At 60.2% G+C, this 55585-nt stretch carries 57 protein-coding genes; 34 read left to right on the forward strand and 23 right to left on the reverse strand.

From position 1 onward, the window contains the following. Nucleotides 1–202: hypothetical protein (locus PL597_RS10055; protein ID WP_271365070.1), on the forward strand; the 202-nt coding region annotated here is incomplete at its 5' end. A 32-nt stretch (nucleotides 203–234) separates the two neighbouring features. On the opposite strand, the gene cysN is transcribed toward PL597_RS10055, so the two are convergent. Genes cysN through PL597_RS10070 form a run of 3 tightly spaced genes read right to left on the reverse strand, consistent with a single transcriptional unit; the run spans nucleotide 235 to nucleotide 3482 of the window. Then, the gene (gene cysN, locus PL597_RS10060; protein WP_271365071.1) at nucleotides 235–1719 is read right to left on the reverse strand and encodes a sulfate adenylyltransferase subunit CysN; all 1485 of its coding nucleotides are present in this window, start codon (nucleotides 1717–1719) and stop codon (nucleotides 235–237) included. Beyond that, nucleotides 1719–2672 (reverse strand): sulfate adenylyltransferase subunit CysD, encoded by a 954-nt coding sequence (gene cysD / locus PL597_RS10065; RefSeq protein ID WP_271365073.1) that lies wholly within the window; start codon nucleotides 2670–2672, stop codon nucleotides 1719–1721. Before cysD ends, cysN begins: the two co-directional genes overlap by 1 nt. Before the next feature lie 27 nt (nucleotides 2673–2699). Continuing rightward, entirely contained in the window at nucleotides 2700–3482 is a 783-nt protein-coding gene (locus PL597_RS10070; RefSeq protein WP_269824455.1) for a phosphoadenylyl-sulfate reductase, read from the reverse strand. Between the two features lie 204 nt (nucleotides 3483–3686). On the opposite strand from PL597_RS10070, the gene PL597_RS10075 reads away from it, so the two are divergent. The 5 genes from PL597_RS10075 (at nucleotide 3687) to PL597_RS10095 (ending at nucleotide 8366) form a co-directional block, all read left to right on the forward strand. Next, entirely contained in the window at nucleotides 3687–4127 is a 441-nt protein-coding gene (locus tag PL597_RS10075) for an RrF2 family transcriptional regulator (protein ID WP_046798546.1), read from the forward strand. A 245-nt stretch (nucleotides 4128–4372) separates the two neighbouring features. Next, on the forward strand, nucleotides 4373–5398 hold the full coding sequence (locus PL597_RS10080; RefSeq protein ID WP_142912377.1) for a sulfate ABC transporter substrate-binding protein: 1026 nt from the start codon (nucleotides 4373–4375) through the stop codon (nucleotides 5396–5398). Between the two features lie 193 nt (nucleotides 5399–5591). After that, nucleotides 5592–6449 carry a sulfate ABC transporter permease subunit CysT gene (cysT, locus tag PL597_RS10085; protein ID WP_142912378.1) on the forward strand — a complete coding sequence of 286 codons (858 nt, stop codon included), beginning with the start codon at nucleotides 5592–5594 and terminating at the stop codon, nucleotides 6447–6449. Continuing rightward, nucleotides 6442–7314, forward strand: coding sequence for a sulfate ABC transporter permease subunit CysW (gene cysW / locus PL597_RS10090; protein WP_137409912.1), 873 nt, complete (start codon nucleotides 6442–6444; stop codon nucleotides 7312–7314). The genes cysT and cysW overlap by 8 nt, the downstream gene beginning before the upstream one ends. A gap of 11 nt (nucleotides 7315–7325) precedes the next feature. Next, on the forward strand, nucleotides 7326–8366 hold the full coding sequence (locus PL597_RS10095; RefSeq protein WP_269825885.1) for a sulfate/molybdate ABC transporter ATP-binding protein: 1041 nt from the start codon (nucleotides 7326–7328) through the stop codon (nucleotides 8364–8366). A gap of 645 nt (nucleotides 8367–9011) precedes the next feature. Here PL597_RS10095 and PL597_RS10100 read toward each other — a convergent pair. The 3 genes from PL597_RS10100 to PL597_RS10110 form a co-directional block, all read right to left on the reverse strand. Next, entirely contained in the window at nucleotides 9012–10025 is a 1014-nt protein-coding gene (locus PL597_RS10100; protein WP_271365074.1) for an NAD(P)H-quinone oxidoreductase, read from the reverse strand. Nucleotides 10026–10113: 88 nt separating this feature from the next. Continuing rightward, nucleotides 10114–11916, reverse strand: coding sequence for a GGDEF domain-containing protein (locus PL597_RS10105; protein WP_271365075.1), 1803 nt, complete (start codon nucleotides 11914–11916; stop codon nucleotides 10114–10116). 183 nt (nucleotides 11917–12099) lie between these two features. Further along, nucleotides 12100–12336, reverse strand: a complete 237-nt coding sequence (locus PL597_RS10110) for a ribbon-helix-helix domain-containing protein (protein WP_077982768.1) — start codon at nucleotides 12334–12336, stop codon at nucleotides 12100–12102. 363 nt (nucleotides 12337–12699) lie between these two features. On the opposite strand from PL597_RS10110, the gene betI reads away from it, so the two are divergent. The 3 genes from betI (at nucleotide 12700) to betA (ending at nucleotide 16681) form a co-directional block, all read left to right on the forward strand. Beyond that, nucleotides 12700–13320, forward strand: coding sequence for a transcriptional regulator BetI (gene betI, locus PL597_RS10115; RefSeq protein WP_271365076.1), 621 nt, complete (start codon nucleotides 12700–12702; stop codon nucleotides 13318–13320). A gap of 11 nt (nucleotides 13321–13331) precedes the next feature. Continuing rightward, a complete protein-coding gene (betB, locus tag PL597_RS10120; protein WP_271365077.1) occupies nucleotides 13332–14813 on the forward strand; it encodes a betaine-aldehyde dehydrogenase in 1482 nt (493 codons plus the stop codon). A 218-nt stretch (nucleotides 14814–15031) separates the two neighbouring features. Beyond that, nucleotides 15032–16681 (forward strand): choline dehydrogenase, encoded by a 1650-nt coding sequence (gene betA, locus PL597_RS10125; RefSeq protein ID WP_271365079.1) that lies wholly within the window; start codon nucleotides 15032–15034, stop codon nucleotides 16679–16681. A gap of 3 nt (nucleotides 16682–16684) precedes the next feature. Here the strand turns inward: betA and PL597_RS10130 are convergent, their stop codons facing one another. Both PL597_RS10130 and PL597_RS10135 read right to left on the reverse strand, forming a co-directional pair. Next, on the reverse strand, nucleotides 16685–16984 hold the full coding sequence (locus PL597_RS10130; protein WP_142912383.1) for a type II toxin-antitoxin system RelE/ParE family toxin: 300 nt from the start codon (nucleotides 16982–16984) through the stop codon (nucleotides 16685–16687). Further along, on the reverse strand, nucleotides 16981–17253 hold the full coding sequence (locus PL597_RS10135) for a YlcI/YnfO family protein (RefSeq protein WP_142912384.1): 273 nt from the start codon (nucleotides 17251–17253) through the stop codon (nucleotides 16981–16983). The genes PL597_RS10130 and PL597_RS10135 overlap by 4 nt, the downstream gene beginning before the upstream one ends. Nucleotides 17254–17393: 140 nt before the next feature. Between PL597_RS10135 and PL597_RS10140 the strand changes: the two genes are divergently transcribed. Continuing rightward, on the forward strand, nucleotides 17394–18737 hold the full coding sequence (locus tag PL597_RS10140; protein ID WP_191216974.1) for a chloride channel protein: 1344 nt from the start codon (nucleotides 17394–17396) through the stop codon (nucleotides 18735–18737). A gap of 4 nt (nucleotides 18738–18741) precedes the next feature. On the opposite strand, the gene PL597_RS10145 is transcribed toward PL597_RS10140, so the two are convergent. Next, entirely contained in the window at nucleotides 18742–19494 is a 753-nt protein-coding gene (locus PL597_RS10145; RefSeq protein ID WP_162520405.1) for a DUF3750 domain-containing protein, read from the reverse strand. A 73-nt stretch (nucleotides 19495–19567) separates the two neighbouring features. On the opposite strand from PL597_RS10145, the gene PL597_RS10150 reads away from it, so the two are divergent. Further along, on the forward strand, nucleotides 19568–20566 hold the full coding sequence (locus PL597_RS10150; protein WP_269833734.1) for an asparaginase: 999 nt from the start codon (nucleotides 19568–19570) through the stop codon (nucleotides 20564–20566). Nucleotides 20567–20700: 134 nt separating this feature from the next. Then, entirely contained in the window at nucleotides 20701–21321 is a 621-nt protein-coding gene (locus tag PL597_RS10155; protein WP_077982763.1) for a glutathione S-transferase family protein, read from the forward strand. 140 nt (nucleotides 21322–21461) lie between these two features. Here PL597_RS10155 and PL597_RS10160 read toward each other — a convergent pair whose 3' ends face one another. Together PL597_RS10160 and PL597_RS10165 are read right to left on the reverse strand one after the other, a co-directional pair. Next, nucleotides 21462–22121 carry a glutathione S-transferase family protein gene (locus PL597_RS10160; protein ID WP_271365081.1) on the reverse strand — a complete coding sequence of 220 codons (660 nt, stop codon included), beginning with the start codon at nucleotides 22119–22121 and terminating at the stop codon, nucleotides 21462–21464. 82 nt (nucleotides 22122–22203) lie between these two features. Continuing rightward, nucleotides 22204–22719 (reverse strand): MarR family winged helix-turn-helix transcriptional regulator, encoded by a 516-nt coding sequence (locus PL597_RS10165; RefSeq protein WP_077982761.1) that lies wholly within the window; start codon nucleotides 22717–22719, stop codon nucleotides 22204–22206. A gap of 140 nt (nucleotides 22720–22859) precedes the next feature. Between PL597_RS10165 and PL597_RS10170 the strand changes: the two genes are divergently transcribed. The 4 genes from PL597_RS10170 to PL597_RS10185 all read left to right on the forward strand — a co-directional run bounded on the left by PL597_RS10170 (nucleotide 22860) and on the right by PL597_RS10185 (nucleotide 28392). Continuing rightward, entirely contained in the window at nucleotides 22860–24389 is a 1530-nt protein-coding gene (locus PL597_RS10170; RefSeq protein WP_271365082.1) for an MDR family MFS transporter, read from the forward strand. A 227-nt stretch (nucleotides 24390–24616) separates the two neighbouring features. After that, entirely contained in the window at nucleotides 24617–25627 is a 1011-nt protein-coding gene (locus tag PL597_RS10175; RefSeq protein ID WP_191217131.1) for a ligase-associated DNA damage response exonuclease, read from the forward strand. 1 nt (nucleotide 25628) lies between these two features. Further along, nucleotides 25629–27254, forward strand: coding sequence for a cisplatin damage response ATP-dependent DNA ligase (locus tag PL597_RS10180; RefSeq protein ID WP_137409922.1), 1626 nt, complete (start codon nucleotides 25629–25631; stop codon nucleotides 27252–27254). A gap of 172 nt (nucleotides 27255–27426) precedes the next feature. Beyond that, entirely contained in the window at nucleotides 27427–28392 is a 966-nt protein-coding gene (locus PL597_RS10185; RefSeq protein ID WP_271365083.1) for an alpha/beta hydrolase family protein, read from the forward strand. Between the two features lie 34 nt (nucleotides 28393–28426). Here PL597_RS10185 and PL597_RS10190 read toward each other — a convergent pair whose 3' ends face one another. After that, complete coding sequence (locus PL597_RS10190) at nucleotides 28427–29209, reverse strand: glycosyltransferase family 32 protein (RefSeq protein ID WP_271365084.1); 783 nt, start codon at nucleotides 29207–29209, stop codon at nucleotides 28427–28429. Nucleotides 29210–29363: 154 nt separating this feature from the next. Continuing rightward, entirely contained in the window at nucleotides 29364–32081 is a 2718-nt protein-coding gene (locus PL597_RS10195) for a heavy metal translocating P-type ATPase (RefSeq protein ID WP_271365085.1), read from the reverse strand. Between the two features lie 164 nt (nucleotides 32082–32245). On the opposite strand from PL597_RS10195, the gene PL597_RS10200 reads away from it, so the two are divergent. From PL597_RS10200 to PL597_RS10210, 3 genes are all read left to right on the forward strand, one after another. After that, nucleotides 32246–33154, forward strand: a complete 909-nt coding sequence (locus PL597_RS10200) for a L,D-transpeptidase (RefSeq protein WP_137409924.1) — start codon at nucleotides 32246–32248, stop codon at nucleotides 33152–33154. 155 nt (nucleotides 33155–33309) lie between these two features. Continuing rightward, a complete protein-coding gene (locus PL597_RS10205; RefSeq protein ID WP_077982755.1) occupies nucleotides 33310–34035 on the forward strand; it encodes a L,D-transpeptidase in 726 nt (241 codons plus the stop codon). A gap of 55 nt (nucleotides 34036–34090) precedes the next feature. Continuing rightward, the gene (locus PL597_RS10210; protein ID WP_271365086.1) at nucleotides 34091–35119 is read left to right on the forward strand and encodes a calcium-binding protein; all 1029 of its coding nucleotides are present in this window, start codon (nucleotides 34091–34093) and stop codon (nucleotides 35117–35119) included. Between the two features lie 42 nt (nucleotides 35120–35161). Here the strand turns inward: PL597_RS10210 and PL597_RS10215 are convergent, their stop codons facing one another. Both PL597_RS10215 and PL597_RS10220 read right to left on the reverse strand, forming a co-directional pair. Further along, complete coding sequence (locus PL597_RS10215; RefSeq protein WP_271365087.1) at nucleotides 35162–35941, reverse strand: hypothetical protein; 780 nt, start codon at nucleotides 35939–35941, stop codon at nucleotides 35162–35164. A gap of 175 nt (nucleotides 35942–36116) precedes the next feature. Further along, on the reverse strand, nucleotides 36117–36575 hold the full coding sequence (locus PL597_RS10220) for a MarR family winged helix-turn-helix transcriptional regulator (protein ID WP_191216965.1): 459 nt from the start codon (nucleotides 36573–36575) through the stop codon (nucleotides 36117–36119). Nucleotides 36576–36766: 191 nt separating this feature from the next. On the opposite strand from PL597_RS10220, the gene PL597_RS10225 reads away from it, so the two are divergent. The 3 genes from PL597_RS10225 (at nucleotide 36767) to PL597_RS10235 (ending at nucleotide 38402) form a co-directional block, all read left to right on the forward strand. Further along, complete coding sequence (locus PL597_RS10225; protein ID WP_003509379.1) at nucleotides 36767–37189, forward strand: organic hydroperoxide resistance protein; 423 nt, start codon at nucleotides 36767–36769, stop codon at nucleotides 37187–37189. Nucleotides 37190–37297: 108 nt separating this feature from the next. Then, nucleotides 37298–37681, forward strand: coding sequence for an MbcA/ParS/Xre antitoxin family protein (locus tag PL597_RS10230; protein ID WP_142912392.1), 384 nt, complete (start codon nucleotides 37298–37300; stop codon nucleotides 37679–37681). Then, nucleotides 37641–38402 (forward strand): RES family NAD+ phosphorylase, encoded by a 762-nt coding sequence (locus PL597_RS10235; protein WP_162520408.1) that lies wholly within the window; start codon nucleotides 37641–37643, stop codon nucleotides 38400–38402. The genes PL597_RS10230 and PL597_RS10235 overlap by 41 nt, the downstream gene beginning before the upstream one ends. Nucleotides 38403–38425: 23 nt before the next feature. Here PL597_RS10235 and PL597_RS10240 read toward each other — a convergent pair whose 3' ends face one another. The 3 genes from PL597_RS10240 to PL597_RS10250 form a co-directional block, all read right to left on the reverse strand. After that, the gene (locus tag PL597_RS10240) at nucleotides 38426–39940 is read right to left on the reverse strand and encodes an ABC-F family ATP-binding cassette domain-containing protein (protein WP_271365088.1); all 1515 of its coding nucleotides are present in this window, start codon (nucleotides 39938–39940) and stop codon (nucleotides 38426–38428) included. A 411-nt stretch (nucleotides 39941–40351) separates the two neighbouring features. After that, nucleotides 40352–40774, reverse strand: a complete 423-nt coding sequence (locus tag PL597_RS10245) for a YciI family protein (protein WP_077983018.1) — start codon at nucleotides 40772–40774, stop codon at nucleotides 40352–40354. A gap of 102 nt (nucleotides 40775–40876) precedes the next feature. Next, nucleotides 40877–41323 (reverse strand): MarR family winged helix-turn-helix transcriptional regulator, encoded by a 447-nt coding sequence (locus PL597_RS10250; protein WP_077982750.1) that lies wholly within the window; start codon nucleotides 41321–41323, stop codon nucleotides 40877–40879. Between the two features lie 147 nt (nucleotides 41324–41470). On the opposite strand from PL597_RS10250, the gene PL597_RS10255 reads away from it, so the two are divergent. The 3 genes from PL597_RS10255 (at nucleotide 41471) to PL597_RS10265 (ending at nucleotide 43595) form a co-directional block, all read left to right on the forward strand. Next, on the forward strand, nucleotides 41471–42199 hold the full coding sequence (locus PL597_RS10255) for a DUF899 domain-containing protein (RefSeq protein WP_077982749.1): 729 nt from the start codon (nucleotides 41471–41473) through the stop codon (nucleotides 42197–42199). 27 nt (nucleotides 42200–42226) lie between these two features. Beyond that, the gene (locus PL597_RS10260) at nucleotides 42227–42721 is read left to right on the forward strand and encodes a DUF1579 domain-containing protein (RefSeq protein ID WP_077982748.1); all 495 of its coding nucleotides are present in this window, start codon (nucleotides 42227–42229) and stop codon (nucleotides 42719–42721) included. A 94-nt stretch (nucleotides 42722–42815) separates the two neighbouring features. Next, nucleotides 42816–43595, forward strand: coding sequence for a VOC family protein (locus PL597_RS10265; RefSeq protein ID WP_271365090.1), 780 nt, complete (start codon nucleotides 42816–42818; stop codon nucleotides 43593–43595). Nucleotides 43596–43636: 41 nt separating this feature from the next. Here PL597_RS10265 and PL597_RS10270 read toward each other — a convergent pair whose 3' ends face one another. After that, nucleotides 43637–44533 (reverse strand): LysR family transcriptional regulator, encoded by an 897-nt coding sequence (locus PL597_RS10270; protein WP_077982747.1) that lies wholly within the window; start codon nucleotides 44531–44533, stop codon nucleotides 43637–43639. A 122-nt stretch (nucleotides 44534–44655) separates the two neighbouring features. Between PL597_RS10270 and PL597_RS10275 the strand changes: the two genes are divergently transcribed. Next, nucleotides 44656–45378 (forward strand): SDR family oxidoreductase, encoded by a 723-nt coding sequence (locus PL597_RS10275; RefSeq protein ID WP_271365092.1) that lies wholly within the window; start codon nucleotides 44656–44658, stop codon nucleotides 45376–45378. 13 nt (nucleotides 45379–45391) lie between these two features. Next, complete coding sequence (locus PL597_RS10280) at nucleotides 45392–45742, forward strand: Atu4866 domain-containing protein (protein WP_137409929.1); 351 nt, start codon at nucleotides 45392–45394, stop codon at nucleotides 45740–45742. A gap of 54 nt (nucleotides 45743–45796) precedes the next feature. Here PL597_RS10280 and PL597_RS10285 read toward each other — a convergent pair whose 3' ends face one another. Beyond that, nucleotides 45797–47368 carry a helicase HerA-like C-terminal domain-containing protein gene (locus PL597_RS10285; protein ID WP_077983016.1) on the reverse strand — a complete coding sequence of 524 codons (1572 nt, stop codon included), beginning with the start codon at nucleotides 47366–47368 and terminating at the stop codon, nucleotides 45797–45799. A 313-nt stretch (nucleotides 47369–47681) separates the two neighbouring features. Between PL597_RS10285 and PL597_RS10290 the strand changes: the two genes are divergently transcribed. Next, nucleotides 47682–48074 carry a hypothetical protein gene (locus tag PL597_RS10290; protein ID WP_077982744.1) on the forward strand — a complete coding sequence of 131 codons (393 nt, stop codon included), beginning with the start codon at nucleotides 47682–47684 and terminating at the stop codon, nucleotides 48072–48074. 7 nt (nucleotides 48075–48081) lie between these two features. Here PL597_RS10290 and PL597_RS10295 read toward each other — a convergent pair whose 3' ends face one another. Continuing rightward, complete coding sequence (locus PL597_RS10295; protein ID WP_271365094.1) at nucleotides 48082–48513, reverse strand: winged helix-turn-helix transcriptional regulator; 432 nt, start codon at nucleotides 48511–48513, stop codon at nucleotides 48082–48084. A 103-nt stretch (nucleotides 48514–48616) separates the two neighbouring features. On the opposite strand from PL597_RS10295, the gene PL597_RS10300 reads away from it, so the two are divergent. The 3 genes from PL597_RS10300 (at nucleotide 48617) to PL597_RS10310 (ending at nucleotide 51137) form a co-directional block, all read left to right on the forward strand. Continuing rightward, the gene (locus tag PL597_RS10300; RefSeq protein WP_059753982.1) at nucleotides 48617–49375 is read left to right on the forward strand and encodes an SDR family oxidoreductase; all 759 of its coding nucleotides are present in this window, start codon (nucleotides 48617–48619) and stop codon (nucleotides 49373–49375) included. A 70-nt stretch (nucleotides 49376–49445) separates the two neighbouring features. Continuing rightward, nucleotides 49446–50252, forward strand: coding sequence for an AraC family transcriptional regulator (locus PL597_RS10305; protein WP_077982741.1), 807 nt, complete (start codon nucleotides 49446–49448; stop codon nucleotides 50250–50252). Between the two features lie 273 nt (nucleotides 50253–50525). Beyond that, nucleotides 50526–51137: a LysE family translocator gene (locus PL597_RS10310; protein ID WP_191216958.1), complete on the forward strand. Its 612-nt coding sequence runs from the start codon at nucleotides 50526–50528 to the stop codon at nucleotides 51135–51137. A 24-nt stretch (nucleotides 51138–51161) separates the two neighbouring features. On the opposite strand, the gene PL597_RS10315 is transcribed toward PL597_RS10310, so the two are convergent. Further along, nucleotides 51162–51989 (reverse strand): aldo/keto reductase, encoded by an 828-nt coding sequence (locus PL597_RS10315; protein ID WP_077982739.1) that lies wholly within the window; start codon nucleotides 51987–51989, stop codon nucleotides 51162–51164. A gap of 204 nt (nucleotides 51990–52193) precedes the next feature. Here PL597_RS10315 and PL597_RS10320 point away from each other — a divergent pair, with 204 nt between their 5' ends. After that, a complete protein-coding gene (locus tag PL597_RS10320; RefSeq protein ID WP_173988370.1) occupies nucleotides 52194–52901 on the forward strand; it encodes a helix-turn-helix transcriptional regulator in 708 nt (235 codons plus the stop codon). A 48-nt stretch (nucleotides 52902–52949) separates the two neighbouring features. Then, complete coding sequence (locus PL597_RS10325; protein ID WP_077982737.1) at nucleotides 52950–53318, forward strand: VOC family protein; 369 nt, start codon at nucleotides 52950–52952, stop codon at nucleotides 53316–53318. Between the two features lie 238 nt (nucleotides 53319–53556). Here PL597_RS10325 and tam read toward each other — a convergent pair whose 3' ends face one another. Then, entirely contained in the window at nucleotides 53557–54327 is a 771-nt protein-coding gene (tam, locus tag PL597_RS10330) for a trans-aconitate 2-methyltransferase (protein WP_077982736.1), read from the reverse strand. Nucleotides 54328–54662: 335 nt separating this feature from the next. Here tam and PL597_RS10335 point away from each other — a divergent pair, with 335 nt between their 5' ends. Next, complete coding sequence (locus PL597_RS10335) at nucleotides 54663–55544, forward strand: branched-chain amino acid aminotransferase (RefSeq protein ID WP_191216956.1); 882 nt, start codon at nucleotides 54663–54665, stop codon at nucleotides 55542–55544. The last annotated feature ends 41 nt before the right edge of the window (nucleotides 55545–55585 follow it).

Consider the following 55585-nt stretch of genomic DNA (forward strand, 5'->3'; position numbering starts at 1 on the left):
TCGCCGCGAGCGCCCAGAACATCAAGAAAATAGCGATGGCGCTCACGAAAGCACCCAAACCCGCCTAGGGATGAGGAAACGAGGCTCATCTTATCTCCCGTTCACCCGCAAAAGACGACAACAAAACGTCATCATCCCGAAAAAGAAAAAACCCGCCGAAAATATCGACGGGTTTGTCAGCGGTCTGAGGCGACCGCTTTGACGGTCGCCTTTTGTTTGTTTGAGGGGGGCGTGTCAGCCCAGATCGCCGATCAGCCGCGCGGCCGTTGCGCCGTCGGTGCGGCGGATGTCGATCTCGTCGCGGTGCTTGGCGAGGAGCTCGCTGGCCAGCAGTTTTTCCGCAAGATCGGCGGGCAGTGAGAGAATGACCCGGTCGCCCTGTTCTTCCGACGCACCGAAACTGCGTTTGCCGGCGATCATGCCGCCCGCGACCGTGTTGTTGGTGTCGGGATCGATCAGGATGAAGGAACCGGTCGCGCGGTTCTGTTCATAGGGATCGAAGATCGCCGTCTCATCGAAAGAAAGCCGCACCTTGCCGATGGCGTTCATCGGCAGTGCGGTTTCATGCGCCTGCCATTCGCCTTCCTTCAGGTTCAGCTGGCTGACGGGCTGCACACTGACACGCTGGCGGCGGCTTCCGCTTTTGAGCCAGTAGCGCTTGCCCGCTTCGATGCCGCCGGGCTGCAAGGCCACGATCTGCGCGTCGAAGGCAAGGCCCGTCTGTGGCTGCGCCTCAATGGAAACGATCATGTCGCCGCGCGAGACGTCCACCTGACGGTCGAGGACGAGCGTGACCGCATCGCCCGCCACGGCGGCATTGCGCACCAGATCGAAGGTAACGATCTGCTTGACGTTGGCGACCATGCCGGAAGGCAGGACGACGACGCTGTCGCCGGGCTTCACCGAACCGCCGGCAACCGTACCCTGATAGCCACGGAAGCTTTCACCCGGCCGCGAGACGCGCTGCACCGGAAGGCGGAAGCCGCCGGACTGCGCGGAGCGAACAGTGGCCAATTCGAGCGTTTCCACCAGCGTCGGGCCTTCATACCAGGGCATGGCGGCCTTGCCGGAGAGAACGACGTTTTCACCCTTCAGCGCCGACATCGGAATGGCGGTGATCTGCTTGATACCGAGGTTGGAGGCGAAATCGCGGAACTCGTGGGCGATCAGTTCGAAACCGGCTTTGTCGTAATTCGTCAGGTCGATCTTGTTGACGGCCAGCACGAATTGCCGGATGCCCATCAGCGCCGCGATGGTGGCGTGGCGGCGGGTCTGTTCCAGAATGCCGGTGCGGGCATCGACGAGCAGCACGGCAAGATCGGCGGTGGAAGCGCCGGTCGCCATGTTGCGGGTATATTGCTCATGGCCGGGCGTGTCGGCAACGATGAAGGCCCGCCGGTCGGTTGCGAAATAACGATAGGCGACATCGATGGTGATGCCCTGTTCGCGCTCGGCCTGCAAACCGTCGAGCAGCAGGGCGAAATCGGGCAGGCCGAGATCGTTCTGCTTGCCGCTGTCGCGATGCAGGGTGGCGGCCTGGTCTTCCTTGACGGCCTTGGTGTCCCAGAGAAGACGGCCGATCAGGGTCGATTTGCCATCATCGACGCTGCCGCAGGTGATGAGGCGAAGCGGACGCGTGTCGCGGGCCGCCTTCGAATGTTCGGCAAACGGCAGAATGGTGGCGGAAGAGGAGGGGGTGTTGGCAGCTGCAGCGCTCATCAGAAATACCCCTCGCGCTTCTTCTTCTCCATCGAGCCGGACTGGTCGCGGTCAATCGCACGGCCCTGTCGTTCGGAAACGGTGGCGATTTCGAGTTCCGCGATCACCTCCTGAAGCGTCGCCGCTTCGGAACGGATCGCACCGGTGAGCGGGAAGCAGCCGAGCGTGCGGAAGCGGATCGAGCCATGCTTGATCTCTTCGCCGGGCAGAAGCTCCAGACGCTCGTCTTCAGCAAGGATAATCATGCCGTCGCGTTCAACATAGGGACGCTCGGCAGCGTAATAGAGCGGCACCAGCGGAATGTTTTCCGCCTCGATGTAACGCCAGATATCCACTTCGGTCCAGTTGGAGAGCGGGAAGGCGCGCACGCTTTCGCCCTTGCGGACCATGCCGTTATAGATGTTCCACAATTCCGGGCGCTGGTTGCGCGGGTCCCATTTATGGTCAGGCGTGCGGAAGGAATAGATGCGCTCCTTGGCGCGGCTCGCTTCCTCGTCACGGCGTGCGCCGCCAAAGGCTGCGTCGAACTGGCCGGCGTCGAGAGCTTGACGCAGCGCCTCGGTCTTCATGATGTCGGTGTAAAGCGCCGAACCATGGGTGAAGGGCGTCACGTTTTCACTCGCACCGCGCGGGTTGGTATAGGAGATCAGGTCAAGATCATATTCCTTGACGATCTTGTCGCGGAATTCGATCATTTCCTTGAACTTCCAGCCCGTATTGACGTGCAGCAACGGGAAGGGCACGCGGCCCGGGAAGAAGGCCTTGCGCGCTAAGTGCAGCAGCACGGAACTATCCTTGCCGATGGAATAGAGCATCACGGGATTATCGAATTCGGCGGCGACTTCGCGGAAAATATGAATAGCTTCGTTTTCAAGCGCCTTCAGATGGGGATCGAGCGGCGGCTTGGATGCGACAGTATTCTTGCTGTCCGTCTCGTGGACTGCGTTGGACATTGTGAACTCCGGAAATGGTCTGAATGATTATCGTTGCGGGATGGCGGAAACGGCGGGTGTCTGCTCCGCACCGGCGACATGAAGACCGCATTCGCGCTTCTCGTCGTTTTCCCACCACCATCGTCCGGCGCGCTCAGGTTCGCCGGGCTTGATGGCGCGCGTACAGGGCTCGCAGCCGATGGAGGGGTAACCGCGCTGATGCAACGGATTGACGGGAATGTTCTCCTGGGCGACATGCGCCCGGATGAGGTCGATATCCCAGTCAGCCAGCGGATTGATCTTGATGAGATTGCGATCCGCGTCGAATTCGGCAAACGGCGTCGTGGCGCGATTGCCCGACTGTCCGCGACGGAGGCCGGTGATCCAGAAGACGGCGCCTTCGAGCGCCTTGCCAAGCGGGATCAGCTTTCTGACATGACAGCAGGCGTGACGGGCTTCTACGCTTTCGTAAAAACCGTTCAGGCCGTATTTTTTGGCATAGGCGTCGATATCGTCCTGTTCGGGACGGAAACGGCGGATTTCGATGCCGAAACGCTCTTCGGTTTCGTCGATGAGATCGACAGTTTCCTTGAACAGCCGGCCGGTTTCCAGCGTCACGACGTCGATCGGCAGGCGGTGCGTGCCGATGGCGGCCGTAATGACCTGATCCTCGATGCCGAGGCTGGTGGTGAACACCGCCCGCCCACCAAGGCCGGCGATAAACGAAAGCCGACCCGAAAGATCGAGCCCGGCAAGCGTGGCGTCGAGAGAAGCGGCATCGGCGGAGGCATTTGCTGAATTGATCGTCATTGTCACGTCCGGGATTTCCATGGCCGATTATTGTTGAAATCCGGCTATGCGAACAGAAATGACAGTCTTTGTGCGCTGCACTTCAGAGCAAAAATGCCTCACGCGCACGATCTATGAGCAAAAGATGCCCGTTCACCTTCTTTGCAGCTTGGATTTGAATTGTGACAACTTCTGCGCTAAGCGGGAATTGCCGGGTATCCGGGCTTGTGGTCTACTGGTTTTACGATGATTTCGCAGAAGGCAAAATACGCGCTGAGGGCGCTCCTTTCGCTGGCCAAGGCCGACGGCGCCTGTCCTGTGCAGATTTCCGACATTGCCCGCGAACAGGCCATTCCGAAAAAGTTTCTGGAACAGATCCTGCTCGAAATGAAGAAGGAACGCCTGGTCGAAAGCCGGCGCGGCAAGCAGGGTGGTTATCTTCTGGCGCGCCCGGCATCGGACATCACCTTCGGCGAAGTGCTGCGCCTCATCGACGGGCCGCTCGCGCCCTTGCCCTGCCTGTCACAGACCGCCTATCGCCGCTGCGAGGATTGCGATGGCGAAAAGCAGTGCGAAATCCGCCACGTCTTCGCCCGCGTGGCCGACGCCACCCGCAACATTCTTTTCAACACCACCATCGCCGATGCCGTGGCGGGTGTTGAAGTGCCCGAGCTTCTGACAGCCTGACGAAAAAATCGTCTAAAACCTCATAATATTTTCCGCCATAGCGGCAAAAAATCATCAAAAATGTGAAACGCTTTTGCATTCAGCAAAGTTTTACACGACGCTTGTTGCGCCTTTCGCTTACGCTGCGCTGTTTTTGTTGCCCGGAAAAACGCTCTCGGGAAACAGTTTTTCGATCGTATCCGGCCTCATTGACCAACTCTACCCAACCGGTAGAGTTAAGCCGTCGCAATCAGGAGGGAATACCGATGTCCAAGCTTCTGTCCGGTTTGAGCGTTGTGGCGCTTGGCCTTTCACTGGCGCTTGGCGGCGCTGGCTCGGCCGCTGCGCAGACCAAGCTGCTCAACGTGTCCTACGACCCGACCCGTGAACTCTACAAGGATTTCAACGAAGCCTTCGCCAAGAAGTGGAAGGCCGACACCGGCGAGGATATCACCATCCAGCAGTCGCATGGTGGCTCCGGCAAGCAGGCCCGTTCGGTTATCGATGGTCTGGAAGCCGACGTGGTGACGCTGGCGCTGCAGAGCGACATCGACGCCATCGTTCAGAACTCCGGCAAGATCAACAAGGACTGGCGCACCCGCCTGCCGCATAATTCCTCGCCTTACACCTCCACCATCGTCTTCCTCGTTCGCAAGGGTAACCCCAAGGGCATCCATAATTGGGGCGATCTGGTGAAGGGCGATGTGCAGATCGTGACGCCGAACCCAAAGACCTCTGGCGGCGCGCGCTGGAACTACCTGGCGGCCTGGGCCTGGGCGAACGAAGAGTTCAAGGGCGACAAGGACAAGATCGAGGCCTATGTCGGCGAGCTTTACAAGCGCGCCCCGGTTCTTGATACCGGTGCCCGTGGCTCCACGGTGACCTTCGCACAGCGCCAGATCGGCGACGTGCTGCTCGCCTGGGAAAACGAAGCCTATCTCGCCGGTCAGGAATTCGGCGCTGACGCTTTCGATATCGTCGTGCCGCCGATCTCGATCCTTGCGGAACCGCCGGTCGCCGTGGTTGACGCCAATGTCGATGCCAAGGGCACCCGGAAGGTGGCAGAAGCCTATCTGCAATATCTCTATTCCGACGAGGGCCAGAATATTGCGGCGAAACACTTCTACCGCCCGTCCAATCCCGCTGCGGTTTCCAAGGATCTGCTCAAGCAGCTGCCCGAGATCAAGCTCGTCACCATTGACGACCCGCAGTTTGGCGGTTGGGCGAAGGCGCAGCCTGAACATTTCGGTGACGGCGGCATCTTCGACCAGATTTACAAGCCCGCCAAGTAAGCGGATGATGGGGTGAAACGTCGTCATCCGTCCGCGGGGACAAGGCGATGAAAGCCTGATCGACCGGACCCCGTGCCGGTCGATACTTTGTAATGGACGCCGGGAATACCGGGTCCCATAGGGCATCTTCAGGACAACCGACCCCGGTTTCTGTCCTGAAAATAAAATAGAACAAAGTTTATCCGGAGCCTTGATGAGCAATAATACATCCGGAAACAGGTGGAAATGGCGGCAGTCGAGCGTCATACCGGGCTTCGGCCTGACGTTTGGTTACACCGTGACCTATCTGTTTCTCATCATTCTTATTCCGCTGGGCGGTCTCATATGGTCCACGGCGAAACTCGGTTTTTCAGATTTCATTGCAATCGCCACGGATAGCCGCACGCTGAATGCGCTGCGTGTCAGTTTCGGCACGGCATTTCTTGCCGCGCTGGTCAACGCCGTCTTCGGCGTCATCGTCGCCTGGGTGCTGACGCGATATCGCTTCCCCGGCCGCCGCTTTGTGGACGCCATCGTCGATCTGCCCTTCGCCCTGCCGACGGCGGTGGCGGGCATCGCGCTCACCACGCTATATGCTAACAGAGGCTGGGTCGGCTCGCTGTTCGAACCCTTCGGCATCAAGATCGCGTTTACGCCGACCGGTATCGTCATCGCGCTGATCTTCATCGGCCTGCCCTTCGTGGTCCGCACCGTGCAGCCTGTCATGGAGGAGATCGACCGGCAGGTGGAGGAGGTGGCGGCAACGCTTGGCGCCAATCGTTTTCAGACTATCAGCCGCGTTCTTTTGCCGAGCCTCACGCCCGCCATCCTCACGGGTTTCGCGCTCGCCTTTGCGCGCGGCGTTGGGGAATACGGCTCGGTCATCTTCATCGCCGGCAATATTCCCTACGTCTCGGAAATCGCGCCGCTCCTCATCGTCATCCGGCTGGAGGAGTTCAATTATGCGGCCGCGACGGGCATCGCCACCATCATGCTGATCATCTCCTTCGCCATGCTGTTCCTCATCAATCTCATTCAGGCCTGGAGCCGCAGGAGGTACGGTTATGTCTGAGACCGTTTCCCGCACATCCCCCCGGCCGTTCCGCGATCCCGCCAGCGAGAGCCTTCCCGCCCGGCTGGCGTTGATTGCGATAGCCTTCCTGTTCCTTGCGGCTTTTCTCGTGCTGCCGCTGGTCTCGGTCTTCTTCGAAGCCTTCCGCAAGGGCGCAGACGCCTTCTGGGAGGCGATTGTCGAACCCGACGCACTCTCCGCCATCCGCTTGACGCTGCTCGTCGCGGCCATTTCCGTGCCGGTGAACCTGATCTTCGGGGTGATGGCCGCCTGGGCGATCGCGAAATTCGAGTTCAAGGGCAAGGCGTTCCTGATCACGCTGATCGACTTGCCGTTCTCGATCTCGCCGGTCATCTCAGGTCTGGTCTATGTCATCCTGTTCTCGTCCCATAGCGTGCTCGGGCCATGGCTGAAGAGCTACGGCATAGAAATCCTCTTCGCCGTGCCCGGCATCGTGCTCGCCACCATCTTCGTCACCTTTCCCTTTGTCGCGCGCGAACTTATCCCGTTGATGCAGGATCAGGGCAATGGCGATGAGGAGGCGGCGATTTCGCTCGGCGCCTCCGGCTGGCAGACCTTCTGGTACGTCACGCTTCCCAATATCAAATGGGGTCTGCTCTACGGCGTTCTGCTCTGCAACGCCCGCGCCATGGGCGAGTTCGGCGCCGTCTCTGTGGTGTCGGGTCATATTCGCGGCGAGACCAACACCATGCCGCTGCATGTCGAGATACTCTATAATGAGTACAATATCGGCGCGGCCTTTGCTGTGGCGACGCTGCTCGCCGGTCTGGCGCTGGTGACGCTCGTTCTCAAAACCATTCTCGAACTACGCTTTGGCGCGGGCAACGCAGCCGGCAAGCATTGAAAGGCATCTTCATGGAAGTGAAAGTCTCCGGCATCACCAAGCAGTTCGACCGCTTTCCGGCGCTGAACGACGTGTCGCTCGACATTCGTTCCGGCGAGCTGATCGCGCTGCTCGGTCCTTCCGGTTCCGGCAAGACGACGCTTTTGCGTCTTATCGCCGGTCTCGATCAGCCGACGACCGGCCAGATTTTCTTCGGCGACGAGGATGCCTCGCACCGCACGGTGCAGGAGCGCAATGTCGGTTTCGTTTTCCAGCATTACGCCCTGTTCCGCCACATGACGGTGGCCGACAATATCGCCTTCGGTCTCAAGGTACGCCCCTCCGCCACGCGTCCGCCGAATGCGGAAATCCGCAGGCGCGTCTCCGAACTTCTCGACATGGTGCATCTCTCCGGCCTTGAGAAGCGTTACCCCTCGCAGCTTTCCGGCGGTCAGCGTCAGCGCGTGGCGCTCGCCCGCGCCGTCGCCATCGAGCCGAAGGTCCTGCTTCTCGACGAGCCCTTCGGCGCGCTGGACGCCAAGGTGCGCAAGGAGCTGCGCCGCTGGCTGCGCGAGTTCCACGACCGTACCGGCCACACCACTGTCTTCGTCACCCACGATCAGGAAGAGGCGCTGGAACTGGCTGACCGCGTCGTCGTCATGAGCCAGGGCAAGATCGAGCAGGTCGGCACGGCGGATGATGTCTATGACACGCCCAACTCCCCCTTCGTCTTCTCCTTCATCGGCGAATCCTCCAACCTGCCGGTGGCGATCCGCGACGGCCACGTGCTGTTCCAGGGCGAAAGCATCGGCATCGACGAGAACGGCACAGGCGAGGGCGAGCTTTTCTTCCGTCCGGAAGATGTGGTGTTGACTGAGGAGAAGGACGCGCTTTACGGCAAGGTCACCACCTGTCGCCGCCTCGCGGGCGCCCGCATCGCCGAAATCGACATCGCCAATAACGGCCACGAGCCCTATCACCTCGAAATCGAAGTGCCGCTTGACGCCGCCGTGGCCGTGGGCGCGCAACTGCGCTTCCGCCCGACGCGGTGGAAGGTGTTCGGGAAGAAATAAGGGAGACGTGACCGCAGTTGGCAGTTGATGATTTGTCGCTTTCTAACGCGCGCCACATTTACTCCGATTCCACTTTACACCGCAGTTGAAACCATCGACGGTTCTGGGTGTCGTTACCCCCCTCTGTCCTGCCGGACATCTCCCCCTCAAGGGGGGAGATCGGCAAGAGGCTTTCTTGCCACTTCATTTTCGACCAGCGAGATGCGCGAGACCTTGCCGCGGAACGATCTCCCCCCTTGAGGGGGAGATGTCCGGCAGGACAGAGGGGGGTAACGACACCCAGAACCGTCGATGGTTTCAACTGCGGTGAGCTGCGATGTGATTAAGGAGATTTTCTCGTCGCGAGAGAACCGCACCGGCACTCGAGGCGCAGATCTCCCCAATACTCAAAGCAATACGCAGAAACGGAAAAGGGCCGCCGAAGCGACCCTTCCATGAGTTTGGTCCTGTTTACAGACCCGGGACTGTTTCTCAACGTTCCGAAGGCAGAAGAGGCTTACAACGAGGGCTGCCCCGTCGCAAAACCACCCTTTCCATTGCCTGCACCAGAGACCGAAATCTCACTAGACATTGGATCACCTCCTTCCGATACGTTGAACATAATTAGAAGGTAGTACGATTCGTCAGTAATGCAAGAGGCACTCGTCACGACACCTTCATCACGATCTTGCCGATATGGCTGCTGCTTTCCATCAGCCGGTGCGCTTCCGTGACCTCGTCCAAGGTGAACACCCGGTTGATCACGGGTGCAACCTTTCCGTTTTCGATGAGCGGCCAGACCTCTCCGACAAGCTCGTCGCGGATGGCGCGCTTCTCGTCGGCGGTGCGGGGCCGCATGGTCGAGCCGGTGACGGTCAGGCGTTTGACCATGATCGGCCGCAGGTCGACTTTTTCGGCCGTCGCACCACCCAGAAAGGCGATGATGGAGAGGCAACCGTCCTTGGCGAGTGCTGAAAGGTTCTTTTCGAAATAGGCCGCTCCGATCATGTCGAGAACGACATCGACGCCCTTGCCGCCGGTTTCGGATTTCACGACCTCGGCGAAATCCTCCTCGCGGTAATTGATCGCGCGCTTAGCGCCGAGCTTCACGCAGGCCTCGCATTTTTCCGCTGAGCCCGCCGTTGTATAAACCTCCGCGCCAAAGGCTTTCGCAAGCTGGATCGCCGTCGTGCCGATGCCGCTGGTGCCGCCGTGGATGAGCACGGTCTCACCCTCCGTCAGGCCCGCCATCTGGAAGAGGTTGGCCCAGACGGTGAAGAAGGTTTCCGGTAGCGCGGCCGCTTTGACGGCATCGTAGCCCTTGGGGAAGGGCAGGGCTTGCCCGGCGGGAACGGCGCAATATTGCGCATAACCGCCGCCATTGGCGAGCGCGCAGACCTTGTCGCCTGGCTTGAATTCGGTGACGCCGTCACCGAGCGCGACCACCTCGCCGGCGATTTCCAGCCCGAGAATCGGGCTTGCACCTTTTGGCGGCGGATAGATGCCCTGTCTTTGCGCGACGTCGGGACGGTTGACCCCAGCCGCCTCGACCTTCACCAATATCTCCCCCTTGGCGGGTTTCGGTAAAGGCGCTTTTGAAGACTGCATCACTTCCGGGCCACCATGGGACGGCAGGTCGATGAAGCGCATTATTTCGGGCAGGGTCTTGGTGTCGGACATGGGCAGGGGCAACTCCTCACTTGTCGGCCTCACCCGAAGATGTAGGTCAGATGTGTGCTCGAGGGAAGGAGGCCGTTGGTCGCGAGTGTCAATTTGTCTCGCCGAAGACCGTGACGACGAGACCGCCTTCGTTTTCCTTGGCGGCCGCCTTCACACCGGCAATCTCGCTGCCGATTCGTTCGGGATTGGCGATGATCGACCCTTTCGGCAAAGTGAGGACACCGATGGAACAGCGCAGCAGCGCAAAGTCCCGTTCATCGCCGTTGCGGTCCTGCCCCTTCATGCATCCGGCAGCACGGTCTTCGTCGGAATAGAGCCCGGCGACATCGTCGTGGAAATCGCTGAGCAGCCGCTCGAGGATTTCCGTCAATTCCTCCACCGACCAGTCACGCACGCCGATGAAAAAATCGTCGCCGCCAATATGACCAAGGAAGCAGTCGCCAGCGAAGAAGTAACGCCGCATCAGCGCTGAAAACAGGGTGATGGCGTGGTCACCGGCGTTGAAACCGTATTTGTCGTTGAAGGGTTTGAAATTATCGAAGTCGCAATAGCAGAAGAAACGCGTCTCGTCGCCGTCGCTGCAGCTGTCGGCGATGAAGCCGCCAATCGCCCGGTTACCGGGCAGCGCCGTCAGCGGGTTCTGGTCCTGCGCCATTTTCAATTGTTTTTCATTGATGACCTTGATGAGCGAGGCGGCCGAAACGATGCCGGCATAACGCATGTTTTCGGTCAGGATGATGCAGGCACTGCCGCCCATGCTGGCGAACATGTTCATCAGCTGGTCCGCATCCGCGTCGAGGCCGACGATCGGTGCGGGGTCGACGAAATGGGAAATGGTGCGCTCATAGATCTTGTTCTTGAGCAGATCGCGGCCGAAGGGCCGGTAGATATATTCCTTGAGGTGATATTCGTTGATGACGCCGCGCGGTTCGCCATTGGCGTTGAGAACCGGGAAGAATGCCTGCTGCGGATTTCTGCGGAACAGCTCGAAGACGCTATCGACGCTGTCATGTTCGAATACGGTGGGAAGGCGTTCTATTTCCCGGCGGATAAGAATCTCGTCCAGCGTCTGGCTGTTGCGCCGCGCCACGCCCATGCGGTTGAGGTGCGGAAAACTTTCGGGCAATTCGCTGGTGAAGACCGTCGGTCTGGCGATCAGCCAGCCCTGCACCAGATCGACGCCGAATTCGCGGCAGGTCAAAAACTCCGCCTCGGTTTCGATACCTTCCGCAATGACCCTGACGCCGAGAATATGAGCGATATTGACGATGTTGCGCACAAGGTGCTGCTTGCGCGGCAATTGGTCGACGCCGGTGATGAAATGCCGGTCGATCTTCAGGTAATCCAGCGGGAAGTCGCAGAGCAGCTTCATCTCTCCATGGCCGGCGCCGAAATCGTCGATCGCCAGCTTGAAGCCTTCCTTGCGCATGCGGGCGATCAGCGCCGTGAATTCCGGCACGCTGGTATTGTCGAAACGTTCGGAAAGCTCGAAGCAGATCGAGGAGGCCGGTATGCCCGCCCGCGCCAGATAGCCGACGAGCTTGTCCAAAATGGCGTCGCCATGCGGGATCAGCCGCACATCGAGATTGAGAAACAGGGTGGCGGAGGAGAAGTCGGGCAGCGTGGAGAATTTCGCGAGCGCGCGGCTTGCCAGCATCTGCTCGAAGGCCTTCAACTCGCCATCTGCGGCAGCCTGGTCGAGAAGCGCCAGCGGACTGGAAAAACCGAGCCGGTCATGGCCGCGCATCAGCGATTCATAACCGAAGATCGTGCCTGTCGTCGCCTCGACAATCGGCTGAAACGCCGTTTCAAGCACCAGTTTCGCCATGGGAAACATATGCCCGGAGGCAAAACGCCTTATGACATCGTTCTCCAGCGTGACGGCCTGCATTTCTATTTCTCCGCTGTTGCCGGTCCCTTTGGTGGCGCGCCGTATGGAATGCGCCATCGGGAACCCGTCTCTTTTGCGGCGAACAATCGCAGATTACAGGTCAACAAAAGCTTTCACGACTATGAAGCTTTGATGAACGTTTTGTTACAACCCTTTCAATATGGAAGGTTGTTACGCCGGGCCTTATGCCCGGCGGATATGCCCGGTGTGTGCGGCATAAAGTTCCGCAACATTCATGCGTTCCCGGTCCGCTTCGACAGGTTCGGTCGACGTTGCGCCGACGCCATGTTCGGCGGAGGCAGCCCATAGTCTCAGCGCTGCCCTGACGACCTCGCTGCCGGATGCGTAAGCGCCGCAATTCACGGCCTCGCGCATTCTTGCTGCCTGTTCCGGGGAAATCGACACTGTCACCATTGGCATGATATCACTCCCTTCTTTAAACACTGCGAACGGTCTTTCGATGTATGGGATCGGGTGCCGTCGTGGTCTATGGCGGGCGTTTTTATCGTCTTTCGTCTGGCGCCGCTTCCAGCGAAATTTATATCGCCATCAATATTAGCACGAAACGCGTTCCATTCCCAATTCGCAGTAAATCACGGTTTAGTTTTTCCCGCGTGAGCCGGGCGGCGGCGTGGCTCGCCATGCTGGGCGGATGAGCGGCAACCTAAAGCTCCCCGGCGGCAGAAAATATGATCTATCGCAAATCAGCGACAAAAAATGACGCGTTTTTTATTGATTGATTGATCAATCAAGAATATTTTGCCCGCCATCAAGGAGACGCTTATGCCCAAGATCGGAATGGAGCCTTTGCGCCGCAAGGCGCTGGTGGATGCGGCACTGCGCACCATAGGTCACCATGGTTCGCTGAATGTGACAATGTCCGACATCGCCCGGGAAGCGGGCGTGTCGGCGGCCCTTGCGCATCATTATTTCGGCAGCAAGCAGCAGCTGCTTCTGGAAACCATTCGCAGCCTGCTGCGCGATCTGAGGCGTGATGCCGTGGCGGCATTGATCCGCGCCTCCGGTCCGCGCGAAAAGCTGAGCGCCATCGTGCACGTCTCCTTCCAGAGCGACCAGTTCACGCCGGAAACGGTGGCGGCGTGGCTCGCCTTTTACGTCGAGGCGCAGCGCTCGGAAGAAACGCGCCGCCTGCTGGTCATTTATTCCCGCCGCCTGCGCTCCAACCTCATGGCGAGCCTCAACCGGCTCTGCCCGCCCGATGATGCCGCGCGCATTGCGGAAGGGGCGGCGGCGCTGATCGACGGGCTTTATATCAGGCACAGCCTGCGTTCCGCGCCGCTCGGCCTCGCTTCCGCGCCGGCGCTCGTCGAGGACTATTTCGACACGCAGCTCAAATCTTTTCCCGATGGACAGCGCGCCAAGCCGTCCGTCCGTATTCTCTAGGAGACTTCGACATGACCATCGCCACGCCGCTCAGGGCGCAGCCGAAAGCCTCGCATTTCATCGACGGCGATTATGTCGAAGATAATACCGGCACGCCGTTCGACAGCGTCTTTCCCGCAACCGGTGAGATCATCGCCCGGCTTCACGCAGCAACGCCGGCGATTGTCGAGCGTGCCATCGCCTCGGCCAAGCGCGCCCAAAAGGAATGGGCGGCGATGAGCCCCATGGCGCGCGGCCGCATCCTCAAACGCGCCGCCGATATCATGCGCGAACGCAACGATGCGCTTTCCACGCTGGAAACGCTGGATACCGGCAAACCCATTCAGGAAACCATCGTCGCCGACCCGACCTCGGGTGCGGATGCCTTCGAATTTTTCGGCGGCATAGCGCCTTCGGCTCTGAATGGCGATTACATCCCCCTCGGTGGCGATTTCGCCTATACCAAGCGCGTGCCGCTCGGCGTCTGCGTTGGCATTGGCGCGTGGAACTATCCGCAGCAGATCGCCTGCTGGAAGGCCGCGCCTGCGCTGGTCGCCGGCAACGCCATGGTCTTCAAGCCCTCGGAAAACACCCCGCTTGGCGCCTTGAAGATCGCCGAAATCCTCATCGAAGCCGGTCTGCCAAAGGGCCTGTTCAACGTCATTCAGGGGGATCGTGATACCGGGCCGCTGCTCGTCAACCACCCGGATGTCGCCAAGGTTTCGCTCACCGGCTCAGTCCCGACCGGCCGCAAGGTGGCTGCCGCCGCCGCCGGGCATCTGAAACATGTGACGATGGAACTCGGCGGCAAGTCGCCGATGATCGTTTTCGACGATGCCGATATCGAAAGCGCTGTCGGCGGGGCCATGCTCGGCAATTTCTATTCCTCCGGCCAGGTCTGCTCCAATGGCACGCGTGTCTTCGTTCAGAAAAAGGCGAAGGAACGTTTCCTCGAAAACCTGAAAAAGCGCACTGAGGCGATGATCCTTGGCGACCCCTTGGATTACGCCACCCATCTCGGCCCGCTGGTCTCCAAGGCCCAGCAGGAGAAAGTGCTTTCCTATATCGAGAAGGGCAAGGCGGAAGGCGCGACCCTCATCACCGGCGGCGGCATTCCCAACAATGTCGCGGGCGAGGGCGCCTATGTTCAGCCGACCGTGTTTGCCGATGTCACCGACGACATGACCATTGCCCGTGAAGAAATCTTCGGCCCAGTCATGTGCGTGCTGGATTTTGACGACGAGGAAGAGGTTCTCGCCCGCGCCAACGCCACCGAGTTCGGGCTGGCCGGCGGCGTCTTCACCGCTGATCTCGCCCGCGCTCACCGTGTGGTGGATCAACTGGAGGCGGGGACGCTGTGGATCAACACGTACAATCTCTGCCCGGTGGAAATTCCCTTCGGCGGCTCGAAACAATCCGGCTTCGGACGCGAGAATTCGGCGGCGGCGCTGGAGCATTATAGCGAGTTGAAGACGGTTTATGTGAGCACGGGGAAGGTGGACGCGCCTTATTGATGGGGCGGTGCGTGGGGCTTCACCCCCCTCTGCCCTGCCGGGCATCTCCTCCTCAAGGGGGGAGATCGGCAAGCGGCGCCACCACCACTTCATTCGCTAGCGTTGAGATGGGCGCGACCTCGCCGCAGATCGATCTCCCCCCTTGAGGGGGAGATGTCCGGCAGGACAGAGGGGGGTGAAGCCACAGGCGCAGATGTTCATTCTGGAGATGTTTCGAAATGCAAGCAGATTACGTCATCGTCGGCTCCGGTTCCGCAGGCTCCGCCATCGCCTATCGCCTGTCGGAAGATGGCCGCTATTCCGTCATCGTCGTCGAGGCCGGCGGTTCCGATTTCGGCCCCTTCATCCAGATGCCGGCGGCTCTCGCCTGGCCGATGAGCATGAAGCGCTACAATTGGGGTTATCTCTCCGAACCAGAGCCCAATCTCAATAATCGCCGCATCACCGCCCCGCGCGGAAAAGTCATCGGCGGCTCGTCCTCCATCAACGGCCTTGTTTACGTGCGCGGCCATGCGGAGGATTTCAATCGCTGGGAAGAGCTTGGCGCGCATGGCTGGGCCTATGCGGATGTGCTGCCTTATTTCAAGCGCATGGAGCACAGCCATGGCGGTGAGGAGGGCTGGCGTGGTACGGAAGGGCCGCTGCATGTACAGCGCGGGCCGGTCAACAATCCGCTGTTTCACGCCTTCATTCAGGCCGGCGCGCAGGCCGGTTTCGAACTGACCGATGACTATAACGGCTCCAAGCAGGAAGGTTTCGGCCTGATGGAGCAGACGATTCACAATGGTCGCCGCTGGTCCGCCGCCAACGCCTATCTGAAACCGGCGCTGAAGCGCGGCAACGTCACGCTGGTCAATGGTTTTGCCCGCAAGATCGTCATCGAGAACGGTCGTGCCGTGGGTGTCGAGATCGAGCGAAGGGGCGTGGTGGAAACCATCAAGGCCGGTCGTGAAGTCATCGTGTCCGCATCCTCCTTCAATTCGCCGAAACTGCTGATGTTGTCGGGCATCGGCCCTGCCGCGCATCTGAAAGACATGGGCATCGAGGTGAAGTCGGATCGCCCCGGTGTCGGCGCCAATCTTCAGGACCACATGGAGTTTTATTTCCAGCAGGTCTCCACCAAGCCGGTCTCGCTTTATTCATGGTTGCCATGGTTCTGGCAGGGCGTAGCCGGTGCGCAATGGTTGTTGTCGAAAGGCGGGCTCGGCGCCTCCAACCAGTTCGAGGCCTGCGCCTTCCTGCGCTCCGCGCCCGGCCTGAAACAGCCTGATATCCAATATCATTTTCTGCCCGTCGCGATTTCGTATGACGGCAAGGCGGCAGCGAAAAGCCATGGTTTCCAGGCGCATGTGGGTTACAACCTGTCGAAATCGCGCGGCAATGTCACGCTTCGCTCCGCCGATCCGACGGATGATCCGGTAATCCGCTTCAACTACATGAGCCACCCGGAAGACTGGGAAAAATTCCGCCATTGCGTGCGCCTGACGCGCGAGATTTTCGGCCAGAAAGCATTCGACGATTTTCGCGGGCCGGAAATCCAGCCGGGTGAAAACATCGAGACGGACGAACAGATCGACGCCTTTTTGCGCGAGCATCTGGAAAGCGCCTATCACCCCTGCGGCACCTGCCGGATGGGCGACCGGAACGACCCGATGGCGGTCGTCGATCCCGAATGCCGGGTGATCGGGGTGGAGGGGTTGCGGGTCGCCGACAGCTCGATCTTCCCGCACGTGACGTACGGCAACCTCAACGGCCCCTCGATCATGACGGGCGAAAAAGCCGCTGATTATATTCTCGGCAAAACCCCGCTGCCCCGCTCCAATCAGGAGCCGTGGGCGAACCCGCGTGCGGCCGTCAGCGACCGGTGAGAATCAATGATAATCATCCTCGCGCTGGTGGCGAACGGCGGCTATTGTGACGGTTTCCGGGCTGTCGATGCGAAACAGCACGATATAGCCTGATGAACCGAAAGGTATGAGGAGTTCGCGTATCAGGCTGTTGTCAGGGGATGCCTTGCGGCAGCTGAACGGGAAGTCGGTCAAAATCTCGAGGCCCGCCCTGACAGCGCGGATCGCCTTGTCCGCGACATCGATATCGTAAACAATCAGAAAATCATAAATGCGATCAAAGTCATCTAACGCTTCCTGGGTATAGCGAAGCGAATATGTCATTTGCGCTTTGCAGCCTTTGCCGCATCGAGCTTCCGTTCCATCATCGAGAGGACATCGTCGGTCGTATAGTACACGCCTGTTCGTTCAGCCTCTTCTAGCGAAGCCAAGCCCCGCGCAATGAACTCCGCCTGCGATTTACGGATTTCTACCTGCCGTCGTACGGAATCTTCAACGAAAGAGGAGAGCGTCTCGCCATCCTTCAGCACGCTTTCCGCTGCTTCGCGAAAATCGGCCGTCACCCGCAGCGAGGGAAGTGTCGCCGTTTTCATGTTGCATCTCCTTGCGTTGCAATTGCGATGCACAACTTGACCCGGCTGGATGGAATTGTCAAATGCAAAACTTGCAATCACCGTCCGGGAGGCCGATAACGAACACCCGCCTTGAACACCAATTACCGATCCGGATTGCCATGCCCGCCGATTACAAGAAGCTGAAGATGCTCCGCCGTTCCCGTGTTGTCTGGGGCTCATGGCGGGTGTGGAGGCCGAGGGCGGTTTTCTGGATAGGTGCGATTGCGGTTGGCCTTATCAGCGTCGGGTTTGCGTGGGCGGCGGATCGGGCCCAGCACCTTTTCTTCGCGGCAACCTCATCGGGGGAATGGGCGTTTCTGCTGCCGCTCATCATCACGCCGCTCGGCTTCACGCTCTGCGCCTGGCTCGCCATCACGGTTTTCCCCAATGCCGGCGGTAGCGGCATTCCGCAGGCCATCGCTGCGCGGCACCTGCGGGAAGATGCGGACCGTTCGCGACTTCTGTCGCTGAAGCTCGCTTTCGGCAAGGTGGTGCTGACGGTCGCCGGTCTGCTCTCCGGCGCGTCCATAGGCCGTGAAGGCCCGACCGTTCAGGTTGGCGCTTCGATCATGCTGCAGGCAGCCCGCTGGGGCGGCATGGCGCAGGCGAAGGGCCTCATTCTCGCCGGTTCGGCGGCAGGCATTGCGGCGGCCTTCAACACGCCGCTTGCGGGCATCGTCTTCGCCATCGAGGAAATGAGCAAGACCTATGAATCCCGCGCCAATGGTCTGGTTCTCACTGCCGTCATCCTGTCGGGCCTTGCCTCGCTGGCTCTGGTCGGCAGCTATACCTATTTCGGCACCAGCTCGGTCATGGCGAAAACGACGATGGACTGGCTGCTGGTGCTCGTCTGCGGTGTCGGCGGTGGTGCATTTGGCGCTCTTTTCAGCTCTGGCGCCCTGCGCCTATCTGCGCGCATCCGCCGTTTCGCCCAGACCATGCCGTTAAAGCGGATGCTGGCAGTGGCGGCGGTCTGCGGCCTTGCCTCCGCGGCAATCGGAATAGTGTCTGGAGGCGCCACCTTCGGAACCGGTTACGAACAGGCGCGCGCCGCAATCGAGGGCGAGGCCGCGCCTACCTTCTTCTTCATCGAAAAACTGGCGGCGACGTTCCTTGCCATGATCTCGGGCATTCCCGGCGGCATTTTCGCGCCGTCCTTGTCCGTGGGCGCAGGTTTCGGCAGCACCATGGCCACCTTGCTCGGCACCAGCATCGGCCTTGGCGCCATCGTCGGCATGGCGGGTTATTTTGCGGGCGTGGTGCAGGCGCCGATGACGGCCTTTGTCATTATCCTTGAAATGACTGGCAATCATGAAGGCGTCATGCCCATCATGGCCGCATCGATGCTGGGATATCTGACATCGCGGCTTTTCTCCCGCGAGCCGCTTTATCATGGCCTGTCGCGGGTCTTCATCGCCCAGAGCATCCGCGCCCGACGCGCCGCTCAGGCCAGCGAAACGTAACCGTTTACGCGCGGATGCCCGCCACGCCGAAATAACCGAGCCCCGGTATCTTTACGCCGGGCCGGCTGAAATCGATGCCGGCGACAAGGCCGAGAAAATTCACCTCGAGACCGCTGCGGGCACCCGCCGAAACGCCGAACAGGCCGCCAAGCGAAACGCTTACATCCTTCCAGTCGTCGGCGATGTGGTAAAACGCGCCGTCCGGCAGATAATCGCGACCGACCGCATCCGGCGGCAGCACGACGCCGAGTTCCGGCACGCTGCGCAGCACATGGGCGACGAAGGTGTTGGAGTTGGGGCCGGGATAGATGCGATAGCCGCCCGGCTTGCCGTAGGGATAGTCGGCAATGGCCTTTTCGATCTTCGGGATCAGCTTTTCCGCTTCCGCGCCGTGAATGGCCACCACCTGACGCGGCATGTTGGAATACCAGTAGGCATCCGCCGCATAACCATTGTGGCGGATCGGCGTGCCCCAGCCCACCTTGTCATAACGGTCATAATTTGTGGCGTCCGGCTTTTTCAGCACGACCCAGGCATGGCTGGCGACCGAGCCCTTGAAACCGCCGGTCATGGCGGAAAAGACGTAGACGGCGGCTTCTCTGTTGCTGGACGCGGCCGGCAGCATGCCGGAGGACGACCATCTCGCGGCATTCCAGCCGCGCGGATGGTCCTTCATGGCCCACAGGCCGGCCGATGCCAGCGCGGGAAGCAGATAGATAACGGCAATCGCCAGCAGCAGACGTTTTGCAAATTTCACTGATAGCCCCGTGCATCGAAAAATCAATTGCGGTATCAACCACATGAAATCAGAATTTTTTGAGGCCGCAAAAATGAACAATTCCGTTACCGTCGAAGTCACCAGGGGTAATCTGGTCGAAAGCCGCCATCATGGTCTTGCCGTGGTGGTGGATGGCGATGGCGGCGTGCTGTTTTCGGCTGGCGATATTGAGCGCGGCATCTTTCCGCGTTCCGCCTGCAAGGCCATGCAGGCGCTGCCGCTGGTGGAAAGCGGTGCTGCGGATGCCTATCAGTTCGGCAGCCGCGAACTCGCACTTGCCTGTTCCTCCCATTCCGGCGAGGACGCGCATGTGGAACTCGCCGCTTCGATGCTGGCGAAGGCGGGCAGGGACGTGGATACGCTGGAATGCGGCGCGCATTGGTCTTCCGACCAGAAAACCATCATCCATCAGGCCCGCACGCTGGAAAAGCCGACGGCGCTTCACAATAATTGCTCCGGCAAACATTCCGGTTTCATCTGCGCCTGTTGCCACGCCGGCACTGACCCTGAGGGTTATGTCGGTTACGATCATCCGCTGCAGCAGGAAATCCGCGCCACGATGGCAAGCCTGACGGGTGCTACTCTCGGCCATGACAATTGCGGCGTGGACGGCTGCTCCATCCCCACCTATGCCGTGCCGCTCAAGGGGCTGGCCCATGGTTTCGCGAAAATGGCGACGGGCAGGGGGCTGGAACCGGGCCGTGCGAAAGCCTCGCGTCGTCTCATCGAGGCCTGCATGGCTGAACCCTTTTACGTGGCGGGCACTGGCCGCGCCTGCACGAAGCTGATGCAGATCGCGCCGGGAAAAATCTTCGCAAAGACCGGCGCGGAGGGCGTCTTCATCGCCGCCCTGCCGGCAAAGGGCATCGCCATGGCGGTGAAATGCGAAGACGGCACGACGCGTGCGGCAGAAGCCATGGTTTCGGCATTGCTCGCCCGCCATTTCGATGAAGGCAGCGCCGAACAACAGGCGCTGAGCGGCATGGCGAACCGGCAGATGCGCAACTGGAACGGCATCCATGTCGGCGATGTCAGGGTCGTCGGTCTCTAAATAACCTTTGACGCGGCCGTTTGCCGGCACGATGATGGTGCGCCCTGCGTGTGACGGCCATCCCTTGGTCGCCGCGGGTCGGCGTCCGTACGAGGAAGAAACGGGCGCTTCATTGCTTTGGAGGTCGCATACCCATGTTCACACTGTTTTTTTCTCCCGGTTCCTGTTCCCGCGCCAGCCATATCGTGCTTGAGGAATCCGGCCTGCCTTACAAGGCCCACCGCGTCAATTTTGCGGAAGGCGAGCAACGCTCCGAGGCATTTTTAAAGATCAATCCCAAGGGCCGCGTGCCGGCGCTGGCAACGGCAAGCGGCGTGCTGACGGAGACGCCCGCCATCCTCGCCTTCATCGCCCAGATGGCGCCTGAGAAGAAACTCGCGCCACTCGACGATCCCTTCGAATTCGCGTTGATGCAGTCCTTCAACTCCTTCATTTCTTCGACGGTGCATGTCGCCCATGCCCACGGCCGGCGGGGCAGCCGCTGGGCGAATGAGGAAAGTTCGCTGGCCGATATGAAGGCGAAAGTGCCGCAGACCATGGGCGAGTGCTTCGAACTGATCGAACACGGCATGCTGCACGGCCCATGGGTTCTGGGCACCGCTTATTCGGTTGCCGATCCCTATCTTTTCGTCATGTCCGGCTGGCTGGAAAGCGACGGCGTGGATATTGCCCGCTTCCCGAAGGTGCACGACCATTTCCGCCGCATGAACGACCGGCCGGCGGTGCAGCGGGCGCTTGCGGGCGAGAGGGGTTAATAGTTACTGTCGTCATCCTCGGGCTTGTCCCGAGGATCTGCAACGTATTGATTTTATTTGACGTGGTTGAATCCTCGGGACAAGCCCGAGGATGACGTTGAGTACGGAGGGACGTCTCCAGTCCGCGCCCAAAGCTCGTGTCAAGCCGCCTCGGCGGCCCGGCTGTCCCACATGGTCTTGAACGCCGTGCGGGCCTGGCAACGATCCAGCCAGGCTTTCAGCGCCGGATGGGCATCGAACAGCGGTTTGTGGCCCTGCGCGTAACGAACGATTTCCGCCGCGTTGAGATCGGCCACGGTGAAACGGTCTCCCACCAGATGATCATGGGTGGCGAGATGCTGTTCCAGCACCCGGAAGGGGCGCTTCAGCAGGCGGGCGGCGACGTCGATAACAGCCTTACCAGTATCGCTTTCCGACAGGCCCTCGGCGATGGCGGAGGAAATCTTCAGCGAATTGGTCTCGATTTCGGTGGCGGCGAAGAAGGACCATTGCAGCATCGCCGCATCTTCCTTCAGATCGACCGGCGCAATCGGTCCGCCATATTTGCGGGCAAGGTAGAGATTGATGGCCATGGATTCGTAAAGCACCATGCCGTCATCCTCAATGCAGGGAATGGTACCCATCGGGTTGACGGCGAGAAATGCGGGAGACAGCGTGTTGAGCGGCGCATCCGCAGCCAGCGGATCGGCAAGGCGGCGGGCCTGTATGACGGGCACATGCTTGAATTCTATGCCCAGTTCACCCGCAAGCCACAGCGTGCGCGTGGCGCGGGAACGGTAGACACCGTAAATCGTCAACATCGAAATTACCCCTTGACCAGTTCGATGCGCCGCACGTTACGGTTTCGTCGCTTTAAAGTGAAGTTGCAGATCCCTGGGCCAACTATGATTTTTTCTGATCCGCGAATAGGTCCGTATCCGGTGACAGGCGATATTCGAAACGGTCGATAAAGCGTTCGAACAGGCGGGCGAATGTCTCCACATCCTCCGCCGGCCAGCCATCCATCACGTCCTCGATGACGCTCATCTTGGTCCGGCGCATTTCCTGCAAAAGGCTGGTGCCGAGCGGCGTAATCTCGACAATGCTGCGGCGGCCGTCTTCCTGGGAAACGCTGCGTTTCAGCAGGCCGCGTCCCACCATATCCGCCACCACCCGGCTACCGCGTGAGGGATCGATGCGCATGCCCTCGGCAATCGCACCCACGGTAACATCGCCTTCGGTGCGGCGCAGAATGTCGAGAACGTCTATATGGGAGAGTTCAAGACCCGGAGCGAGCTTGGCAAGCGCCATGCGGCCGATGATGCGGCGGCCGATCATGATGCGCATGCGCGTCATCGTATTGCCGATCCGCTTGATGTCCTCGGGCAGATCCTCGTTCCAGTTTTCCTCGCTCGCCACGCTTTGCCGTTCCTTTCATTGCCAGTTCGCGATCACATTTAGCGCGAATAACATGGATGTCAAAAACTTGCCATTGACATATATGTGCTGATAGCACACAAATTGCCGTAGCAAAACCGCCGTAGCCAACGAGATTTTTCATGGATATGTCCACCGCCCCCGTGGCGCCGCTTGTGTCGGATCATCGGCGCAGGCTCATCGTCTTTCTGTTCCTGATGCTGGCCATGTTCATGGCAACTCTCGATAACCAGATCGTATCGACAGCGCTTCCCACCATTGTCGGTGAATTCGGCGCGCTGGAGCGTTTCGGCTGGATCGGCTCGGCCTATCTGCTGGCGACCAGTGCTGTCATGCCTGTCTATGGCAAGCTCGGCGATCTGTTCGGCCGCAAATATGTGATGATCGCGGCGGTCGTCATCTTCACGCTGGGTTCGCTGGCCTGCGGGCTGGCATGGTCGATGGACACCCTGATTGCCGCCCGCGTGTTGCAGGGGCTTGGCGGCGGCGGCATTATGGTCTCGATCTTTTCCGTCAATGCAGATCTGTTCGAGCCGCGTGAACGCGCCCGCTACCAGAGCTATTCCAGCCTCACCATCATGGCGTCAGGCAGTGTCGGCCCGATCCTCGGCGGTACGATGAGCGACCTGTTCGGCTGGCGGTCAATCTTCCTCATTAACCTGCCGCTCGGCATCATCGTCATTGCAGGGCTGGCATTGATGCTGCCTTACCGCCGCCCGGCGCGCCAGCCGAAGATCGATTATCTCGGCGCGGTCCTTTTGGCGGCCACCATTGCCAGCGTGGTCTTCTGGGCTGACAGCAGCGAATTGTTCGGCTCGCTCATCGCAGCCCCCAGTCTCGGCATTATCGCTTTCGCCGTCATCGCCGCTTTTCTCTGGGTGCAGGTGGAACGCCGCGCGCCGGAACCGGTGGTGCCGCTCAGGCTATTCAAGGACAGCACCTTTCCGCTCTTGATGATAGTCTCGCTGACCAGCGGCGGCATCGGCATCGGCATGGTCAATTATTATGCCCTGTTCCTGCAGACCACGACCGGGCTTTCGCCCTCACATGCCGGCCTGTTCTTCATCGCCGTCACCGGCGGCATTGTCATGGGCTCGCTTTCGGCCGGACGGCTGATTTCGATCACCGGCGTCTACAAGCCCTTCTCTGTGGCGGGTCTTACCATCAACGTCATCGCCATGCTGCTCTTCACGCAGATGCATGCCGGAACGCCGCTTTGGATGATTGCGGTCCTCATGTTGGCACAAGGCTTTGCTGTCGGGCTCGGCCAGCAGGCGCCGATCATCGGCGTGCAAAATTCCGCGCCCAAGGCGGATATCGGCGCGGCGAGCGGCGCGGTGACGCTGACCCGCATGGGCGGCGCGGCGATTGCCATTTCTGTCTATGGCGCCATCGTGTCCTCGAGCCTGAAAGGTGTCGCGGTCAATATTCCCGGTGTCGGCAAGATCGAGGAACTGACGCCGAAAATCCTCTCCGAACTCCCCGCCGCCTCACAGGCCGCCGTCGCCGCGCTCTACTCGGATGCGTTTACGCCGCTGTTCTTCGCGGCCGCCGCAACCGCCGCCATCGGCCTTGCCGCGGCGCTGATGCTGAAGCCGGTGCGGCTACCGGCGGCGGTTGAGGCGAAGCCGGCCGAAGGGGCGGGGGAGTAAAGGCCGTCACGCAATACGGTTCGATGGGATTGATGCGCCTTGTTCACGTTGCTCACCATACCTTCATCCCTGTGACGAGCGCAGAATGAGGGAAAGGACGGGCCGTGCAATGTGTTTCACCATCACGGTCCTACACAACAAAAACACCGCCGCTGGAAATTTAATGCACGTTCCGCGTTATGCTCGCAGCACTTTAGATTCGCGCGGGCGGCCCTATCTCAATGAATATGAAGCCGGAACAGCTGTTGAATTCCACGCCCAAGGGCCTTTATTGCCCGGCGGGTGATTTTTATATCGATCCCGTCCGCCCGGTGGCGCGGGCGCTCATCACCCACGGTCATTCCGACCACGCCCGCGCCGGCCATGGCGCGGTGCTGGCCACGCGCCAGACGCTGGATATAATGCGCATCCGTTATGGCGAGGATTTCTGCGGCAGCGAGCAGGCGGTCGCATTCGGCGAAAGGGTGGAGGTAAACGGCGTTACCGTCGGTTTCCATCCAGCAGGCCATGTGCTGGGTTCGGCGCAAATCTCCGTGGAAATGAACGGGATGCGCATCGTCGCCTCGGGAGACTACAAGCGCGGCGTGGACCCCACCTGCGCGCCCTTCGAGACGGTGCCCTGCGATGTCTTCATCACAGAGGCCACCTTCGGCCTGCCGGTGTTTCATCATCCGCTGCCGCGCGTGGAAACGGCCAAGCTGCTCACCTCCATCAAACAGTTTCCCGACCGCACCCACCTCGTCGGGGCCTATTCGCTTGGCAAGGCGCAGCGCGTCATCCGTCTGCTCCGCGACAACGGTTATTCCGATCCCATTTACATTCACGGCGCGCTGGCACGGCTGTGTGATTATTACATCTCGCAGGGCATCGATCTCGGCGATCTGCGCCCCGCAACGCTCGAAAAAAGCGATCCCTCCGCCTTCAAGGGCGCGATCGTCGTCGGCCCGCCCTCCGCCTTTCAGGAACGCTGGGCACGGCGCTTCAACGAACCGCTGATCGCCTTCGCGTCCGGCTGGATGATGGTGCGGCAGAGGGCGAAGCAGGGCGGAGTAGAGCTGCCACTGGTGATCTCCGACCATTGCGACTGGCCGGAACTGCTGGAGACGATCAAGGAAATTTCCCCGCAGGCCGTCTGGGTCACCCATGGCCGTGAGGAGGCGCTGGTGCGCTGGTGTCAATTGCAGGGTATTGCCGCCAAGCCGCTGCATCTGGTCGGTTACGAGGATGAGGGGGACTGAGATGAAAGCCTTCGCCACGCTGCTCGACCGTCTCGTTCTCACCCCGTCGCGCAACGGCAAACTGAAGCTGCTCACCGATTATTTCCGCGATACGCCCGATCCCGACCGGGGTTACGGTCTGGCGGCGATTGCCGGCACGCTGGACCTCAAGAGCGTCAAGCCGGCCATGCTGCGCGAACTGGTCATGGAGCGGATGGACGAGGTGCTGTTTCGTTATTCCTATGATTATGTCGGCGATCTTGCCGAGACCATCTCGCTGGTCTGGGGCAATATCGGTGGCGCGGATGACGCCGAGGCGCAGGATCCGCGCCTCGGAGAGGTCGTAACGTTGATGAATTCGCTGGGGCGTACCGAGGTGCGCGGCGCGGTGCGCGACCTCCTGGATAGGCTCGATACGTCCTCGCGTTTCGCTTTCCTCAAACTCGCAACCGGCAGCCTGCGCATCGGCGTTTCGGCGCGGCTGGCACGGCAGGCGCTGGCGGATTTCGCCGGCAAAGACATCACCGAGATCGAAACCCTCTGGCACGGGCTGACGCCGCCCTATACGCCGCTTTTCGCGTGGCTTGAGGGGAAGTCCGGGCGGCCGGTTCTGGCGACGCCCGCCATCTTCCATTCGGTCATGCTGGCGACGCCGGTTTCCGATGGCGACCTCGATGCGCTGGACCCGGCCGACTATGCCGCCGAATGGAAATGGGACGGTATTCGCGTGCAATTGTCCCGCGCCGGCGCCACGCGAAAACTCTATTCCCGCTCCGGCGACGATATCTCCGCCGCCTTTCCCGATGTTCTGGAGGCAATCGATTTCGAAGGCGTGATGGATGGCGAATTGCTGATTGGAGGCACGTCGCGCTCCAACAATCTCACCCGCACCTTTTCCGACTTGCAGCAGCGGCTGAACCGCAAGACGGTGACTGCGAAGATGCTGGATGATTATCCCGCCTTCATTCGCGCCTATGACCTGCTGTTCGAGGGCGAGAACGATATTCGCGCCGAAAGCTACATGGAGCGCCGCGGCCGCCTCTCGGATATTATCGAGCACGCGCCGCATGATCGCTTCGACCTCTCGCCGCTGATTGGCTTTTCCAGCTGGCAGGAACTCGATACGCTTCGTGCCGCACCGCCCGATCCTGTGATCGAGGGCGTCATGATCAAGCGCCGTGACAGCACCTACCAGGCCGGGCGCGCCAAGGGCCCCTGGTTCAAGTGGAAACGCGATCCTTATAACATCGACGCCGTCATGATGTATGCCCAGCGCGGCCACGGCAAAAGATCGAGCTATTATTCCGATTTCACCTTTGGCGTCTGGGCGGAAGGTGAGGATGGCGAACAGCTGGTGCCGGTCGGAAAGGCCTATTTCGGTTTCACCGATGCGGAGCTGGAGGTGCTGGACAAATTCGTGCGCGACAACACCGTCGAGCGTTTCGGCCCGGTGCGGGCGGTGCGCGCGACGCCGGATTTCGGTTTCGTGCTGGAGGTGGCCTTCGAAGGCATCAACCGCTCCACCCGCCACAAATCCGGCGTGGCCATGCGCTTCCCGCGCATTTCGCGGCTTCGCGCCGACAAGGTGCCGGCGGAGGCGGACAGGCTCTCGACTCTGGTGGCGATGATCGACGGCGTGGAAGGGTAACGGCGCCTTGACCGTCCCTCATCCCCCGCGGCAGGCGCAGGAACGGAGAGACGCTGTCCCGAAATTGCCATGATGGCTGCGAATACATTGTTGTCATTCGCGAATCCGTGATTGGACAGCCTCAAGCCGCAGTGTTGAACTGCTCTAATAACCATCCCCCGCAGGTGACCATATGGCAGACAAACGCTTTCTTTCCCAAGCCTTCGGACAGGAAAAGAGCGGCGCCATCTCGCCGGGCCTGACGCGGCGAAGCCTTGTGGCCGGCGCCATGGGGCTGTCAGCGTCCGCATTTTTACCACCCCGTGCGAAAGCGGGCATTGCTGCGCCAGAGGTGCTGCCGCTGGAGCGGCAGGATTATGCGGTGGCGCGTCGGCATTTCCACACCCATCTCCTGCGAAAAATGCCGGCACCGGAAAAATCTTCCGCGCTCGGCACGCCGCCCGGGGCGACACGGATCACCTATCCGGGCGGGCCGGACGGTTCCATTGCGCTTGTCGCGTGGCTCTCCCGCTACCAGCCCTCAAAAACGCTAAAGCCCGCCGTTCTTTTCCTCCACGGCGGCAACGCCACCGGGGACGGCCATTGGGCGCTGATGAAGCCCTATTGGGAAGCGGGCTATGTCGTGCTTCTGCCATCCTTCCGTGGTGAAAACGGCCAGAGCGGCAATTATTCCGGCTTTTACGACGAAACGACGGATGCGCTGGCCGCCGCCGCCTATCTGGAAAATCTTCCCGGCATCGACAGAAACCGCTTCTTCATCGCCGGCCATTCCAATGGCGGCACGCTGACGCTTCTGGCCGCGATGAGCCGGACGTTTCGCGCCGCAGCACCCATCTCCGCCGGCGTCAGTTCCTGGCGTTATTTCAACCGCTATAGCGACGAGATCTGTTTCGACGAGACCGACGAGCGCGAATTCATCATGCGCTCCTCCGTCTGTTTCGGCCCCAGCCTCAAATGTCCGGCGCTGCTTTTGCGGGGCACGGAGGAACGGCCTTTCGATGCCGATCACCAGCTTTTCGTGGATCGCGCCCTGACATCGGGTTTCAAGGTCGACAAAACGCTCTTGCCCGGCACCCATAATGGTGTTGTTCCGCATGCGGTCGAGGAAAGCATCCGCTTTTTCAACAGTTTCGCCTGAGGCGCCAGTTTCGCCTCCAGCAGAAAGGCCGCCGCTAGTTTTTGACGATTGCGGTTTTGGCCTGCTCCGCCCACCATGCGCCGTCCTTCTTGTCGGCATATTGGGCGCGCTTGTTGGTGAACTGCCCCTGGGTACACATTTCGCGGTAATTGCGGACAGGCAGGCCCAGTTCCTTGACGACGGCATGCACCACCGTCGGGCCGGTCATGTCATAGACGCTGACGAGCGTCCCGTCTTCGATATTTTGGGCAATACGATCGGCTATCAGCCTGAGCGCCGGGTGGCCGGGTTTTGATGCCATGAAGTAATTTGTGATTTCGCCGTCTTTCATGGCAATGAAAACGGCTTCTTCATCCGTGCCGATCACATCTTCCGGGCGAGCCGCAAAATTGGAATCGATATCGAGATAGATGCCGCCTTCCTGCAGAAGCACCAGAATACGCCAGAAATCGGCCTTGGCGGCGCCCACCTGCAGGCGGCGGAAGGCATCGGCGTAACGTCCGGGAAAATGCCGGTCGATATAGGCCTGGCATGCCTCGTCATCATGATAGCGATATTCGAATTCCGGCGTCAGCCAACGGTTGAACAGGAAATTCGCATAGATCGGCGTCGTTACCCGGTTGGAGTAATTGGTCTGCCAGATGATGCGGGGAATGGCTTTTTCCGATTTCGGGCTGCGCCTGGCAGGCCGATACTGCGGAAGCGTTTTTCTTCTGCCTGGCCGCAAAAAAAGATCGATGGAGAGAATAACCTTCACGATATTGCCGCCGATTTTGATCGCGCGATACGCAATGCGGTTATAGCCAGTCTTTGCCAATGTCAGCGCTCCTGCGCTTGGAATCGTTTGTCACGCGCGTGGAAAACGGCGGTACGCGGTATGTATTGGACGCAATTAGTTTGTCAATATGCCGTAAATAAGACGGCCGGGCCTCGATGGACGAGGCCCGGCCGTCGTGCACGCAAATGGAATTTCAGCCCTTGCGGTTGAAATAGCCGAGCAGCCGCATAGCGTTGGCGGTGACCAGAACCGTCGCGCCGGTGTCGGCGAAAACGGCGAGCCACAGGCCTGAAACGCCGGTTACGGTGGTCACCAGGAAGACCGCTTTCAGACCAAGCGCGATGGTTACGTTCTGGCGGATATTGCTCATGGTGGCGCGTGACAAGCCGATGAGGCGCGCGGCATCGCCGACATTATTGCGCATCAGCGCCGCATCCGCCGCCTCCATCGCCACATCCGTACCGGAACCGATGGCGACACCGACGCTGGCGGCAGCAAGGGCAGGCGCATCGTTGATGCCGTCGCCCACCATGACAACGGTTTTCTTTTCGGCCAGCTTGCGGATTTCCTCGACCTTGTTCTGCGGCAGCAGTTCGCCGCGCGCCTCAAGGCCCAGCTTGTTGCCGATGGCGCGTGCGGTGCGGGCATTGTCGCCCGACAGCATCAGCGAGGAAATGCCCATATCCTTCAGCGCTTTCACACCTTCGGCCGCATCCTTGCGCGGCTCGTCGCGCATGGCGAAGAGGCCGCTTGCCGCGCCGCCGGTCATCACGACAGCCACCGTCTTGCCTTCGCTTTCCAGCGCGGAAATGCGATCGGAAAGGTCCTTCGAGAGCGTTCCGACCTCAGTCGCAAAGCGCGGTGCGCCGATGAACAGCTCCTTGCCGCCGACAGTGCCCTGCATGCCGCGACCGGAAATCGCCTTGATGTTGGAGCCGGGCAGGGGCTTCACGCCGGCCTTTTCGGCATGATTGACGATGGCGCGGGCGAGCGGGTGGCTCGACTCGTTTTCGATGGTCGCGGCCTGCGCAATCAGTTCGGCCTCGTTGCCGTCAAGCGCGATCACATCCGTCACGACGGGCTCACCGAGCGTCAGCGTGCCGGTCTTGTCGAAGGCGACGGTTTCGGTGCGCGCCAGCATCTCGATGACAGCGCCGCCTTTCACCAGCATGCCGTGGCGCGCCGCAGCCGAAAGGCTGGAGGCAATCGCCGCGGGAACGGAGATGACCAAGGCGCAGGGGCAACCGATCAGGAGCAGCGCGAGACCGCGATAAATCCAGGTATCCCAGTCACCAAGACCGACAAGCGGCGGCACGATGATGGTCAGCACCGAGATCGCGACGATCAGCGGCATGTAATAACGCGAGAAGCTCTGGATGAAGCGCTCGGTCGGGGCGCGGGCATCCTGCGCTTCCTCGACAAGCGTGATGATGCGGGCAATGGTGTTGTCTTCCGGCGCGCGGTCGACACGGATGCGCAGCGAACCGTCATGGTTGATCGAGCCGGCGAAGACTCGGTCGCCCTTTTCTTTCGCGACCGGAATGCTCTCGCCGGTCATCGGCGATTCGTCGACGCTGGACTGGCCTTCCATGACTACGCCGTCGGCGGCGATACGGTCGCCGGGGCGCGCCACGACCACTTGGCCGATGCGCACCTGATCGGCGGAGATCTGCCGAAGCGATCCGTTTTCCTCCACCATCGCGGTTTTTGGCAAGAGCGAACCGAGCGCCTTGATGCCGGAGCGAGCGCGGGCGGCCGCAAAACCTTCCAGCAATTCGCCGACGGAGAAGAGCAGCACGACGATGGCCGCCTCTTCCGCCTCGCCGATGATGATCGCGCCGATGGCGGCAATCGTCATCAGCATCTCAATGGTGAAGACCGCGCCGAAACGGGCGGCGTTGACGGCGTTCTTCGCGATGGGGAAAAGCGTGGCGAGCGTCGCGACGACGAAGGCGTAACTTCCCCAGGCCGGGAAGGTCAGTTCCGCCGCATAGGCAATCGCGACCAGAATGGTGCCGGTGAAGGTGTTGCGCGCCTTGGCGGTGCGCCACCATGCACCTTTTTCGTCCGCGCCATGGGCGTGCCCTATCTCGGCGCTCTGGCTTGCGGCGGCAGGCGCGGCAGCGTGGGAGTGGCCCGCATGGTCGTGTCCGTGATCGTGACCTGAATGATCATGGCCGGAGTGATCGTGGTCATGCCCGTTGCAGGAATGGTGCTCGTGTCCCGAATGGTCGTGTGCTGCGTGATCATGCCCGGAATGGTCGTGATCGTGATGGCCACCGCATGTCGCGTGATCATGGTCATGTTCGTGCTTATGATCCGGCGTCTTTTCGCGTGCGGTCTTTTCCTGCGGCAGCAGAGCGGGTTTGAAGCCGAGCTTGCGCAGCGTGTCCTCGATTTTGTCGACCGGGGTCTTGTTCTCGGCAAGCGAGAGGTTCAGCCTTTCGCGGGCCACCGAAACCTTGACGTCGCCGACGCCGGGCAAACGGGAAAGCGCGGTTTCGATCTTGGCCGCGCAGCTGCCGCAATCCATCCCGCCGACTGAAAAGATCAGCGCGTTGCTCTTGTCCGCGCCCGTTTCGGCCTCGTCATGGTGGTGGCCGCCGCAGGAGGAATGATCATGATGATCGGCTTCGACCTTTGCAGCGGGCGCTTTGTCGCGCGGCAGCAGAGCGGGCTTGAAGCCGAGCTTGCGCAACGTATCCTCGATCTTTTCGACCGGAGTCTTGTTCTCCGCCAACGAAAGGTTCAGCCTTTCGCGAGCGACGGAAACCTTGACGTCGCCGACGCCGGGCAGGCGGGAGAGCGCGGTTTCGATCTTCGCCGCGCAGCTGCCGCAATCCATGCCGCCGACCGAAAAGGTCAGGTCCTCCGATGCTCCGTTCAAACTGCGGCGTGTCGAAATATTCATGGTTCGCTCCTGAATTCCACTCGACAGCCAATCTGGCACCTCTAGCAACTAGAGCTTCAAGAGGAAAAATGCGGTTTTTCGATTTTTTTGAAAAAACGACGCCAGCTTCGCGCCAGCCGCGGGGTCCATCATGCCGGCAGATTGGATTCCATGAAGCGGTTCAGATGATAGCACTCCTTTTGAAAAATGGTCGCCGGGCGGCCTCTCTGATGGCTCTTGCGGTTCTGCCGCTGCTGGGCGGTTGCCTTTTCGTGACGGATACGACCCGGATGGACCCGGATGTTTTCGTCAGGGAAACGGCGCCGGTGTTCAATTTCAACTCCGTCAGCTCCAATCGCCAGCCGGAACTGCCGCCGCAGCCGGGCCAGCTTTCAACCCGCCCGCCGGATCTGTTCAGAACCCGCTTCCATCAGGAATACGGTCCGCCAGTGCGCGGCCAGGGGCTGCAAGCCCCACAGGTGCAAGGTTATAACGCCCCTCAGGGACGTGGTCAGGCCATGGCTTATGGCCTGCCGGTTTCCAATCCGCTGCACCGGGTCATATATGGCCCGATCCGCGACGATGATCGCTCGTTGCCGGCCATTCCCTATGGCCGCATCGATCCGCGTTATCTCAGGCAGGAAGTGAGCTACCAGACGGCGGAAGCGCCGGGCACCATCGTGGTCGATACGAAACAGCATTTTCTTTATCTCGTGCAGTCCGGCGGCAAGGCGATCCGTTACGGCGTTGGGCTGGGGCGCGACGGTTATGCCTGGTCGGGTCGCGGCAAAATCCAGTGGAAGGCAAAATGGCCGCGCTGGACGCCGCCGGATGAAATGGTCAAGCGCCAGCCGGAACTCGCCTCCATCTCCGCTGCCAATGGCGGCATGACGCCAGGTCTCAACAATCCGCTCGGCGCGCGCGCGCTTTATATTTTCAAGGACGGCAAGGACACGCTGTACCGCGTGCACGGCACGCCGGACTGGCAATCCGTGGGCAAGGCGACGTCCTCCGGCTGCGTGCGCATGCTCAATCAGGATGTGATCGATCTCTATGAGCGTGTGCCGCAAGGGGCGCAGATTGTGGTTATCTGAACACGTTCTAAAAGAAAGAGTTGCCAGACCCATTCCGCCGGCGCCTTGTGACTGGCTTTTAGCGGTCGGTTAACTATTTTCGCAATACGCATGAAACGGAACAAATGACGTACAACGGCGATATAGCCGTTCGAAATGTGGGACAACCCGGCCTTATGACAAGTACCGACACAGATTTTTCCAGACGCACCTTCCTTTCCCTTCTCGGCATCTCCTCCGCTTCGCTTCTCGCAGGCTGTGCCTCATCCGGTCCGGGAGGCGCCATTCGCCAGCAGGCAGGCGCCATCGGCAGCGATTTCCGGCAGATGTTCTCGCCGGGCGTCAGCGATGCGGAACTGGCCGTCATGTACGGCTCTGTTGAGGATGGCGGTTACGTCATTCCCGCCGTGCCCTATCAGAAGATCGACCGCCGTTATTATCGCCAGCGGGTTGTCGATCCGACCGGCGAACGCCCCGGCACCGTCGTCGTCGATACGCGCTCGCGCTTCCTTTACGTGGTGGAGCCGGGCGGCAGCGCCATGCGTTACGGCGTCGGCATCGGCCGCGAAGGTTTCGCCTGGTCGGGCGAGGGCGTCATCCAGTGGCGTCAGAAATGGCCGAAATGGACCCCGCCGGACGAAATGGTCGCCCGCCAGCCGGAACTCACCAAATATTCTTCCAAGAACGGTGGCATGCCGCCCGGCCTGAAGAACCCGCTCGGCGCGCGCGCCCTTTATATCTTCCAGAACGGCAAGGACACGCTCTACCGCCTGCACGGCTCGCCGGAATGGAACTCCATCGGCAAGGCCGTCTCCTCCGGCTGCGTGCGCCTGATGAACCAGGACGTCATCGACCTCTACGACCGCGTGCCGCAAAAGGCGCGTGTGGTGGTGTGGCAGTAAGCTGACGGAGCATCCGAACCACATTCAGTACATAAGCTGACCGAGCTGAAAAATAATGGCTGCAACACGAAACGTGCTGCGGCCATTTTTTATTATAATGAACACGGGTTATTATGGTGATCGTTACGGCGCGGTTAGGAACGATACGTTTCAGCTTGGCGGCAGTGCGTTTGGCGGTCTAGGTGGAGTCCAGAACGGGTGGGAGCGGTTTTATGGCGGTGAAGGGGAGGATAGAATTTATGTCTCTCCAACGTCGGGCTACTCGTGGACCGCCATCATGATTGCCGATAATGGCTTGAGCAGTATTGAAAAAATTCAATTCAATCAGTTTAGCCAATGGCCGGTGGAGCCCGTCTACTTTGCAGGAAAAGTTGATTTTTCGAGTGTTAAGTACATGGATTCCAGCGTTACGATCTATGGCAGGGCGAACGATAATACGTTCATCGGCGGCAGGCTCGGTGAGACAGTTCAAGGCGATGGCGGGAACGACACGCTTTACGGCAATGGTGGCAATGACAGACTATTCGGCGACTCTACCAGTGCTAATCGCTGGATTGCGGATTTGAACGCGGCCGGGAACGATAAGCTCTATGGTGGTGATGGAAACGACTACCTTAACGGCCAAGGTGGTAACGACCTTCTGTATGGCGATGGAGGCGATGACAGTCTTTATGGTGGGACTGGAACCGACCAGCTTAGCGGTGGGGACGGCGCAGACAAGCTATTTGGTGAAGCTGGAAATGACCAGTTGCGCGGCGGAGCTGGAAACGATGTTCTCGACGGAGGCGCAGGCAGCGATTTGATCGAAGGTGGAGATGGTGAAAACGTTCTTTGGGGTGGGGCTGACGCTGACACGTTCTATTTTTCCGTCAGGAACGCGCAAGACACTATCAAAGACTTCCAGTTAGGAAGTGATAGAATACGGTTTGACACCGCGATAGCAGACGATTTTGCGGATCTTATGATTGCAGACGGTGTCAACGGACACGCCAATATTAGCGTGGACGGTTTGCAAATTGTGCTTTCTGACGTCTCGGCTGCATCACTGGTCCCTTCTATGTTTGAATTTGGCTTGCTTGCATGAGTTAAAGGGTCGGCGCTCCGTCGGAAAACCGACGGGGCACTCTCAACTTGAATACGACTGGAGTTCCGATTTTTTGTAGGCTTTTACCAAGCTCCCCATTTTGTCGAAAATTTCCAGTTCGCCGGTTTCTTTGTACTCAACCATTTTCTGCCCGTTGCCGTAATATAGCGTACCGGGTGTAACCGACACCTGACCATTTTCACCCAGTTTAAGAACTATGGCGGAACCGAAAAATTCCTTAAGCGCTTTTTCGCTGTCATGCATATACTGTCTCGACACTTCGCAATATGTTCCATCGAGAGAGTTGTTGAGTTCCGCCATTTTGACTTGGCCTTCGTAAACTCGGTCACTGATAAAATACGCGACCTGCTTTTTCACAAGCGCCTCATCCTCACCATTCGCGATGCGTTTTGCACCCCACTCAGTGTACTGGGCATCGTACTCTTCGCGCGCTGGCACAATGATTTTTGATACTTGGCGCGGACTGGTTCTCGAAGCCATGGATATTAGCTCCTTTACAATCGCTTCTGCATTCTCCGCTGTCCGTTCGATCGGCTTGATGTAAGAGGACGACATTATAGACGTCGCCGCGGCGTTCATCGCGCTTACCGTTGCCTGCGGAATGGCGGCGGAGACTATCTCCTTTGTGGCAACAGTCTCCTGTTTTACTTTGGTAACGCGGGAAGCAAGCGATACGATCGTGTCAATGGCTTGCGCAGTCTTCTGCGGGCTGTCTGCGACAATATTGAGGATCGAGTTAGCGGCTCTATTCTGTGAGATGTCCCGCGTGGAAAAAATTTGATTGAGAATGGTCAATGCCATCGAATTCGCAGAGATCAAAGTCATCAATATGCCTTTTGAAATCTACCGCAAAATGCCTTCATCGGCTTTTGGGGCTGGAAATGCAGCTTCAAATCATATTAGCTGCATAAAATATAAATGCAACTTTATCGGGAACTAGTTAATAAATCCTTTCCGACCCCTTGTTTTCAGGGGGTCAACCCCTCGAAAGGCCATCCTTCAACGCATTCACCCGGTCCCGCAGCTGGGCCAGTTCCTCCAGCCCGCAGCCGGTGGCGCCGCCGATTGCTGCCATGATCTTCACGCCCTCTTTTTTGAGGTCCGCGCCCTTGGGCGTTAAGGCCACCAGCACCTGCCGCTCGTCCACCGTGCCGCGTTTGCGGGTGATCAGCCCCGCATGTTCGAGCCGTTTCAGCAGCGGCGACAACGTGCCCGAATCGAGGCCCAGCATTTCGCCGAGCGCCTTGACGGTGGATGTCTCCTTTTCCCATAGCGCCATCATGACAAGATATTGCGGATAGGTCAGCCCGATCGGGTCGAGCAACGGCTTATAGGCGCGCGTGAAGGCGTGCGCCGCGCCATAAAGGGCAAAACATATCTGCTGGTCCAGCCTCAACAGGCTTTCCATTGTCTTCTCGTCGCCCGCTGCGTCCATTTTCCTGCTCCAAAATCAACCGGGAGGGGAACAATCAGCCCCCGCTTTCGGTTCCTGCCGCATGGATGCGCGGCGAAATTTCTTGAAAATTATCGCAAAAAACAAAATCGCATTCAATGTGCAAAATTATATTGCGCACAATTTAATTGTGGTCTACAAGATATTCACATCAACCCGAAGGAGTAAATGTCATGCCCATTCTCTACACGACCAAAGCATCCGCCACCGGTGGCCGCGCCGGCAACGCCAAGTCGGAAGACGGTGTTCTTGACGTCACCCTCACCGTTCCGAAGGAACTGGGCGGCGATGGCGCCCGTGGCACCAATCCGGAGCAGCTTTTTGCGGCCGGTTATTCCGCCTGCTTCCTGGGCGCGCTGAAATTTGTCGCCGGCAAGGAAAAAGTAAAAATTCCTGAAGACACGACTGTGACGGCGACCGTCGGCATCGGCCCGCGCGAAGACGGCGGCGGTTTCGGCATCGAAGTGTCGCTGAAGGCCAATATTCCGGGCGTCGAGCGCGAAGTTGCCGAAAAGCTGGTTGCCGCCGCTCACATCGTCTGCCCCTACAGCCACGCCATGCGCACCTCCACGGAAGTGCCGGTCTCGGTGGCCTGATCCAATTCGCGGGAGCAATCCATGTGAACAATGAGGCCGGGTTCATCCCGGCCTTCTTGTTTTCAGAAAGAAAAATGCTATATTCTTTCCAAGGAAAGGATATGCGCCATGAATATTCACGCCAAGAGCGCCATGGATCCCGCCTCACAGGGCAGGGTCGTTACCAAGGCCGTTATCGCCGCCGCCGAGCGGCTGGGCCTCAATGCCGCTCGCACGGCCGATATTCTCGGCGTTTCCGCCCCCACCGTGTCGCGCATGAAGCGGCTCGATTTCCTGCTGGAACCGGGCGCCAAATCCTTCGAGCTTGCGGTGCTGCTGATCCGGGTTTTCCGCTCGCTGGATGCGATTGCCGGCGGCGATGAGGCCGTGGCGAAAAACTGGCTGCGCAATCGCAATGTCGCGCTGAACGCCGTGCCTGCCGACAAACTGACCACCATTACCGGATTGATCGATGTCCTCTCCTATCTGGACGCCCGACGCGCTCCTGTCTGAAAAACGCACCGTATCGGGAAAATACTGGCGGCTGGTGGAAGCGCAGCATCAGGTTTCCACCATGAAACTGGTGGATACGGTGGAGGAGCAATCGCTGCTGGAAGATATTCTGGAGACGAGCAAGCGGCCGTTTCCGCCTGATTGCGCCGGTTTCGATTATCTTCTCGCCACGCCCTTCCGGTATGGAGCCGCCTATCCGCATGGTTCGCGCTTCCGTCGCGCGGGCTATACCGAAGGCGTTTATTACGCCGCCCAAAAAGTGGAGACGGCGCTGGCCGAAATGGCCTTTTACCGGCTGCTGTTTTATGCCGAATCGCCCGGAACGCCGCTGCCTGCCAATCCCGCCGACTATTCCGCCTTCGCCGCACGTATCGCCACCGATGCGGCGCTCAATCTGACGAAACCTGAACTGAACCGGGACGCTCGCCTGTGGACCGATCTGCAGAATTACGAGCCATGCCAGGCGCTGGCCGATCAGGCACGTCTGGCGAAGATCGAAGCTATCCTCTATCGCTCGGTACGTGACCCCGCCGGCGGCCTCAACATCGCGGTTCTGTCGCCGACGGCTTTTGCCGCGAAGACGCCGGTGGAACGGATGAGCTGGCGCATCCACCTGTCGAAAACGGGGGTGCAGGCGCTTTGCGAATTTCCGATGCGCAGAACGGGTTTTGCGGTTTTGGATTTCGCCGGCGATCCACGCCTCGCCAGCCTTTTGGGCTGACGGGCGTTTGCTTTTCAAAACCATCAGGCCGAGGCGAAAAATCCTTCGGGATCGTCGACTTCCACCAGTTTGCGCTTGTCGATCAGCCAGAAGCGGGTTCCGACAGCCCGAACGAAACGCCTGTCATGCGAGACGAACACGCAGCTGGCTTCGCGGCTGATGATTTCCGTCTCCAGCGCTTCCTGCCCCTCAATATCCAGATGGTTGGTCGGCTCGTCCAGCAGGTAGAAATTCGGCTCCGCCAGCCTGAGCGCCAGCATGGCAAGCCGCGCCTTCTGCCCGCCGGAAAGGGCGGCGATGCGGCGTTTCTGCATTTCCATGTCGATGCCTGCGCCCGCAAGCAGGCCATGGATGCGCTGGTCGCCAATGTCGAAGCGGCGGGACAGCAGTGAAACGGGCGTGCTGTCGTCATCGATCTCGGCGAGCGACTGGTCGACATATCCGGCCACCAGCGAGGGCGTCGCCTTGATACCGTCCTGTATCTGGCCTGCGCCCGATACAGCCGCCTGCAGAAGCGACATCAGTCTTGTCTTGCCGACGCCGTTGCGGCCGAGAATGACGATACGGTCGCCCTGGCGGATAAATTGCCGGCCGGTGCGAAACAGCACTGTCCCGTCCGGCGTCGAGACCGGCACATCTTCCAGAGTGACCAGAACCCTGGCATGGGTGCCGCGATTGGCGAGCTGGATCTTGCCGGCGGATCGCTCGATATGGGCGGGCCGCGCCTTTTCCTCGATCTTTTCCGCCCGCTCGCGCAATTGCCTGGTCTTGACGGTCAGCAGGTCGCTGCCGGAATTGATGCCGATATTGTTGAGCTTGGCGGCCTGCCGGCGCAATTGCTGCGCGGTTTTCATGTCGCGCTGGAAACGCCGCTCATCGGCGGCATCCTCCTCCTCCAGCGCCGCGCGCGCATGGCCATAGGGCAGGCGGAACAGCGCCGAGTTTTCCGGTCGTAGAAAGAGGGTGGTCCGGGTGACATTGTCGAGAAACGCCCGGTCGTGGCTGACGATGATGACGGCCGTATCGCGCGGCAATTCCCCAAGCCAGCTTTCGAGCACGTTGATTTTTTCGAGGTCGAGATGGTTGGTCGGCTCGTCGAGCAGCAGCACGTCAGGTTCGGTGATCCAGGCTTTGGCCAGCATGGCAAGCCTTTGCCAGCCGCCGCTCAATTCTTTCAGCCGCCGCTCGCGGAACGGTTCGGGCACCAACATGGCATCGAAGATGATGTCGGCGCGCCAGCTGTCGCTGTCGATCGTGTCCGCCGGCAGGGCGGAAAGCACGGCGTCGCGCATCGTCCGTTCCATTAGCGGCGAGGGTAGGTGCTGGTGGACGATCGACTGCGTCAGCCCGCGCAACCGGGTGATGTCGCCGCTGGTGGGTTCCATGTCACCCGCGAGGCAGTTAAGCAGGGTGGATTTGCCACAGCCATTGGCGGCGACGATGCCGATGCGGTCTCCCGCATTGATGGTGAGGTTGAGATTGAAAAAAAGCGGCTTGCCCAGAATGATTCCGAGGTTGCGCAGCGTGATGATGGTCATGATGTCGTCTCTGGCAAAGACGGACCCGTACCGTTGCCTGCGCGTGCAGGACGGGTTTCGGTTCTCGGTGATCCGTCGTGAAACTATGCGCAATGGCAGACAAACTGCGTCCTGCGCGGCCTTTTAGGCAAACCAGAGGGTGGTTGTTCCGGTCAGCCCTGCAAACGTGTCCGCAGGGCAAAAAGGTGGCAGAGCTGACGATTGCGCCAGAAGCAGGAAATATCCATGCGAAGCCTCCTTTCTTGAAACGTGTTGAACCACCTGACCATTACCAGCGGTGGTGATCCATGGCAACCCGATTAGAGAAGGGTGAAGATTTGGGAAGGGCGGTGCGGCCGGATCCATCCCTGACGGGAGGGTGAGAGGTGCCGCACCGGATCATTTTACGCGGATTTGTTCAGCGCGCTGGCATCATTGTTTGCCGACACGCGCGCGCAGTTCTTCCACATGGGCGGCGATCTCGGGCGTCACGGCATCGCCGAAGTCTTCCATCTCGAACATCGGGCGGATTTCGATTTCGCTCTTCTCCAGCATCGGGTTCGGGCAGCGCTTCACCCATTCCACGGCCTCATCCATGTCCTTCACGTGCCATATCCAGAAACCGGCGACCAACTCATTGGTGTGCGGGAAGGGGCCATCGACTACGGTGCGGCTGTCGCCGTCGAAAATCACGCGTTTGCCTTTGGAGGAGGGGTGCAGGCCATCGCCGGATTGCATGATGCCGGCATTGACCAGTTCCTCGTTGAATTTCCCCATCGCCTCAATTAGCTCCGTCGTTGGCATCACGCCGTCTTCGCTGCTTTTGGTGGCTTTCACAAAAACGATTGCACGCATGATCATTCCTCCTTGATTGCGCTTTCTTCGTAGTGTCGCTCCCCGGCACGACGGCCGGATGACATTTTCGCCGACAAAAGTGGCGCCATGCCGTCAATCCTGTCAGCCGAGGTCGACAAGATCGCGGCGCAACCTTTCAGGGTCGCCGCTGCCAATCTTGGCTTCTATTTCCGCATGGGTCTGCTGCCAGATGGGGAAGGCGGCGGCGAGCACGGCCATCCCGTCAGCCGTCAGCCGCAACCGTTTGCCGCGCTTGTCCTTCGGGTCCTGCTCAATGCTGACCAGCCCGCGCCGTTCCAGCGGCTTCAGCGCCGCCGTCAGCGTCGTGCGGTCCATCGCCAGAAGATTGGCGACCGGCCCCATTGGCGGCGGCTCCGGCCTGTTCAGCGACATCAGCAGCGAAAACTGGCCATTATTGATGCCCACCGGCTTCAGCGCATTATCAAACAGCCGTGCCAGCGCCCGCGCCGCGCGCTGCGCATGCAGGCACAGGCAGGAATCGCGCACAAGAAGAGTTGTCGAAAAAGGAATCGCGTTGGCGTTTGACATGCGCTAAATATGTTGATATCAACCTAAATAGTCAAGCGAAACTTGATGCTCTGTGGCTCCATTTCTCGGATTTCAACACAGAGATGCGCGGCGCCCGCCACGGAGAGGCCAAGCCGCAGTGAAAGACGGATCCAAGGAGGAAAGATCATGTCTCATCCCGTCGTTTCGAAAGAGGAGTGGCTTGCGGCCCGCCGCGACCTGCTGGTGAAGGAAAAGGAACTGACCCGCGCCCGCGACAGGCTGAACGAGGCCCGGCGTGCGCTGCCTTGGGAAGAGGTGACGAAGGATTATATCTTCGATGCCCCTTCCGGCCCCAAGTCGCTCACGGAACTGTTCGGCGGCTGCAGTCAGCTCATCGTCTATCACTTTATGCTGGCACCGGACTGGGAGGAGGGCTGCGTCGGTTGCTCCTTTTTTGCCGATCACGTCGATGGTGCGCTGATCCACCTCAAGCATGGCGATGCGGGTTTCGTCGCCGTGTCGCGTGCGCCGCTTGAGAAGATCGAAAGCTACAAAAACCGCATGGGCTGGAAATTCCCCTGGGTTTCGGCCGAGGGCGGCGATTTCAACTATGATTATCAGGCCTCGTTCCGCGACGAGGACATGGCCAAAGGCGAAATCACCTATAATTACCGTAACATGGCGCCCTATGGCGACCTGAAGGACCTGCACGGCATCAGCGTTTTCGCCAAGGGCGATGACGGCAAGATCTACCATACCTATTCCACATACGCCCGCGGTGCGGAACAGACGCTCGGCACGCTGATGCTGCTCGACCTGGTGCCAAAGGGCCGTAATGAAGATGAGGTAATGGATTGGGTGCGTCGCCACGACCAGTACGAGGACGCGCCGAAGGCGGCGGCCTGCTGCCACTGAAAACGGACGGATGAGGAGGAGAAGACAATGGAAATGGAAATCGCCAAGCCGCAGAAGGAACATGAATTCCTCAAGAGAATCGTCGGGGACTGGGTCATGACCTCCAGTTCCGGCCATGAGAACTACGACGCCAGCGACCCGTCGCAGCAATTCACCGAATCCGTCCGCTCCGTCGGCGGTCTGTGGATCATCGGCAACGGCACCGGCAAGATGCCTGATGGTACGGATATGACGGCGGTGATCACGGTCGGCTTCGACCCGGCCAAGGGCAATTTCGTCGGCACCTGGGTAGGATCGATGATGACCAATCTCTGGGTCTACAAGGGCTGGCTGGAAGATGATGGCAAGACCCTGACGCTGGAAGCGGAAGGCCCGGCCTTCGACGGTTCCGGCGGAACCGCTACCTATCACGACGTGCTGGTGCTGCATGACGACAATCACCGCAGCTTTTCCGGCAGCGTCAGGCAGCCGGACGGCACATTCAAGACCTTCATGACATCGGAATTCCGCCGCAAGGCCTGATGCCCGGCCGGTATTGCCCGTCGACAACAGCGCCGCCGCGTCCTGCGGCGGGTGCGCGCCGAACACCTCGCCAAACCGTCCACAGGAGACGACAATGTCCGATACGCATGGAGAATTCATCTGGGTTGAATTGATGACGCCCGACATGGAAGCGGCCGCCCGCTTTTACGGTCATGTCGTCGGCTGGCAGACCAAGGATTTCGGCTCGCCGGAAATGCCCTATCTCGTGCTGGAGGCCGACGGCTGCGGCATGGGCGGGGTCATGGAACTGACCGACGAACACAAGGGTCAGGGCATTCCGCCCAACTGGACCGCTTATGTCGATGTCGACGATGTGGACGCCACGGCGAGGCTTTTCGCCGAGAAGGGCGGCGCGGTCAGGCGTCCGCCGCAGGATATTCCCGAAATCGGCCGCTTCGCCGTTGTTGCCGATCCCTTCGGCGCGGTGCTCTGCATCATGACGCCGCAGCCGATGGAAACCGGCGGCTTCCCTGAAGACAAGCAGGCAAAGCAGGGCCATGTCGGCTGGTATGAACTCTTCACCGACAATGTCGACGAGGCCATGGCCTTTTATGGTGAAGTCTTCGGCTGGACCAAGGACCACGATTTCGACATGGGCGAAATGGGCCCCTACCGCATCTTCGCCCATAACGGCAAGGCCGTCGGCGGCGTCATGAAACGCATGCCGGAGGTTCCCGTCTGCCATTGGGGTTATTACTTCAACGTGGACGGTATCGATGACGCCGTTACCCGCGTCAGCGCCGGCGGCGGACAGGTCGTCAACGGCCCGATGGAAGTGCCCGGCGATAGCTGGATCGTCAATTGCGTCGATCCCCAGGGTGCCTATTTCTCGCTGGTTTCCCAGAAGAAGTAATCATGTTTTTCCGACGATCTGCCGGGGTAATATCCGGCAGATCAGCGCTCCCTCGACAAGCGGACATGATCGATGAAGGCGCGCAGCTTCGGCGCGAGGTTTCGACGGCTGGGGTAATAGAGATAGAACCCTGCGAAGCTGGGTGAATAGTCTTCAAGCATGGGAACAAGCTCTCCGCGCTCCAGATAGGGCCGGAACGTCTCTTCCATGCCGAAGGTGATGCCCGCACCGGCACAGGCGAGCTTTATCATCAGTTGCATGTCGTTGGTGGTGAAATCAGGCTCCACCGCCACCGCAAATTCTCGGCCGTTTTCCGCAAATTCCCACCTGTATGGCGCCACGCCCGGGCGGGGTCGCCAGCCGATACACCTGTGCTCTATCAATTCGCGGGGCTGCGTCGGCAGGCCGAAGCGGTTCCGATAGTGCGGCGAGCACACGGCCAGCTGCCGCTGTGGAACCGAGACGGGAACGGCGATCATATCCTGTTCGATAAGCTCTCCCAGTCGCACGCCCGCGTCGTAATGCTCCGCAACGATATCGAATTCCTCATCCGTCACGACGATATCGAGCTGCACCTGTGGATGCGACTCGGCAAAACTCGCGAGCAGGGGGCCGGATAAGAAGCGCTCGGCAATGGAGGACACGGCGAGCCGAAGCTGACCGCGCACCGTGCCGCCGAGCGATGAGGCCGCCTGCGCTGCCCGCGAGATCGCGCCTATGGACGGCGAGGCATCGGCGTAAAGCTGCTGTCCCGCTTCCGTCAGGCTGACGCTGCGGGTGGTCCGTTGCACCAGCGCAATTCCCATTGTTTCTTCGAGCTTGCGAATGGTCTGGCTGACAGCGGAACGGGTCACGCCCAGCCTGTCGGCAACGGCGCGAAAATTCCGTTCCTCGGCAACAAGGCAGAATGTCGAGACAGCATTGAGATCAATATTCATTGGTTAGAAATTCTATCCATTGAGTTAATTATTGACGAGGTTATCACGACAATGCCTGAGCGTTATCTTCCCTGCAACGGTCGGTTTCGAAAAAAAACGGCCGTAACAGCAAGGAGATAGCCATGACACTGAACAAAGTTGTTCTCATTACCGGTGCATCGAGCGGGATCGGTGAGGGGATTGCCAGGAAACTGGCCGCCGCCGGCGCGAAGCTGGTGCTCGGCGCGCGCCGGCTGGATCGCCTCGAGACACTGGCCGAAGAGCTGCGGCGGACGGGGGCTGACGTCGTCGTTCACCCGCTTGACGTGACCGATAGGCACAGCGTCGATGCCTTCGCGGAAGCGGGGCGCAAGGCTTTCGGGCAGATCGACGTTATCGTCAACAATGCCGGCATCATGCCGCTGTCGCTGATGTCGTCGCTCAAGGTCGATGAATGGGACCGGATGATCGACGTCAACGTCAAGGGCGTGCTTTATGGCGTCGCCGCCGTGCTGCCGGAAATGACGGCGCGTGCCTCCGGCCATATCATCAACATCGCCTCCATCGGTGCGCTCGCCGTTTCGCCCACGGCAGCCGTCTATTGCGCGACGAAATTTGCGGTTCGCGCCATTTCGGACGGGCTGCGTCAGGAAAACCGCGACCTGCGGGTCACCTGCATTCACCCCGGCGTGGTGGAAAGCGAACTTGCCTACACCATCACCGATCCGGCGGCTGCGGAATTGATGCAGACCTATCGGGCCATCGCCCTGAAGCCCGACGCCATCGGCCGCGCGGTGCGTTACGCCATCGAGCAGCCCGACGATGTGGACGTCAACGAAATCGTCGTGCGACCCACCGCCGCCTGAGGAGGATGTGGCAATGAATATTGTTTCAACGTCAGTTGCGGTTCTGCTCGCAGCGGCTTCCGCCGAGGCCGAGACCCGCAAAGCAGATAACGCCATGGAGCTGACAATGACCGAAACCGCTGAAGTCAAGAACCACCCTTATGTCGGCATGTGGGTCACCGGCGATGGGCATGTCCGTCAGGAGCTTTTGCCCAATGGTCGTTATGACGAGGCGCGGGGCAGCCGCAAGAGCGCCTATCGGGGACGATATGAGGTGAAGGGAAACCACATCGATTATTGGGACGATACCGGTTTTACGGCGGACGGTGAATTCGTCGACGATGTGCTCCATCACGGCGGCATGATTTTCTATCGCCAGAAGTGACCGCGACGCCAATAAAGCGCCGCCCGTCTCATCGAGAACGGGCGGCGTCTCCATTTATCGCTTCAGACTTCCCAGAATCCCGCGCACGATGGCGCGGCCGACGGAGGTTGCGACCGAACGGGCAGCACTTTTCATCGCCGCCTCGATCACCGTTTCGCGCTGGTAGCCGGACCGGCGGGCGCCGCCGCTGCGTGAGCCGCTGGAATTTTGCGCGGGTTCGTCATCGCCAAAACCGGGCAGGCGCCAGCGGCCGGAGGCGTTGTCGGACTGGTTTTTGGCGTTTTCCTCTTCCGCGCGCCTGGCGGCCTCGGCCTCTGCCGCCTTCTGGGCGCGGGCCGCGAGGATTTCGAAGGCCGATTCCCGGTCGATATCCTTGTCATATTGCCCGGCGACGGGGCTCACATCGATCAGGGACTTGCGCTCCGCATCCGTCAGCGGCCCGACACGGCCGGATGGCGGACGGACCAGCGTGCGCTCGACAATGGAGGGGGCGCCCTTGTCGTGCAGGGTGGAAATCAGCGCCTCACCGGTGCCGAGTGTGGTGATGGTGTCGGCGGTGTTGAAGGCCGGGTTCTGGCGGAAGGTGTCAGCCGCGGTGCGCACCGCCTTCTGCTCGCGCGGGGTGTAAGCGCGAAGCGCGTGCTGCACGCGGTTGCCAAGCTGGGCGAGAACGGTTTCCGGCACGTCGAGCGGGTTCTGCGTCACGAAATAGACGCCCACGCCCTTGGAGCGGATGAGCCGCACGACCTGTTCCACGCGCTCGACCAGCACCTTCGGCGCGTCGTTGAACAGCAGATGCGCCTCGTCGAAGAAGAACACCAGTCGCGGCTTTTCCGGGTCGCCCACTTCCGGCAGCTCCTCGAACAGTTCCGAAAGCATCCAGAGCAGGAAGGTGGCGTAAAGGCGCGGGTTCATCATCAGCCGGTCGGCGGCGAGAACCGAAATCGTGCCGCGCCCATCCGTACCCACACGCATGATGTCGGCGATTTTCAGCGCCGGTTCGCCGAAGAAATTCGCCGCACCCTGCTGTTCCAGAACCAGCAGCCCACGCTGCAGCGAACCGACCGAGGCCTTGGAAATCAGGCCGAACTGGTTGGAAAGCTCGGTTGCGTTTTCGCCCATATAGTTCAGGAGCGATTGCAGGTCCTTGAGATCGAGCAGCGGCAGCCCGCCCTGATCGGCGATCTTGAAGGCAATGTTGAGCACGCCTTCCTGCGCTTCGGAAGCGTCCATCAGCCGGGCTAGCAGCAGCGGCCCCATCTCGGCGATGGTGGCGCGCACGCGATGGCCTTTTTCACCGTAGAGATCCCAGAAGATCACCGGCGATTTGCCATAGGCAAAATCGGTGAAGCCGATCTGTTCAGCGCGTTTCTGCACCCAGTCCTTGGCTTCGCCCTCAGCGGCGATACCGGAAAGGTCGCCCTTGATATCGGCACAGAAAACCGGCACGCCGGCCTTTGAAAAACCTTCGGCCAGCACCTGCAAGGTCACGGTCTTGCCCGTTCCCGTCGCGCCGGTGATGAGGCCGTGGCGGTTGCCGAATTTCAGTTCGAGATATTCGCCCTTGTTCAGGCTGTCGTCCGGATTGCGGCTGGTCCCGATATAGAGCTGTCCGTCCTGCAACATCGACCATTTCTCCTGCGGCTGGTGCCTGACCCTTAAAATCGCGGTGGATTTTGTAAAAGTCATGTCCGAATTTAAAGCGTCACCACCATGTTGTGGCCACTTCTGACGATAGCGGCCTTTTCATAGTTTGGTTGTGATGATCTTATAAGGACAGTTTCAAGGCGCAACAACTGCTTGATGGCGATGAAGAAAAACCGCCTGGTGAAAGTTGCCGCACCTGTCCGTGGCCGCTTGAATGCGGCTCCATATTGTTTTACGTTGACGTTAACGTCAGTTATTCGATGTTGGCGTCGTTTTTCAACAGGAGGCAAGAATGAACGAAGTCGTGAGCCAGATCGCCGAGAAGGCGGGAATAAGCCCCGAGCTGGCCGAAAAGGCCATTGGCATGATTCTCGGTTTTCTTCAGCGTGAGGCCGCAGACGGCCCGATCGCCCGCATGATCGAAGCCATTCCCGGCGCCAGCGAACTGGTGGCGCAGTTTAATGGCGAAGGTGCGGGCGGTGGCGGTCTGCTCGGCGGCCTGATGAGCGCGATCGGCGGCGGCGGCATCATGGGGCTGGGCCAGCAACTGATGAGCCAGGGCCTCGGCATGGGCGAAATTTCCACCATCGCCAAGGAAACCATCGCCGTTGCCCGCCAGCATGCGGGTGATGAGGTCGTCGACCAGGTGATTGCCTCGGTTCCGGGCCTCAGCCAGTTCGCCTGAGGCGAAACTACTCAGTAGCGGGGCGCGGCGGCTGTTCATTGAACAGGCGCCGCGCCTCTTCTATTTCGGCATGGTGTGTTTCCGCCCATATCCACACGCCGCAAAAGGCGCTGCCCAGCGTGCGGCCGAGGTTCGTCAGGCCGTAATCTACATGCGGCGGGATGACGGGATGCACGGTGCGGCGCACCAGCCCGTCGCTTTCCATCTGCCGCAGCGTTTTCGTCAGCATCTTCTGGCTGATGTTGCCGACCAGCCTGCCGATCTGCGTGAAGCGCAGCGTGCCATGTTCTTCCAGCACTTCCAGAATGAGCATCGTCCATTTGTCGGCCACCTTGGCAATGATGTCCTGAACCAGCGCCTCTATTGTCGGATCGGTATCCGTGGGCGGCGGAACCTTGCGCCGGCTCTCGATGGCCGGGTCGGCGGCGTGCCGTTTCATTTCACACTCTCCTTTTGGTAAGTATAAATCTTTTGGGTGCCTACTTTCGATTGGAGAGCATAATAGCTAACTTCCTTTCAGCCAACAAGCAAAGGATGTTGCAATGAAAATCGCTGATAACACCATTCTCATCACCGGCGGCGGTTCCGGCATCGGCCGGGCGCTGGCGGAGGCGTTTCACAAGGCCGGCAACCGGGTCATCATTTCCGGCCGCCGCAAGGCCGTGCTCGACGAGGTGACGGCCGCCAATCCTGGCATGGCCTCGATGGTGATGGACGCGACGGACGCCGCGGGCATACGCGCGTTTGCCGAAGCTCTGGTGAAGGCCCATCCGACCCTCAACGCCGTCATCAACAATGCCGGCATCATGCGGCCGGAAGACATCGCCGCAGCACCGGATTATCTCGACACGGCCGAAGAAACCATCGCCACCAATCTTCTCGCGCCCATTCGCCTGACGGCGGCGCTTCTGCCGCATTTCCTTAAGCAACCTGCCGCAACTGTTTTGACGGTCTCGTCCGGCCTCGCTTTCGTGCCCATGGTGCTGACCCCCACTTACAGCGCCACCAAATCGGCCATCCACGCCTATTCGGTCGCGCTGCGCGAGCAGCTGAAGGAAACGCCGGTAGAGGTCATCGAAATCGTGCCACCCTATGTGCAGACGACGTTGATGGGCGAGGGACAGGCGAGCGATGAAAGGGCCATGCCGCTCGACGCTTTCATTTCCGAGGTGATGGATATTCTTGAAAATCGCCCGGATGAGAAGGAAGTGGTGGTGGAACGCTGCAAGCCTTTGCGTTTTGCCGCGCAGAACGGCAATTTCGATCAGGTCTTCGCCATGATCAACCATATGCATCCGTAAAGGGCAGCATCTGTCGCGACTGGACATCCTGTGATAGCGTCGCGCTCTTATTTGTGGAGCGCGCGCATTCATGGCCCAAGGCCGGTTCCTGATGCCGAAAACCAGTCTGCCCGGCGTCGTCGCCGTGGCGGCGGATAGCGACCGTTCCTTTCCGCGCCATATGCATGATCAGTTCGGCATCGGCCTCATCCATCGCGGCGCGCAGAAATCGCTCTCCGGCCGTGGCATGGTGGAAGCGGGCGCCGGCCATCTCATCACCGTCAATCCGGGCGAGGTGCATGACGGTATTCCGCTCGGGGAGGGCGGCCGCGCATGGCGGATGCTCTATCTCGACATCGATATCGTCCGCGACGCTGTTGCCGATATCGGCGAGAAGGATCGAGGTTCGTTCGAATTCGCCCATCCCGTCGATATCAGGCCGCTGGCGAAGCGGTTCAATGCAGTCTTTGCAGCCATGACGGCAAGGGAACGGCCGGGCGAAACCCTCGATAGTGACGAGACCCTGCTGACGCTTCTGGCGGGTGCGATGGAGACCCCGGCCAACTCGCCTGTCGTGGCGGCGCCCGCCACCATAAGGCGGGCGAAAAGCAGCATCGATGACGACCCCGCCCGGCCGTTCCGCCTTGCCGATCTGGCAAGGGAGGCCGGCATGAGCCAGTTCCGCTTCCTGCGGGCTTTTGCGAAGGCCACGGGCCTGACGCCGCACAGTTACCTTCTCCAGCGCCGCGTCCATCTGGCGCGCCACGCGCTGGCTGGCGGCACCTCGCCCGCCGAGGCTGCCTTTATTGCCGGTTTTGCCGACCAGAGCCATCTGAACCGCGTTTTTGTGCGGCAATTCGGCGTGACGCCGGCGGTTTATCGGGCGGCACTTTCGTAAGGCATGTTAGCGCAAATGGGGAATAGCCTTATGCGCCAGCCTCGGGATCCGAGGGAGCGCGGGACGCACCTCTCCACCCTCATCAAGTCAGTCGTATTTTCTCGTTTTGAAGTGAGCTGGAATGAACGGAACCGGACGGAACCGGACGAGGCCGACACCGTAGCCTCCCACTTTGGCACCGGCCTCCGAGCACCAATGCCGCAATTTCATCCAAGACACCCACCCCACGCGCCATCATGCTCCTGTCCTCCACCCACAGGACATACCCGCACCATGACACCCGAATTCCTCATCACATCCTTCATTGTCGCTGCCTCTCCCGGAACCGGCGTGGTCTACACGCTGGCCGCAGGCCTCTCGCAAGGGGCGAGGGCGAGCGTCGTTGCGGCCTTTGGTTGCGCGCTTGGCATCGTGCCGCATCTGCTCGCCGCCATCACCGGCCTTGCCGCCATCCTGCACACCAGCGCGCTGGCTTTTGGCGTGGTCAAATATCTGGGGGTTGCCTATCTGCTTTATATGGCGTGGAACACGCTGCGGGAGGAGGGTGCGCTGAAGATCGACGATACCAGAGAACCCCGGAAGGCCGCCCGCATCATCGGGGAGGCGATCCTCATCAATCTGCTGAACCCGAAACTGTCGATCTTTTTTTTCGCCTTTCTGCCGCAGTTCATCGCGCCGGATGAGGCTTTGCCGACGTGGCGCATGATCGATCTCGGGCTGATCTTCATGGCCATGACGTTTCTGGTCTTTGCGCTTTATGGCTGTTTCGCCGCCTCGGTCCGGCGGCAGGTGGTGTCGCGCCCGGCGGTCCTCGCCTGGCTGCGGCGCAGCTTCGCGGCCGCTTTCGTGGCGCTGGGTGCGAAGCTGGCCTTGACCGAACGATGAGACCAAAGCGGAGGGGAGGCCGCCTCAATCGTCCCAGTCGGGCGCGAGGTGGCCGGGATTGACGATGCGGCCATTCGGCTTTGCAAGCGCGTGGATCGCCCGCATTTCCTCTTCCGTCAGCACAAAATCGAAAACATCGAAATTTTCCTTGAGGCGGCTTTCCGTCGCCGTCTTGGAAAGCGCCACGATATCCGGCTGCTGCACCGCCCAGCGCAGGGTCACCTGCGCGGCGGTCTTGCCGTGTTTTGCGCCGATATCCTTCAGCACGGGATCGTTCGGCACCTTGCCGTCGGCCATCAGATAATAGGCCGTCACCGACATTCCATGCTTGCGCGCCGCCGAAATCACCTTCGTCTGGTCGAGATAGGGGTGATATTCGATCTGGTTGGTGGCAAGCGGCGTGTCGGACAGTTTCACCGCCTCTTGCGTCAGCGCCACGTTGAAGTTGGAAATGCCGATATTGCGCGCCTTGCCGGCCTTGCGCACCGCGTTCAGCGCGCCCATGCGCTCGGCAAGCGGCACATCGCTCTTCGGCCAATGCAAAAGCAGCAGATCGACATAGTCGGTCTTCAGCTTTACAAGGCTTTCATCGACGGAAGCGAGAAAATCGTCGTGGCGGAAACGGTCCACCCAGACCTTGGTGGTAAGAAAGATATCATGTCGGGAAATGCCCGATTGCGCGATGACCTCGCCGACGGCGCCCTCGTTCTTGTAAATCTGCGCGGTATCGATATGGCGGAAGCCGAGTTTCAGTGCCTCCGGCAGAATGCGCCTGACATCGTCTTCCGGAATGCGGAAGGTGCCGAAACCGAGGGCGGGAATATTCGCGCCATTCGCGCTGACGTCATACATGGATATTTCTCCTGTCATTGAAGTGATGGCCGGCAGAGACAGCCGGTGGGGGACGTTTCCTTACTAACTCGTTACAGCGTAATCGGTTTCAAGGTTTTGCCATAGCGGGAAACCGCGCTCGTTGCGGATTGGTCGTTCCCGCGCTACCAGTCTCAACCGCGTCGCGCCCTGGCGAACCAGGCAAGTTCAACGCAGGAGTATCAAGTGTCACGCTCACAACGGCTTCTCGATCTGTTGCAGATCCTGCGATGCCACCGCATGCCGGTCAGCGGCGCGGCCCTTGCCGCTGAGACCGGCGTCAGCCTGCGCACGCTCTACCGCGATATAGCGACGCTTCAGGCGCAGGGTGCGGATATCGAAGGCGAGGCGGGCGTGGGTTATGTGCTGCGCCCCGGTTTCCTGTTGCCGCCGCTGATGTTTTCGCAGCAGGAAATCGAGGCGCTGGTACTCGGCTCGCGCTGGGTGGCGGGTCGCGCCGATGCGGGATTGGCGCAGGCCGCCCGCGCCGCTCTCGTCAAGATCGGCGCCGTCCTGCCCGATGCGCTGCGCGAGGAACTCGATCATTCCACCCTGCTTGTCGGTCCGGGGCAGGGCCTTGCGGCCATCCATGTCGATCTGGCGGCCATTCGCGATACGATCCGCAAGGAAAGCCGGGTCGCCATCACCTATCGCGATGAAAAGGGAGACCTGACGGAACGGGTGATCTGGCCTTTCGCGCTTGCTTTTTTCGATCTGGTGCGGGTGGTGCTGGGCTGGTGCGAGACACGGCAGGACTACCGTAATTTCCGGGCCGACCGCATCGAAGATTTCCGTCCCCTCGACAGCCGTTATCCGCGCCGCCGCCAGGCGCTGCTGAAAGAATGGCGCGAACGGGAAAAACAGCGGCGGCGGCATCATGCTGACAAAAACTGACAGCAGCGGGGTCTAGGAACCGTTCATCCGCAACACAGGAGAACAGCCATGACCCACCCTGATTTCACCATCCTTTACGTCGACAACCCGCCGGCCAGCACCGAATTTTACAAGGCCCTGCTGGGTGTCGATCCCGTCGAATCTTCCCCGACATTTTCCCTCTTCGTCCTTGCCAATGGCATGAAGCTCGGCCTCTGGTCGCGGCACACCGTGGAGCCCATGGCATCGGTGACAGGCGGTGGCGGCGAGCTTGCCTTCCGGGTCGAAAACGATGCGCAGGTGGATGAGACTTTTGCCGGGTGGAAGGCAAGAGGCATTGCCATGCTGCAGCAGCCCGCGAAAATGGAGTTCGGCTACACCTTCACGGCCGCCGACCCGGACAGCCACCGTCTCCGGGTCTATGCCTTTGCCGGTTAGAGAGAATGCGTTGAGGACTGTTTGGCTAAGGAAGCCTGACCTTTTTCACCGTACTCCGTATCCCGTACGCTCCTCATCCCTGTGCTTGTCACAGGGATCCAGCCAGCCCAAGTCCTTGGGCTGAAAGAACTCTCCCCGCCGCGCAGACGAGCGTCGGCTGGATTCCTGTGACAAGCACAGGAATGAGGATTGAGAGGATGCGCCAGTATGCGAAAAACGCGGCATCGTGTAGCGTGCCCTACTTCTTCACCGCCACCACAAAAAGCCGTGGAAAGCGCAGGAGCAAACGGCCGTCCGCCATCGGCGGATAGGCCGCCGTGATGCGCCGCGTGTAATCAGCGAGGAAGGCTTCGCGGTTTTCCTCGCCGACGGCGGTGAGATAGGGGCGCAGTCCCGTGCCCTTGACCCATTCGACGATGCTTTCCGCATCCTTCATCGGATGATTATAGATGGTGTGCCACACATCCACCCGCGCGGATTTCGGTGTCAGCGCATCGAAATAATCCGAAGGCGCGGGCAGGGGTTTGCGGCGCAGCCTGCCATCTGCGAACGTGTCCTTCCAGGACCCGTTCGCCCCGGTCTCCTCCATGGCGCGATGCGTCGGTTCCTGCAGGTTGTCAGGCATTTGCACGGCCAGAACGCCGCCGCTTTCCAGCTGGTCCATCAGTTGCGAAAGAACGGCGAGATGATCCGGCACCCATTGGAACACGGCATTGGCGTAGAGCAGGTCTGCCTTCTGCGCCGGCTTCCACGTGGCAAGATCGGCCTTTCCGAAACTGGTGGTGGGCAGCCGGTCCGCCGCCTTTTCCAGCATGTCGTCATCGCTGTCGATGCCGGTAATGACATTGACGCCGTAACGGTCGGTCAGAAGCTCGGTGGAATTGCCGGGGCCGCAGCCGAGGTCATAGCCGTTCAGCACCCGCTCCAGCGGCACCTGCGCCAGAAGATCCCGCGCGGGACGCGTCCGCTCGTCTTCGAATTTCAGATATTGCTGTGCGGACCATACCATTATTTTTCTCCTGCAGACTGCCGTCAGATCCTCAGCATCGCATGGGCCACATTGCCCCGCCATCATCCGATCAATGAATTATGGTGATGAATTCATTCATCAAGCTTTTGTTTCACCTTATAAAACGTACCTGCGGGGCCGTCGCTTTGTTATTTTCCATCAAAATCAGAAATCACTGCAATTAAAACTTGACCTCGTCAGGGGAGAGGCATTCACTCCGGCCGATTTCCAGCACACGCCCAGTTGAGAGCGCGCAGCGTTCTTCATCCGGCAATGAATCAGAAAAAAAGACGGAGCGTTTTATCGAACGAAAACGCTTGAGACAGGAGACCATCATGAGCGTCGATACCGCACCCCGATCAACCACTTGGACCTATGTTGACGGTCAATGGCTGCCCGGCAACCCGCCGCTCATCGGCCCGACCTCGCATGCCATGTGGCTGGCCTCCACGGTGTTCGACGGTGCCCGCTGGTTCGATGGCGTGGCGCCCGATCTCGATCTGCACTGCCAGCGCGTCAATCGCTCCGCCGCCAATATGGGCATGAAGCCGACCATGACGGCCGAGGAGATCGAGTCCCTGGCGCTGGAAGGCGTCAAGAAATTCGACGGCAAGACGGCGATCTACATCAAGCCGATGTATTGGGCCGAACATGGCATGCCCGGCAGCGTCGTGGCGCCCGATGCCGGTTCCACCCGTTTTGCGCTCTGCCTGTTCGAAGCGCCGATGGATGCCGGCAAGCCGCTGACGCTCACCGTTTCGCCGCTGCGCCGCCCTTCGCCGGAAACCGCCATGACCGACGCCAAGGCCGGCAGCCTTTATCCCAATAGCGGTCGCGCCATTCTGGAAGCACGCTCGCGCGGTTTCGACAATGCCCTGATGCGCGACATGAACGGCAATGTCGCCGAATCCGCCTCGGCCAATATCTTCATGGTCAAGGACGGCGTCGTCCTTACCCCGGTTCCCAACCGCACCTTCCTTGCCGGCATTACCCGTTCGCGCGTGATCGGTCTTCTGCGCCAGGCCGGTTTTGACGTGCGCGAAGCGACGCTTTCGGTCGAGGATTTCCGGGAGGCCGATGAAATATTCTGCTCCGGCAATTATTCCAAGGTTTCGCCCGTCGTGAAGCTCGATGATCGCGAATTGCAGGCAGGCCCGGTCGCGCGCAAGGCTCTCGATCTCTACATGGACTGGGCGCGTCTCGGCGCGGATGTTTAAGGCCGGGTAAACCCCAATTTTTCAAAAGGCCGCGGCGGGCT

The sequence above is a fragment of the Agrobacterium sp. ST15.13.013 genome (assembly GCF_027956525.1).
GTDB classification, from domain to species: Bacteria; Pseudomonadota; Alphaproteobacteria; order Rhizobiales; family Rhizobiaceae; genus Agrobacterium; species Agrobacterium salinitolerans.

Coding starts and splice junctions, on each gene's coding strand:
- cysN (WP_271365071.1), bottom strand. CDS start 1,719: ATGAGCGCTGCAGCTGCCAACACCCCCTCCTCTTCCGCCACCATTCTG.
- cysD (WP_271365073.1), bottom strand. CDS start 2,672: ATGTCCAACGCAGTCCACGAGACGGACAGCAAGAATACTGTCGCATCC.
- PL597_RS10070 (WP_269824455.1), bottom strand. CDS start 3,482: ATGGAAATCCCGGACGTGACAATGACGATCAATTCAGCAAATGCCTCC.
- PL597_RS10075 (WP_046798546.1), top strand. CDS start 3,687: ATGATTTCGCAGAAGGCAAAATACGCGCTGAGGGCGCTCCTTTCGCTG.
- PL597_RS10080 (WP_142912377.1), top strand. CDS start 4,373: ATGTCCAAGCTTCTGTCCGGTTTGAGCGTTGTGGCGCTTGGCCTTTCA.
- cysT (WP_142912378.1), top strand. CDS start 5,592: ATGAGCAATAATACATCCGGAAACAGGTGGAAATGGCGGCAGTCGAGC.
- cysW (WP_137409912.1), top strand. CDS start 6,442: ATGTCTGAGACCGTTTCCCGCACATCCCCCCGGCCGTTCCGCGATCCC.
- PL597_RS10095 (WP_269825885.1), top strand. CDS start 7,326: ATGGAAGTGAAAGTCTCCGGCATCACCAAGCAGTTCGACCGCTTTCCG.
- PL597_RS10100 (WP_271365074.1), bottom strand. CDS start 10,025: ATGTCCGACACCAAGACCCTGCCCGAAATAATGCGCTTCATCGACCTG.
- PL597_RS10105 (WP_271365075.1), bottom strand. CDS start 11,916: ATGCAGGCCGTCACGCTGGAGAACGATGTCATAAGGCGTTTTGCCTCC.
- PL597_RS10110 (WP_077982768.1), bottom strand. CDS start 12,336: ATGCCAATGGTGACAGTGTCGATTTCCCCGGAACAGGCAGCAAGAATG.
- betI (WP_271365076.1), top strand. CDS start 12,700: ATGCCCAAGATCGGAATGGAGCCTTTGCGCCGCAAGGCGCTGGTGGAT.
- betB (WP_271365077.1), top strand. CDS start 13,332: ATGACCATCGCCACGCCGCTCAGGGCGCAGCCGAAAGCCTCGCATTTC.
- betA (WP_271365079.1), top strand. CDS start 15,032: ATGCAAGCAGATTACGTCATCGTCGGCTCCGGTTCCGCAGGCTCCGCC.
- PL597_RS10130 (WP_142912383.1), bottom strand. CDS start 16,984: ATGACATATTCGCTTCGCTATACCCAGGAAGCGTTAGATGACTTTGAT.
- PL597_RS10135 (WP_142912384.1), bottom strand. CDS start 17,253: ATGAAAACGGCGACACTTCCCTCGCTGCGGGTGACGGCCGATTTTCGC.
- PL597_RS10140 (WP_191216974.1), top strand. CDS start 17,394: ATGCCCGCCGATTACAAGAAGCTGAAGATGCTCCGCCGTTCCCGTGTT.
- PL597_RS10150 (WP_269833734.1), top strand. CDS start 19,568: ATGAACAATTCCGTTACCGTCGAAGTCACCAGGGGTAATCTGGTCGAA.
- PL597_RS10155 (WP_077982763.1), top strand. CDS start 20,701: ATGTTCACACTGTTTTTTTCTCCCGGTTCCTGTTCCCGCGCCAGCCAT.
- PL597_RS10160 (WP_271365081.1), bottom strand. CDS start 22,121: ATGTTGACGATTTACGGTGTCTACCGTTCCCGCGCCACGCGCACGCTG.
- PL597_RS10170 (WP_271365082.1), top strand. CDS start 22,860: ATGGATATGTCCACCGCCCCCGTGGCGCCGCTTGTGTCGGATCATCGG.
- PL597_RS10175 (WP_191217131.1), top strand. CDS start 24,617: ATGAAGCCGGAACAGCTGTTGAATTCCACGCCCAAGGGCCTTTATTGC.
- PL597_RS10180 (WP_137409922.1), top strand. CDS start 25,629: ATGAAAGCCTTCGCCACGCTGCTCGACCGTCTCGTTCTCACCCCGTCG.
- PL597_RS10185 (WP_271365083.1), top strand. CDS start 27,427: ATGGCAGACAAACGCTTTCTTTCCCAAGCCTTCGGACAGGAAAAGAGC.
- PL597_RS10195 (WP_271365085.1), bottom strand. CDS start 32,081: ATGAATATTTCGACACGCCGCAGTTTGAACGGAGCATCGGAGGACCTG.
- PL597_RS10200 (WP_137409924.1), top strand. CDS start 32,246: ATGATAGCACTCCTTTTGAAAAATGGTCGCCGGGCGGCCTCTCTGATG.
- PL597_RS10205 (WP_077982755.1), top strand. CDS start 33,310: ATGACAAGTACCGACACAGATTTTTCCAGACGCACCTTCCTTTCCCTT.
- PL597_RS10210 (WP_271365086.1), top strand. CDS start 34,091: ATGGCTGCAACACGAAACGTGCTGCGGCCATTTTTTATTATAATGAAC.
- PL597_RS10215 (WP_271365087.1), bottom strand. CDS start 35,941: ATGGCATTGACCATTCTCAATCAAATTTTTTCCACGCGGGACATCTCA.
- PL597_RS10220 (WP_191216965.1), bottom strand. CDS start 36,575: ATGGACGCAGCGGGCGACGAGAAGACAATGGAAAGCCTGTTGAGGCTG.
- PL597_RS10225 (WP_003509379.1), top strand. CDS start 36,767: ATGCCCATTCTCTACACGACCAAAGCATCCGCCACCGGTGGCCGCGCC.
- PL597_RS10230 (WP_142912392.1), top strand. CDS start 37,298: ATGAATATTCACGCCAAGAGCGCCATGGATCCCGCCTCACAGGGCAGG.
- PL597_RS10235 (WP_162520408.1), top strand. CDS start 37,641: ATGTCCTCTCCTATCTGGACGCCCGACGCGCTCCTGTCTGAAAAACGC.
- PL597_RS10240 (WP_271365088.1), bottom strand. CDS start 39,940: ATGACCATCATCACGCTGCGCAACCTCGGAATCATTCTGGGCAAGCCG.
- PL597_RS10245 (WP_077983018.1), bottom strand. CDS start 40,774: ATGCGTGCAATCGTTTTTGTGAAAGCCACCAAAAGCAGCGAAGACGGC.
- PL597_RS10250 (WP_077982750.1), bottom strand. CDS start 41,323: ATGTCAAACGCCAACGCGATTCCTTTTTCGACAACTCTTCTTGTGCGC.
- PL597_RS10255 (WP_077982749.1), top strand. CDS start 41,471: ATGTCTCATCCCGTCGTTTCGAAAGAGGAGTGGCTTGCGGCCCGCCGC.
- PL597_RS10260 (WP_077982748.1), top strand. CDS start 42,227: ATGGAAATGGAAATCGCCAAGCCGCAGAAGGAACATGAATTCCTCAAG.
- PL597_RS10265 (WP_271365090.1), top strand. CDS start 42,816: ATGTCCGATACGCATGGAGAATTCATCTGGGTTGAATTGATGACGCCC.
- PL597_RS10270 (WP_077982747.1), bottom strand. CDS start 44,533: ATGAATATTGATCTCAATGCTGTCTCGACATTCTGCCTTGTTGCCGAG.
- PL597_RS10275 (WP_271365092.1), top strand. CDS start 44,656: ATGACACTGAACAAAGTTGTTCTCATTACCGGTGCATCGAGCGGGATC.
- PL597_RS10280 (WP_137409929.1), top strand. CDS start 45,392: ATGAATATTGTTTCAACGTCAGTTGCGGTTCTGCTCGCAGCGGCTTCC.
- PL597_RS10285 (WP_077983016.1), bottom strand. CDS start 47,368: ATGTTGCAGGACGGACAGCTCTATATCGGGACCAGCCGCAATCCGGAC.
- PL597_RS10290 (WP_077982744.1), top strand. CDS start 47,682: ATGAACGAAGTCGTGAGCCAGATCGCCGAGAAGGCGGGAATAAGCCCC.
- PL597_RS10295 (WP_271365094.1), bottom strand. CDS start 48,513: ATGAAACGGCACGCCGCCGACCCGGCCATCGAGAGCCGGCGCAAGGTT.
- PL597_RS10300 (WP_059753982.1), top strand. CDS start 48,617: ATGAAAATCGCTGATAACACCATTCTCATCACCGGCGGCGGTTCCGGC.
- PL597_RS10305 (WP_077982741.1), top strand. CDS start 49,446: ATGGCCCAAGGCCGGTTCCTGATGCCGAAAACCAGTCTGCCCGGCGTC.
- PL597_RS10310 (WP_191216958.1), top strand. CDS start 50,526: ATGACACCCGAATTCCTCATCACATCCTTCATTGTCGCTGCCTCTCCC.
- PL597_RS10315 (WP_077982739.1), bottom strand. CDS start 51,989: ATGTATGACGTCAGCGCGAATGGCGCGAATATTCCCGCCCTCGGTTTC.
- PL597_RS10325 (WP_077982737.1), top strand. CDS start 52,950: ATGACCCACCCTGATTTCACCATCCTTTACGTCGACAACCCGCCGGCC.
- tam (WP_077982736.1), bottom strand. CDS start 54,327: ATGGTATGGTCCGCACAGCAATATCTGAAATTCGAAGACGAGCGGACG.
- PL597_RS10335 (WP_191216956.1), top strand. CDS start 54,663: ATGAGCGTCGATACCGCACCCCGATCAACCACTTGGACCTATGTTGAC.